The following is a 55,871-nucleotide window of genomic DNA, read 5'->3' on the forward strand; positions in this document are numbered from 1 at the left end:
CCCTACCGTTCCTCCACCCTGCGCCACCCGCAGCAGCCGCCCGTCGCGATCGACGTCGCCAAGGACCCGGAGCTGGTGGAGCTGGCCTCGCCGGCCTTCGGCGAGCGGGACATCACCGAGATCGACAACGATCTGACCCGGCATCACCGCGCCGAGCCGATCGGCGAGCGCATCACCGTCTCCGGCCGGCTCCTCGACCGCTCCGGCCGCCCGGTCCGCGGCCAGCTGGTGGAGATCTGGCAGGCCAACTCGGCGGGCCGGTACGCCCATCAGCGCGAGCAGCACGACGCTCCGCTGGACCCGAACTTCACCGGAGTGGGCCGCACACTCACCGACGACAACGGTTTCTACCGTTTCACCACGGTCCAGCCGGGGCCGTACCCGTGGCGCAACCACGTCAACGCCTGGCGGCCCGCGCACATCCACTTCTCGTTGTTCGGCTCGGCGTTCACCCAGCGGCTGGTGACACAGATGTACTTCCCGAACGACCCGCTGTTCGCCTACGACCCGATCCTCCAGTCGGTGACGGACGACGCCGCGCGGCAGCGGCTGGTCGCCACCTACGACCACAGCCTGTCCGTGCCCGAGTTCTCGCTCGGCTACCACTGGGACATCGTGCTGGACGGCCCGAACGCCACCTGGATCGAAGAAGGACGCTGACCCGCCATGACGAAGATCGACACCAGCAGCCCGGAGAGCGTGCTGCCCACCCCGTCGCACACGGTCGGCCCCTTCTACGGGTACGCGCTGCCCTTCCCGGGCGGCGGTGACATCGCGCCGGTCGGCCACCCGGACACGATCACCGTCCAGGGCTACGTGTACGACGGCGAGGGCAGGCCGCTGCCGGACGCCTTCGTCGAGCTGTGGGGCCCCGACCCGGACGGCCGGGTGCCGGCCGTCGACGGCTCGATCCGGCGCGACCCGTCGACCGGCGGCTATCTCGGGCGCAACGGCGTGGAGTTCACCGGCTGGGGCCGCATCCAGACGGACGCCAACGGCCACTGGTACGCGCGCACCCTGCGGCCCGGCGCGCGCGGCCGCAGCGCTCCCTACCTGAGCGTGTGCGTGTTCGCGCGCGGGCTGCTCGTCCATCTGTTCACCCGGATCTATCTCCCGGAGGACACGGCCGCGCACGCCACGGACCCGCTGCTGGCCGGGCTCGATCCGGCGCGCCGGGGCACGCTGATCGCCGCGGACGACGGAAAGGGCACCTACCGTTTCGACATCCGCCTTCAGGGCGAAGGCGAGACGGTCTTCCTGGAGTTCCAGTGACAGCTGATCAGTCGGACGCCGGTCTGCTCGCCCCCGGGTGGACCGGCTCCCCCGCGGCCGCCGCGACGAGCGACGCCGCCTATCTGCGGGCGCTGCTCGACGCGGAGGCCGCGCTGACCCGTGCGCAGGCCGCGCTGGGCCTCGCCCCGGCGGCGGCCGCGGCGGCCGTGACCCAGGCCGCGGCAAGCGCTTTCGACGTACGGTCCCTCGCCGAGCGCGCGAGGAGCGGCGGGAACCCGGTGATCCCGCTGGTCGCGGACCTCACGAAGGCGGTCGGCGCGGAGTACGGGGCGTACGTCCACCGGGGCGCGACCAGCCAGGACATCATGGACACGGCGACCATGCTGGTCGCGGTGCGGGCGCTGGAGCCGGTCCTCGCCGACCTCGACCGTACGCAGCGGGCGCTGGCGCGACTGGCCGCCGTGCACCGGAACACGCCCATGCCGGGCCGGACGCTCACCCAGCACGCCGTACCGACGACGTTCGGCCTGAAGGCCGCCGGGTGGCGTTCGCTGGTGCTGGACGCGCGGGACCGGGTGTCGGCCGTACGGGACTCCCTGCCCGCCCAACTCGGCGGTGCGGCCGGGACGCTGGCCGCCTTCACGGCGTACGGCGCCGAGGAGGCGACCGCGCTGCCCGCCGCGTACGCGCGTGAACTGGGCCTGAGGGCACCCCTGTTGCCGTGGCACACACTGCGCACACCGGTCGCCGACCTGGCCGGATGCCTGGCCTTCGCGGCGGGCGCGCTGGGGAAGACGGCGGCCGATGTGCTCACCCTCTCCCGCACCGAGATCGGGGAGGTCGCGGAGGCCACCGGTGGCGGTTCCTCGGCCATGCCGCACAAGGCGAACCCGGTGCGGTCCACGCTGATCGCGGCCGCCGCCCGGCGGGCCCCGCAGCTCGCGGCGACGCTGTACGGCGCGCTGGTCGCGCCGGACGAGCGGCCGGCCGGCGCCTGGCACGCCGAGTGGGAGCCGCTGCGGGACCTGCTGCGGCTGGTCGGCGGGGCCGCCCGGGACGCGGCGGAACTGACCGAGGGGCTGCGGGTGCACGCGGACGTCATGCGCGAGCATCTCGGACTCACCCACGGGCTGATCGTCTCCGAGCGGCTCGCCGCCGAGCTGTCGGCGGTGCTCGGCCGGGCCCGCGCCAAGGAGCTGCTGACCCGGCTCGCACCCCGCACCTTCGCCGAAGGCCGCTCGCTGGGCGAACTCCTCGCCGAGGAACCGACGTTGAAGGACGTCGACCTGGACGACCTCACCGACCCCGCCCACTACACCGGCTCCGCCGGAGCCCTCACCGACCGCGCCCTGGAGCGACGTTGACCGAGAAGCTGCTCAACCACCGTGCCGAGGGTCCGACTTCCGCCCCCCCGCTGCTCCTCGGGCCCTCCCTCGGCACCTCGTACGCGCTGTGGGACGAGGTCGCGCCCGAACTGTCCATCACGCATCGGGTGATCCGCTGGGACCTGCCGGGGCACGGCGGCTCGGCGGCCGACCTGATCGGTCCCGGCGCCACCGTCGGCGACCTGGCCGGGCTGGTGCTGGCGCTCGCCGACTCCCTCGGCCTGGAACGGTTCGCCTACGCGGGCGTGTCGCTGGGCGGGGCGGTCGGACTGCATCTGGCGCTGCACCACCCCGAGCGGGTCTCGTCACTTGCGGCGATCTGTTCCTCGGCCCACTTCAACGGCGCGCGGCCGTGGCAGGAACGGGCCGCGCTGGTGCGCCGCGAGGGGCTGGACTCGCTCGCGGACAACGCGAACTCCCGCTGGTTCAGCGGTGAGTTCACGGTGCCGGAACTGGTCGCCGACCACCGCAGCGCCGACCCCGGTGCCTACGCGGCCTGCTGCGACGCGCTGGCCGCGTTCGACCTGCGCGAGCGGCTCGCGGAGATCGCCGTACCCACGCTGCTGGTCGCCGGCCGCGAGGACCCGGCGACACCGCCGGCGCATCTGCGGGAGATCGCGGACGCGGTGCCGGGCGCCACGCTCGTGGAGATCCCGGGCGCCTCGCACCTGGCCCCCGCGCAGTGTCCACGAGCCGTACTGACCGCGCTGCGCGCCCACTTCGGCACCGGCGCCGGGCAGGGCATGCGGGTACGGCGGGAGGTCCTCGGCGACGCGCACGTGGACCGGGCGCAGGCCCGGCAGACGCCGTTCACCGCCCGCTTCCAGGACTTCATCTCCCGCTACGCCTGGGGCGAGATCTGGACCGACCCCACGCTCAGCCGCCGCGAGCGCAGCATGATCACCCTGACCGCGCTGGTCGCCCACGGCCACTACAACGAGCTGGCCATGCACGTCCGGGCGGCCCGGCGCAACGGGCTCACCCCGGAGGAGATCGGCGCGGTCCTCCTCCAGACGGCCGTCTACTGCGGCGTCCCGGCAGCGAACTCTGCCTTCGCGACGGCCCAGCGGGTACTGGCCGAGGAGGAGGGGGAGGAGAGCGGGGACTGACCTCGCGTGATCGCCCCGGGGGTCTGCCGGGCCACCTACCTTCGTTTCTGGCCCGGTACCAGGCCCACCGCCGGTGCGCCCAGGGCGTCGAGGGCTGTCTGGGCCTCGGTGGCCAGGCCGTCCGCGTCGCAGGAGCGGGCCAGGGTGAGGCCGCGGTGGAGTTCGGAGGCCGAGCGGGAGAGGATGCCGTACTCGACGCGGGCGGCGGCGTGTTCGTACTGGCAGGGCGAGGCTTCCAGGTAGGTGACCGCCTGGGCCGCGAGGCGGACCGCGCGCTGGCCGGTCTCCAGGGCGGCGGCGCAGCGCAGGGCCTCGCCGATGGCGGTGTCCGTGCCGAAGCGTTCGGCCTGGCGGCGGGCGTCGGAGGCCAGCCGGGCGGCGCGCGCCGGGTCCTCGGTGGCGAGGGCCCTGGCCAGATCGGCGGCCCAGGGCACCATCACCGGGTTGAGGTGACCTCGGACGGCGGCCGCCTTCTCGGCCTCCGCCAGCTCGTTGATGCCGTCCTGGGTGCGGCCGACGGCCAGCAGCAGCCGGCCGCGCACCGACCGCGGGTCGGGCAGCACGATCGTGGACGGGTAGGGCGGGGCGAAGCCGTACTGCTCGGCGATGTCCCAGGCCTCCTGGGTGTGGCCGCGGGCGAGCAGCGTGTCGACGAGGTTGCAGATGGCCGACCAGTACAGGGGCAGGCCGCGGCCGACGCGTTCGGCGATGCGCAGTGACTCCCGCAGGGTCTCCTCGGCCTCCCGCAGCCGGCCCCGGCGGCGCAGGCCGAGTCCGAGGTAGGCGTGGGCCACGGCGAGGTGTCCGCCGCTCCAGCCGGCGGTGGTGTACGCGCGCAGGGCCTCGTTGAAGAGGGCTTCGGCTCGGTCGAGGCGGTCGGTGTAGGCGTACGAACTGGCCAGCATCATCAGCAGTTCCAGGCCCCACTCGGGGTCGGTCCAGCCGAGGCCGGGTGCCAGGCGGCCGTTGACCAGGGCACGGTCGCAGAGTTCGGCGACGACTTCCGCGTTCTCCCCGTGGGTCATGGCGTCGAAGCCGCGCAGGATGAGCAGGGCCCGCTCGGCGTTGTCCCGGCCGGTGCAGGTGGCGGCGAGCGCTGCGAGCTTCTCGGAGCGGCCGGGCGAGGTGGTCTCCCCCGCGTAGATGCCCTCCCACATGAACTGCACGGCCTGGAGTCGCATCCTGGCCGCTCCGGTGGTCTGCCGGGCGGCCTCCGCCTCGACCGTGCGGACGGCCTCCTCCAGCTGGTCGTTGTGCGTGAGGGCCTGGGAGAGGCGGTAGACGGCGTCGACCCGCTTGGCGTTGTCGAGGCCGGGCATGGCGAGCGCGGTCCGCAGGTGCTCGATGGTCCGGGCGGGCGAGGTGAGGAGGGTGGCGCAGCCGAGTTCGTAGAGCACGTGCGGGTGCACGTCGGGCGCGGGCGGTTCCCTCAGAGCGCGTTCCAGACAGCGGCGGGCCGCGTCCGGGGCGCCGACGGCGAGGTGTTCGCGGGCGGCCTCGCGCAGCTGCTCGACGAGTTCCTCGTCGTCGTCCGCGTGGACCTGGAGCAGATGCCGGGAGGCCGCCGCGAGACCCTTGCCGGCGTCGATGACGACCTGGGCGGCGATGCCGTGCATCGCCCTGCGCAGGCCGTCGGGGATGGAGTCGTAGACGGCGGTGGCGATCAGTGGGTGGACGAACTCCAGGTCGCCGTCGTCGGCGGGGACGGCCATCGCGTCGGGTGCGGTCAGGATGCGGGCGCTGCGGAGCAGTTCGGCGCAGCGCACCGCGACCTCGCGGCGCATGCCGGCGAGCCGGGCCGCCTGGTCGACGGTGATCTCGGCGCCGAGGATGGCGGCCGCCATGGCGAACCGGGTGGCGTCGACGCCCAGTTGTTCCAGGCGGGTGACGAGGCCGCCGCCGCGCGCGGAGCGGTTCAGCGGGCGTAGTTCGGTGGCGGAGGACTCGCCGGGTGCCAGCGCCCGGTCCTGGACCTTGGCGAGGAGTTCGACGGTGTCGTAGGGGTTGCCGCCGGTGACGGCCCAGACCTCGCGGCAGAACGGGTCGTCGGCGTGCTCGCCGAGGGTGGCGCGGGTGAGCCCGGCGACCGCCTCCGGGGTCAGGACGCTGAGGCTGGTGACGGACTGTCCGGCCGCCGCGGCGACCGTGTCGAGGTGCCGGGCGCTGTCGCCCTTGACCTCGGTGGGCCTGCGGGCCACGACGACGAGCACGGACAGCTCGTCGAGGCGTTCCACGAAGGCCGCGAGCCAGCGCAGGGTCTCCTGGTCGGCCCAGTGCGCGTCGTCGACGAGCAGCACGAGCGGCCAGTCACGCCGGGCCAGCCGGGTCACGGCGGCGACGAGGCCGTCGCACACGCCCTGCGGGTCGGCGGGGCTCTCACCGGGGTCCGCGATGCCGAGGGCGGGGCCGGCGATGTCGTACCAGTCACCGAGGTATTCGCGGGCCTCCTCCGGGTGCAGGGACAGCAGCGCGGGCTGGAGAAGCTGCCGTACCACGTTGAAGGGGACCGACCTGAGGGTCTCGCCGCCGCGGGCCGACCACACCGTGCAGCCGCGGGCCTCGGCGATGCGCCGGGTCTCGGCCAGGAGTGCCGTCTTGCCGAGTCCCGCGTCGCCGCGCAGCAGGTGCACCCGGCCCGACGAGGAGCGGTCGGCGCAGAGCGTGTCCACCACCCGCTCGATGGCGGCCACTTCCTTGTCGCGCTCCCACAGGGAAGCGGAGGCGGCCGCCGCCGGCCGTACCTTCGTCATCCCGCTACCTCCCCAAGTCGCCCGAACGACGTACGACCTCGAGCGTAGCCGTCCGGCGGTCCGCGCGGAGGGTGGTCCGCCCAGCTGTTGCCCCGGCGGGTGACGGGCGGTACTCCGCCGGGGCCCCGCGGGCCTGCGACTGAGGCCCCGGAACGTCAACGAGAGGGGACTCACGCCGAATTGACGTCGTCCGATGCCGACCGACGCCGACCGACGCCGACCGACGTCGAATTCAGGCCGACGGGGCACGGGGTGCCGGAACGACACCGCGAACAAGAAGCCATCCCTCTCATACGACTTTCACCGACGCCTCATACGGTGGGGGCATGACGCAGGTGACTCCCCCCGGGTGGTACCCCGATCCCGGGCAGACAAGTGACGCCCCGCCCACCGAGCGCTGGTGGGACGGCAAGGCATGGACGGACCAGACCCGTCCCGCGGGCTCGGCCGCCGCGTGGGGTGCGCCGGCCCAGGCCCCGACGGTCGGCGCCTTTCCCGCATATCCGACCTATCCAGCGGCCCCACCCGGCGGTTCGCGGCGCGGGCTGCGCACCGGGATAGCCGTCGCGGCGGCCGTGGCGGTCCTGGCCAGCATCGGCGTCGGCGTGTACGCGCTGACCAAGGACGACGGCGGCTCCGACGCACCCGGTACGGCGCAGAGGCCGGGCGGTCCGGGCGGCTCCGACGGGCAGGACCCCTTCGGTGACCCGGGCGGCTCCGGCGGCTCGGGGGGTGCCTCGCCGTCCCCGGAGGGGTCGGAGGCGCCGAAGATCGAGAGCGGCGCGGTGACCGACGCGCTCAACGGCATCAGCATCCCCATCCCGGACGGCTGGAGCGGGCAGGAGCTGAGCGTCGGCGCCCAGATCACGTCCGACTCCTCCTACAAGTGCCCCGGCGACACGTCGAAGACCTGCACCAAGGGCGGCGTGTACTCGGCCCCGGCCCAGGTGGCCGGCTCCACCGCGGAGGCGGTCGCCAAGGCGGACATCGAGGCCAACGCCGAGGAGTCCTACGGCGGCACCACCTACGGCGAGATCACCTCGCACCAGGTGCTCGCCTCGCAGGCGGTGACCGTGGCCGGGCAGAAGGGCTACCTGGTCCGCTGGAAGGCGGTCACGAGCAAGGGCGCCGACGGCTACGTCGAGTCCCTGGCGTTCCCGGCGCCCTCGGACCCCAAGCGGATGGTGGTCCTGCGCTTCGGCGTCGACGCCGACCAGAAGGTGTCCGTCATCGACGAGATCACCAAGGGCATCAAGGTGTCGACGGGGGGCGGCAGCGGGCAGGGGGTGTGAGCGGGGCCGGCGCCCACGCCGGCCGACATGGGCCGGCCGGAGTGGGCCACAACCGGCCGACCCGACCCGGTGCCGACCGGCCCGATCCGGTACCGGCCGGTGTGTCGGCGGGCGCCGGCCGGTGTCGGGTGCGTGGGCAGGCCGTGCGGGCCGTGTCGGCCGACCCGAACGGTGATGGCGGGCGCCGCCGGGGAGTCTCAACTGCCGGGCAGACCGGGTGGCCCGGTGACCCGAGCGGCCCGAGCGGTGTCGGCGGGCGCCGGCCGGGCCTCGCGGTCCCGACGGGCCGAGCGATGTCGGCAGGCGCCGACCGGTCCCGGCAGGTCCGGTCAAGTCAGGTCAGGTGGTCAGGTCAGGTCAGGTCAGGTCAGGTCAGGTCAGGTCAGGTCAGCGCGAACGCTCGTCGCTGGGTTCAGTCAGTCGGGTCGGCCCGCCCGTCGCGACCGGACGGGACGGGACGGGACGGGACGGGACGGCAGAGTCTGATCGAGCGGACCGGCCGAACCGGGTCGGACACGGTCGGCCGGAGTCGGTCCACACCGGCCCCGGCGAGCCGGTCGGAGTCGGTCCACTCGCCCTCGCGTCATTGTCACGCACCCGGGAAACCGGTCCCCCGCAGAGACCGACACCCGGCCGACTCGTCGGCTCCGCACAGGCCGGCGTCCACCCGACTCGCCCATTCCGGCCGGACGTCCCGGCCCCCCGCCCCGTCGCCGTACCAGCACCGCCCCGACACACCGACGGCCGGGTGGGGCGCCCCTCCGCTCAAGGGGGCCCCACCCGGCCGGGGGGTGCGCGCCGCCCCCGTCCCCACGGTGCGGCGCGGTCAGGTCACCGTCCGGTCATCCCGCGGACGGCGGCCTGGGTCTTCCCGGGCCGAGGCCCAGTGCCGGCAGTACGGCCGCCTCCACGAAGCGCAGCAGGTACGCCTCGTCGGCGTATTCCCCGTCCACCACAGGACGGGCGCGGACCATGCCGAACATCTGGGCCGGGACGTACTCCAGCGCCGGATGGCCGGCCGCGACCTCGCCGCGCTCGACGCCCCTGCGCAGGATCTCCCGCAGGGCGGTGATCTCCGGTTCGACGATCGCCTCGCGCAGCGCGCCCGCGAGGTCCGCGTCCTGGGTGACGGCGTGCCCCAGCGCCTGGAGCAGCTTGGTGTCGGTCATGGACCAGCGGGCCGCTCCCCGCGCGGCCTCGCGCAGGTCTTCGGCGAGTGATCCGGTGTCGATCCCCGCGAGCCGCGACTGGCGGCGGGAGCGCAGGGCGGCCACCACGAACTGCGGTTTGGTCTTCCACTGCCGGTACAGCGTGGACTTGCTGCACCGGGTGCTGGTGGCGACGCCCTCCATGGTGACGGCCTCGTACCCGCACTCGCGGATCTGTTCCAGGACGGCGTCGAAGAACTCCTGCTCGCGCTCGGGCGTGAGCTTGGAGCGGCGCGAGGCGGCGACCGACTCCGGTCCGTCCGCGGCCTGCGACGTCATCGGCCCTTCTCCTCACTGCTGTCCGGCGGCCCTTCGAGGGACCGCTTCCCAGTGTGTCGTATGTCAATCGATACGCCAGTGTACCGGTACCCATCCGTATCGGTACACTGGCGTATCGGTACGATGTCGTATCGATGGTGCATACATGGGTCAGGGCCACAAGCCCGCACACCAGAGCGGCACCAGAAGCACCGCGCACACCTGCCCAGCACACGCACCACCCACTGCGCCACCCACATGCACCACCCGCACGCACCACGTCAGCGAAGGGGCCGGGGGATGAATGCCCGCACCGAGCCTGAAGAAGCGGAACCGGTCACACCGGTACGGCCGCCGATAGTCCGGGAGCTCCTGCTCGTCGCAGGGCTCTTCCTCGTCTACAAGTTCGGCCGGCAGCTGGCCACGGGTCACACGGCCGAGGCGTTCCGCAACGCGCACCGCGTGTGGGACGCGGAACGATGGCTGCGGCTGCCGGACGAGGACACGGTGCAGTCCCTGCTGCTGCACGGCGACGGCCTGGTCCACGTCGCGAACACCTACTACGCGACCGTGCACTTCCCCGCCACCGCGGCCTTCCTGATCTGGCTCTATCTGCGGCGCCCCGCCCACTACGTCTGGGCCCGCCGGGTGCTGGCCGCCGTCACGGCCGCCGCCCTGGTGGTCCATCTCGCGTTCCCGCTCGCGCCGCCCCGGATGCTCGCGTCGACCGGACTGATCGACACCGCGCGCGTGTACGGGCCTTCGGTGTACGGGCCGCCGCAGACCGACACCCTGTCCAACCAGTTCGCGGCGATGCCCTCGCTGCACTTCGGCTGGGCCGTGATGGTCGCCGTCGGGATGATCGCCGCCACCCGGTCTCGTCGGCGGTGGCTGTGGCTGCTGCACCCGCTGCTCACCCTGCTGGTGATCGTGGGCACCGCGAACCACTACTGGCTCGACGCGCTGATGGCCACCGCGCTCCTCGGCGTCGCCCTCGCGGTGGTCCACGCGCCGCGGCGCACGGTGACGACGGCCGGACGCGGTGCGCCGAACCTCCTACCGGCCGAGGAGAAGGTACTCGTGGGGGCCGGCCGATGAACGCCGCCATGGTCGCCGTCGTCCTGTCGTTGTTCTCCGCTGTCGCCTACGCCGCCGCGGCCGTCGCCCAGGAGCGGCTGGCCGCCCGCTCCCCCGGCGCCGGCCTCGTACGCATGCTGGGCAGCGGCGCCTGGTGGGCCTCGGTGGGACTCAACGGCGGGGCCGCCGTGCTGCACGTCGTGGCCCTCAAGTACGGGCCGCTGACCGTGGTGCAGCCGCTCGGCGCGCTCACCCTGGTCGCGGCGGTGCCGCTGGGCGCGCGTATCGCCGGGCGGCGGGTCGGCGCGGCCGAGTGGCGGGGCACCGCCCTCACCCTGCTCGGGCTGGCGGCGATCCTGGTCACGGCGTCCGGTCCGGCCCCCGACGACGTGCTGAGCGGGTCCGAGGCGGTCGCGGTGGCGGGGGTGACGGCGGCGCTGATCGGGCTGCTGGCCCGGCCCGGCACCCGGCCCGGCCTGCGGCACGCGGGCGCGTCCGGCTTCGCCTCCGGGGTGGCCTCCGCGCTCACCCAGACCGTGACGGTGGCCGCGACCGACCGGACCGGTCCGCTGCCGAGCGTGCAGGTGATCGTGGTGGCGCTGCTGGTGGCCGCCTTCGCCACGGGCGGGCTGCTGCTGTCGCAGACCGCCTACCGGGGCGGACTGGGCGCCCCGCTGGCGGTGGTGACGCTGGCGAACCCGCTGGCCGCCGCGGTGATCGGCCTCACGCTGCTGGGCGAACGGCTCCAGGGTGGGGCGGCGGGCGTGCTCCTCGCGGTCGGCGGGGCGGGCCTGTCCGCATGGGGCGTGGTTCTGCTGTCCCGTGCGACACCGGAACCCGTGGCAGCTGCCTCGGCTCCGACGGCTCCGACGGCTCCGACGGTGGGACCCACCGCGGAACTCGCGGCGCTGTACGCCTCGGGACACACCCCGCGACACGTCGTGCACCACGACGCCGACAAGCGTGCCGCGCGCCACGAGGACGAGCACGACGAACATCCGGTGGCCGCGGTGCTGGCGCTGAAGCCGGGGACGGCGTCCGCCGAGCCCGCGCTGCTGCCCCGGCCGGCCACGGGACCGGGGCAGCTCACGTCACTGTGACCGGCGTCAGCCGAGGCCGCGGGAGTCCTGCTTCAGGGCCGTGTCCACCGTGAGCGCGGTGGCGACGACCAGGCTCAGCAGGGGCTCGGGCAGCTGGTAGTGGATCTGCAGGACGTAGTTGTCCGCGGTGGTGAACAGGGTCTTGGCGAGGCCTTCCCAGGTCTTGGTGATCCGGGCGACCTCGTTGTCGGCGTGGTCGACGATCGCGAAGTTCCAGGCCCGCCAGTTCTCCGCCCTGATCGCGCCGACCTGCCGGCCGTCCGCGTTGATGGCGAAGTTGATCTTCCCGAAGACGTTCTGCTGGGCGATCTCGCCGACCGGCTGTCCGTCCGGACGCGTCACGATCACCCGCGACTTCAGGAACTTGCGCGGGCGGGTCAGCAGCAGCACCGGCCGACCGTGGGCGTCGCGGATCTCCAGCTTGTGCGTCATGAACTGGTCGATGCTGGCGACGAAGCGCAGGACCTTCTTCAGCGCGCTCTGCCCGACCTGCACGACCGAGCCGAGCTGGTTGCCCTGCTGGTCCATGACCTTGTACTCGTTGGTCAGCTCGATCAGCTTGGCCTTCTGGTTGACCACCAGCACCGGCTCGCTGAACAGCGTGCCGCCGCCGGGGCCGCCCGCCGCGACGCCCGCCTGCTGCTGCACCTGCTGCTGCACACGGGGGTCGGGTCCGGCGGCCGGCTGGGCCGGCACCTGCGGCTGGAAGGGCTGCGCCGCTGCGGGCTGCTGAGCCGGTACGGGCTGCTGCGCCTGCGGCCGGCCCTGCGCCTGCTGCTCGGCGTGGGTGTGCTCGGTCCACTGGGATCCGTCCCAGTAGCGCAGGGTCCGGTCGGCCCCGTGCGGGTCCGGGTACCAACCTGCAGGCGTGTTCGAATGCGTGGTCACCGGGGCACACTACCCCGAGCCCACCCGGACCTGACCAGCCCCCACGATGCGGTGTTCACCGTGCTTTTACCCACGCGGCCCACTCATTCCGTGACGATGGCCGGGTCGCTCACCCCGGGGCGCCCGTTCTCGACGTGTCCGGCGAACCGCCGCTGGAACGACGGGTCGGCGACCGAGGTGACGGTGAGGTCGTACCAGCGCCGGCTGGCGCTCAGGTCGACGGTGCGCTTGAGGACGGCGCCCACCTTGACCCGTACGGTCGTGGTACGGCCGCGGTAACCGTCGGCCACCTTCAACTCCACCGTCGCGGAACCGCGGTTGGTGAAGGTCAGCTCCACGTCGTCGCCCACGTGCCGTGCCACGACCTCGGGTCCCGCGGTCTCCCCCGGCCCCTTGAAGACGCGCAGGAAGCCGTTCGGTCCGTGCACGGTGAGGTCGTGGGAGCCGCCCGAGCAGGCCGAGTTCCAGGTGTCGGAGATCTTCTTGCCGGCCTCGGTGGTGTAGGTCCACGGCCCGTCGGCGCGGTTGCCGGAGGTGACCAGGAAGGCGGCGCCCGCCTTGGCACCGGAGGCGAAGGTGAGCGTGAACGTCCCGGCCGCCGGATCGGCCGTACCGTCGACGGACGGCGCGTACTTGAGGGGGCGGGCGGGCCGCAGACCGCGCTCCTGCCTGGGCAGGGTGCCCTCGGCGGGCGGGGTGGGCCGGTAGTCGGGGTGTCGCTCGCGGTCCTGCGGCTCGTACCCGTCGGTGTCGGGCAGCGCGACCGGACCGGTGTCCCTGCGGGAGAAGTCGAAGGCCCCGGTCAGGTCACCGCAGACGGCCCGCCGCCAGGGCGAGATGTTCGGCTCGCGCACCCCGAAGCGGCGCTCCATGAAGCGGATGACGGAGGTGTGGTCGAGCGTCTCGGAGCAGACGTAACCGCCCTTGCTCCAGGGCGAGACGACGAGCATCGGCACGCGCGGGCCGAGGCCGTACGGACCGGCGACGCGGTCGCCGGCGCCCGGGTACAGGTCCAGGGTGACGTCGACGGTGGACCTGCCCTGCGCGTCGGACGTCGGCGGGAGCGGCGGCACCAGGTGGTCGAAGAAGCCGTCGTTCTCGTCGTAGGTGACGAACAGGGCCGTCCTCGCCCACACCGCCGGGTTGGAGGTGAGCGCGTCCAGGACCTGGGCGATGTACCAGGCACCGTAGTTCGAGGGCCAGTTGGAGTGCTCGGAGAAGGCCTCGGGGGCGGCGATCCAGGAGATCTTCGGCAGTGTGCCGGCCTTGACGTCGGCCCGGAGCCGGTCGAAGTAGCCGTCGCCGTTCTTCACGTCGGTGCCGGTGCGGGCCTTGTCGTACAGCGGGTCGCCGGGGGCGGCGTCGCGGTACTTGTTGAAGTAGAGCAGCGAGTTGTCGCCGTAGTTGCCGCGGTAGGCGTCCTGGATCCAGCCCCAGGAGCCCTGCGCGTCGAGGCCGTCGCCGATGTCCTGGTAGATCTTCCAGGAGATGCCGGCCTGCTCCAGCCGCTCGGGGTACGTCGTCCAGTCGTAGCCCACCTCGTCGTTGCCCATGACGGGGCCGCCGCCCCGGCCGTCGTTGCCCGTGTGACCCGTCCACATGTAGTAGCGGTTCGGGTCGGTCGAGCCGATGAACGAGCAGTGGTAGGCGTCGCAGACGGTGAACCTGTCGGCGAGCGCGTAGTGGAAGGGGATGTCCTCGCGGGTGAGGTACGCCATCGTGGTCGTGCCCTTCGCGGGCACCCACTTGTCGTACCTGCCGCCGTTGTAGGCCGCCTGGCCGTCGGGCCAGCTGTGCGGGAGGCCTTCGAGGAACTGCATGCCGAGGTCGTCGGCGGTCGGGTGGAAGGGCAGCAGGTCCTTGGTGCCGTCCGACTGGTGCCACACCGACCTGCCGTTCGGGAGCGTCACCGGATGCGGGTCGCCGAAGCCTCGCACGCCCCTCAGCTTGCCGAAGTAGTGGTCGAACGAACGGTTCTCCTGCATGAGGACGACGATGTGCTCGACGTCCTCGATCGTCCCGGTGCGGTGGTTGGCGGGCAGGGCCGCGGCACGCTCGATGCTGCTCGACAGCGCGCTGAACGCCGTGGTGGCACCCGCGATCTGGAGGAATCTGCGCCGGTTGACTTCGGACATGGGTGAAGGACCTCTCGTGCGGGGCGTGTTCGGCGGCCGGTGGTTCGCTGAGGAATGCGCGCGCAAGGAGTGTTCCAAGAGGACACAACGGGAGGGAAGGCACGGATGGCCCCCATGTGAAGGTCGACGGTACGGGGGGTGCGGCGGGTCCCCCACGAGGTGGTGACCGGGGTGCGGCCGCCCGTCCACCCGCACCCGACGACGCACCCGGGGCCCCGCCCGCACCGCGGGCCGGAAATCGGCGGACGGCCGAGAAGCCACCGCCGGCCCGCGCGTCGGGCAGCCCTCCCGCGCACCGGTACGCGCCAAATCGTCCGGACGGACCCACGAGGCCGACCGATACCACCCGCCCACCGATCTGCGGCGTCACCACCCCGCCACGGTGCGCCTTCACCGACCCCCAGGACCGACACGGCTTCGCCACACGGCCTTCACGCGGGACACACTTCCGGCCGACCGGGGCCCGCGGCCGACCCGCGGGGCAGACGGTACCCGTGGTGCCTGCCTAGCGTCCCGGTCCATGCGATCACCACTGATGAGACGCCTCGGACTCAGCACCGTCCTCGCCGTGGCCCTGGCCGTGTTCGGCCTGGCGCCCGCCGCGAGCGCGGACCCGGCTGCCGCCGAGCTGACGTTCGCCACCGACGGCGCGACCACCACGCCGGGCGGCACGGTGAACCTGTCGATGACGATCACCAACAACAAGACCTACGACATCTGGTTCATGTACCAGACGATCGACCCCACCTGGCTGACCACCCAGCGCCCCGACCTGAAGTACGGCTTCACCGGCTGCGCCCTGGCCACGGCCGCCGGCTCCGTACCCTGCGCCGGGACCGGTCCGGCGGACCTCGGCGCCAACTACGGCACCACCGTCCCGCCCGGCCAGAGCCGTACCGTCACCCTGACGCTCCAGGTCGCCGCCGACTCCGGCTGCAACGGCAACATCGGTTTCTACTCGTATTTCTACGCCGAGTTCAGCGACAGCACGAGCATCAGCGGCGGGCCGGTGTACACCCCCGAAACCCGTGTCCTGTGCGCCTGACAGACCATCACAACGGGCAGCGAGCTGTCGCGTCGACCTGAAATCGGCCCATGACCCGAACAGGGACCCGTGAGCGGGCGCACAGCACCGCCTCCGGGCACGGGCATCTGCCCGGCGGGCCGGACCGGCCCGCCGGTACACCCTCCGGCCCCCGGACCAGCAGGCGTGTCCCTCACGCCGCCCGGATCCACGGCGTACCGGCGGACGGCCCACGCCCCGGTCGGTGCCACAGGTACCTCATTGGTCACCTGCACTTTTCCGTCATGTTTCGCAACACGGCCACGAAAGCTACACAGGGACATCACGATGTGACGCGACGGATGCGTGGACGACCGGCTTCTGAGGGGGACGCCGGCGTCGCGCCAGGGGGTGCGTCCGCTCCATGGGAGCCGTGCTCACCCCTGCCCGGGGAGGGGACTTCACCGCATGAAGCGGACCATACGCACCACCGTGCTCACGGTGGGCGCGCTCATCGCCTCGCTCGGCCTGCCGGCCGGTGCGGCACAGGCCGACACCACCACGCCCCGCGTCGACCTGCGGGTGCTGGTGGTGAGCGACGGCGGCCCGTCCACCGACGCCATCGCGGCCGAACTCGCCGCGGCCGGCACGCCGTACACCGAGATCGACCTGACGCAGCCGGAACGGCCCGTGATCGACGCCGGTTTCCTGGCCGACACCGTGGACGGCCGGCCGCGCGCCAAGTACCAGGCGGTGGTGCTGCCCGACGACAACCCGTTCCCGGCCGCTTCCACCGAGATGGCGGCGCTCGCGGCCTACGAGCAGACGTACGCGGTGCCCCAGGTCGACGCCTACACCTACGCGCGTCCGGAGGCCGGTCTGCAGTATCCGGTGTACGGCGGCTACTCCGGCAGCCTCGACGGCGTGCAGGCGTCGGTGACCACCGCCGGCCGGGCCGGACCCTTCGGCTACCTCGACGGCGCCGTACCGTTCGAGGACAACGACTCGGCCGTCGGGGAGAGTTACGCCTACCTGTCGAACCCGGTCGCGGGCGCCGACTTCACCTCCTACGTCGACGCGCCGATCCCGGGCCGGGCGACGCGTGGCTCCCTGGTGGGCGAGTACCGGCACGACGGGCGGCGCGAGCTGGTCGTCACGTTCGTCTACAACCAGTACCAGCAGCAGTTCCGGCTGCTGGCCCGCGGCATCGTGGAGTGGATGACCGGCGGTGTGCGTCTGGGCGCCTCCCGGAACTACTTCGCGGTGCACGTGGACGACGTGTTCGCCGCCGACGACCGCTGGAACACCGCCCTCAACTGCACTCCGGGCGACGTCGACTGCACCGACCCGAACGCCACACCGGACCCGATCCGGATGACGCCGGCCGATGTCGACCACGCCGTCACCTGGCAGCAGCAGCACGGCTTCACCCTCGACTTCGCCTACAACGGCGCGGGCAGCGTCGACCACCGCGAGGACAACGACGGCGCCGATCCGCTCGCCGACGAACTCATCGCCGACCGCAACGCGTTCCGCTGGATCAACCACACGTACACGCACGCCTTCCTCGGCTGTGCGCAGGACACCTCGGTGGTGCCGTGGAAATGCGCCACGAACGCCGACGGCTCCACGCGGTGGGTGAGCCGCTACGAGATCGCGGACGAGATCGCCGCGAACCGGGCGTGGGGGCAGAGCGCCGGACTCCCCCTGCACAACGACGAGTTGGTCACCGGCGAGCACTCGGGCATGAAGGTCCTGCCACAGCAGCCCGAGGACAACCCTAACCTGGCCCTCGCCCTCGACGACAACGACATCGCCTGGCTCGGCTCGGACAACTCCCGTGAGCCCGCCCAGCGTTCGGTCGGACCGGCGACCACCGTCCCCCGCCACCCGATGAACGTCTTCTACAACGCGGGCCGCGCCGCCGAGCAGATCGACGAGTACAACTGGATCTACACGAGCCGCGCCCAGGGCGGCAGCGGCATCTGCGAGGACAACCCGGCCACCACCACCTGCCTCGCCGCCCCGCTGGACCCCGTCACCGGCTACACCGGGCACATCGTGCCGCTGGAGACGCGGATCGCCCTCGGACACGTGCTGTCCAACGACCCGAAGCCGCACTTCATCCACCAGTCGAACCTGGCCGAGGACCGCATCGCCTACCCGGTGCTGAGCGGCGTCCTCGACGGCTACACGGCACTGTTCGCCGACGACACCCCCGTGGTGAACCCGCGGACCAGCGAGATCGGCACCGAGCTGGGGCGCCGGGCCGCCTGGGGGAACGCCCTGCGGTCCGGCCAGGTCACCGCCTACCGCATCGGCGGCACCGTCACCGTCGAGGCACCGGCCGGACTGGCGGTCACCGCCACCCTGCCCACCGGCTCCACGCTGGACGGCACCGCGTTCGGCGCGCCCTACGCGGGCAGGGTCTCCGGCTGGACGCCCTCCGCCGGCACCCCGCTCACCCTCACCCTGCCGTCGGCTCCGGCCGCCCCCGCACCGACCGCCGACGCCCCCGCCCCTCCGGTCACGGGGCCGGCCCCGGACACCCGGGTCCCGGCCGGCGTCACCGAACCGGTCGCGTCCTCCGCACGGGGCTGAACGGCGCACCCACCCGGTCCCACCGATGGTCCCGGCCGCCCACCCGCGGCCGGGACCGCCACCGGCGAAACGGTTCCCCCGAGGAGCCCGCCGCCGCGCACGAACCACCCCACACCTCGGCCGTGGAGCACCTCGATGCACGTTCCCCACGGCGCGCGACGCCCCGGCGCGACGCGCGTCACCCTGCTCACCGAAGGCACCTACCCGCACAGCCATGGCGGCGTGAGCGTCTGGTGCGACCAACTCGTCCAGGGCATGCCCGACATGGACTTCGACGTCCTCGCCGTCACCGGCACGGGGCGCGAACCCCTGGTGTGGGACCTGCCCGCTCACGTCACGCGGGTGCGGTCCGTCCCCCTGTGGGGCGCCCCGCCCGAGGGACGCGCGCCCCGCGGCCGGTCCCGCGGCCGGCTCGCCGCCGCCTACGAGCGGTTCCTGACCGCACTCCTCGATCCGTGCGCGGAGGACGGGTTCGCACCCGCGCTGTACGACCTGGCGCGAGCGGCGGCCGACGGCGGACTGAGCGCGTTCCTGCGGGGCGACCGGGCGATCGCCCTGCTCGCCTCCGTGTGGACCCGCCCCGGTCTGGCCGTGCGCGAGGCCCGGCCGACCGTGCACGACGCGCTGACCGCGACGGCCCTGCTGGAACACGCCCTGCGCCCGCTGGCCGTACCGCCGCCGGAGAGCGGGGTCGCCCACGCGGTCAGCGGAGGCGTCGCCGCCCTGCCCGGTCTGGCCGCGCTCGAACGGCACGGTGTGCCGCTGCTGCTGACCGAGCACGGCGTCTACCTCCGCGAGCGTTACCTCGGTTACCGGACCGCCCCCTACCGCTGGCCGGTGAAAGCGGTTGTCCTCGGTTTCTTCCGGTTGCTGGCCGAGGAGACGTACCGCCGGGCCGCGCTGATCACCCCCGGAAACCGTTACAACCGGTTGTGGGAGGAGCAGGGCGGCGCCGATCCGAAGTCGATCCGCACCGTCTACAACGGTGTGGACCCCGCCGCGTTCCCGCCCGCCGGGCCCGAGCCGGAGGTGCTCACCCTCAGCTGGGCGGGCCGGGTCGACCCGATCAAGGACCTGGAGACCCTGATCCGCGCCTTCTCCCTGGTGCGGGCCGAACTCCCCGCCGTGCGGCTGCGGTTGTTCGGCGGGACACCGCGGGGCGGAGAGGCCTACCGGGGGCGGTGCGAGGAGTTGGCCGCCGGGCTGGGGCATGCGGACGCCGTCACCTTCGAGGGCCGCGTCGACGACATCAAGGACGCCTACGCGGCCGGCAACGTGGTGATGCTGTCCAGCATCAGCGAGGGCTTCCCGTTCACGCTGATCGAGGCCATGTCGTGCGGGCGGGCCACCGTCTCCACCGATGTGGGCGGGGTCCGCGAGGCCGTCGGCGACACCGGTCTGGTGGTGCCGCCGCGCGATCCGGCCGCGATGGCCGCCGCCGCGCTGGAACTGCTGGGCGACGCGACGCGGCGCAGGGCGATGGGCGAGGCGGCGCGGCTGCGGGTGATCGAGCGGTTCACCCTGCGGCAGACCATCGACACGTTCCGCTCCATCTACCAGGAACTACCCTCGCTGAGGCCGGAGTTGCCCGCCCGGATGCTCCTGCCCGCCCCGGCGGTCACCGGCACGGGGAGCCTCGCCGGATGAGCGGGCCGATGTCCCTCGAACCCGGCGGCGCCGAACAGGACTCCCTGGCGCTGCGGCTGGCGGCACCCGGCCCGCCGCGCCGCCGCCCGCGCTGGGCCCTGGACGACACCACCCTCGCCGTCCGGCTGCCCCGGCAGGGCCCCGACGAGGAGGCGGTCAGTGCCCTCGCCGCCGAACTCGCCGACCGGGTCGGCCCCGCCGTCCACCCCTACGAAGTGGCCGCGCTGCTGGAGGCGGAGGGCCTGTCCGCCTCCGTGATCAAGGAGCGGTACGGCCACCCGAACCTGTTCTCGCTCGCCTCCGCGCTCTACGACAGGGTGCCGCGCACCTTCCCCGAGCCCGCGCCCGCGGCCGACCCCTGGCGCCCGGACACCGTGCGCTGTCTGCTGCGGGGCGCCCTGTTCGCGCTGCCGGGCCTGGCCTATCCGCTCACCGCGCCCCTGTGGGACGCGGGCCGCCACACCGCCGTACTGGTCGTGGCGGGACTGATCTCCTGGGCCTGGGGGCAGGCGCTGGGGCACCGGGCCCACCTGCGGATGACGGCCGGGCGGCGGGAAGCCGGGCGTACGCTCCTGGTCGGCGCGCCCCTCGGGGCGGTGGTCGCCACGGCGGCCGCCGCGCTGTCCGCCGGCGGCGGCCCGGTGACGCTGGTGGCGGCCGGGCAGTCGGTGTATCTGGCGGCGGCCGGTGTGCTGCTGGTGCTGGGCCGGGAGCGGCTGCTGCTGGCGGCGCTCACGCCGCTGATCGCCGGTGCCGCCGTGCTGCTCCGGTGGGATCTCGACCCGTCGTCGCGGGCCGCGCTGCCCCTGCTGGCGCTGCTCGCCACGCTCGCCGTCACCGGCCACGCACTGCACACCGCCCTCGCCGTCCCGCCCGCGCCGGCCGCGGTCCGGCCGCGCCTGCTGCGGTCGCTGCCGTACGGGCTGTTCGGACTGGCCGCGGGCGTGCTGGTGCTGCTGGAGGGCCATGAGGAGCCGTACGCCGTGATCGTGCTGACCGTGAGCATGGGGCCGGCGGAATGGTTGCTGTACCGCTTCCGGGGGCTGTCCGTCGCCGCGCTGCGCGCCACCGCGACGCCCGCCGCCTTCCTGCTGCGCTCGGCCGGCGTCCTCGCCCTCTGTCTGTTCGCCCATGTCCTGCCGCTGCTGCCCGCGGCCCTGCTCACCGGCGCCGATCCGGCCGTCCTGCTGCCGCTCGCCGCCGCCCTGTGGACCGCGCTGCTGCTGCAGGCCTTCGGGGCGGCCTGGCCGTCCGCCGCGATCTGCCTCGCGGCCGCGGCCTACGCCTCGGCGGCCACCCTGTCCGGCCTGCCACCCGGCCCGGCCGCCCTGCCCCTGTGCTGCGGCGCCGCCGCGCTCTGCCTCGCGGTGTGCGCGCTGTGGACGCTCGGCCGGCCCGCCCCGCACGCCTGACCGCACACCGGCTCCACACTCCCCGTCACCCGACGACCAGGAGTCGACCGACAACCGGAAGGACCAACCGAGTTGACCTCCGCACCGCTCGCCGCCGTCACCGGAGCCGAGGGCTTCATCGGCTCGCACCTCACCGAGGCGCTGGTCGCCTCCGGCCACCGGGTGCGAGCCATGGCCCAGTACAACTCCTTCTCCTCCTACGGCTGGCTGGAGACACTGCGCCCCGATGTCCTGGACCGGGTGGAGATCGTCCTCGGCGACGTCCGCGACCCCGGCTCGGTCCGCGCGCTCCTCGAAGGCGCCGACGTCGCCTACCACCTGGCCGCCCTGATCGCGATCCCCTACTCCTACCAGGCGCCGCACAGCTACGTGGACACCAACGTCACCGGCACCCTCAACGTGCTGGAGGCGGTCCGCGCGCTCGGCACCCCCCGGCTGGTGCACACCTCCACCAGCGAGACGTACGGCACCGCCCGAACCGTACCGATCACCGAGGACCACCCCATCAACACCCAGTCGCCGTACGCCGCTTCGAAGGCGGGCGGGGACCGGCTGGCCGACAGTTACCACGCGAGCTTCGACACCCCCGTCGTGACGCTGCGCCCGTTCAACACCTTCGGGCCGCGCCAGTCGATGCGCGCGGTCATCCCCACCGTGATCGGGCAGGTGGCCGCCGGCGAGCGCACGCTCACCCTCGGCGACCTGCGCCCCACGCGGGACTTCACCTTCGTCAAGGACACCGCGCAGGCGTTCCTGGCCGTCGGCACCGCGCCCGCCGAGCGGGTCGTCGGCCGCACCTTCAACGCCGGTACCGGCGGGGACATCTCGGTCGGGGACCTGGTGGCGCTGATCGGGAAGGTGATGGACACCGCGCTCGACGTGCGCGAGGACCCCGCCCGCATCCGGCCGGCCAACTCCGAGGTGCTGCGGCTGGTCGCCGACGCGAGCCGGCTCGCCGACGCCACCGGCTGGCAGCCCGCGCACACCCTGGAGGAAGGCCTCGCCCGCACCGTGGAGTTCTTCCGCGACCCCGGCAACCTGTCGCGTTACAAGACCGGTATCTACAACATCTGACCCGTCCGGCACGTCCCGAGCACACGTATGAAGGAGGAGCCCCATGATGCACGCAGTGATCCTGGCGGGAGGCAAGGGCGTCCGGCTGCGGCCGTACACCACCGCGCTGCCCAAGCCGCTCGTCCCCATCGGTGACCAGCACGCCATCCTGGAGATCGTGCTGCGCCAGCTCGCCACGGCCGGCTTCACCAGCTGCACCATCGCCATAGGACACCTCGGCGAGATCATCCGCGCCTACGTCGGCGACGGCACCCAATGGGGCCTGGCCGTCGACTACGCCACCGAGGAGAGCCCGCTGGGCACCATGGGACCGTTGCTGACACTGCGGGAACGGCTTCCGGAAACGTTTCTGGTGATGAACGGCGACGTGCTGACCGACCTCGACTACGCCGACGTCCTGCTCCGGCACCGCGAGTCGGGAGCGCCGCTGACGATAGCGACGTACGCCCGCAAGGTGCAGATCGACTTCGGAGTGCTGACCACCGCCGACAGCAGGGTGGTCGCGTTCACCGAGAAGCCGAGCATGGACTACCGCGTGTCGATGGGCGTGTACGGCCTGACGCGCTCGACGCTGGACGGCTACACGGCCGGACTGCCGCTGGGCTTCGACGAGTTGGTCCTCGACCTGCTGAAGTCCGAGAACCCGCCGCACGCCTACGACTTCGACGGGTACTGGCTGGACATCGGCCGCCCGGACGACTACGACCGGGCCAACGCCGAATTCACCAGCCGCAGGTCACTGCTGCTCAAGGGAGCCTGAGCACCACATGCGCATTCTCGTCCTCGGCCACACCGGCTACCTGGGCGCCCACGTCGCCGAGCGGCTGCGGGCCCTGCCGGGCACGCAGGTCCTCGGCGGCGGACGCTCGCCCGCCGCCGGGTTCCCCGTCGACCTCGCCGCCGTCCGCCCCGAGCAGTTGGCGAAGACGCTTGCCTCGGCCGCGCCCGACACCGTGGTCAACTGCGCCGGCGCGACCGGCGGCGACGCCGTGACCCTCGCGGAGGTCAACGCCCGCGGCCCCGCCGTCCTGTGCGCGGCGCTGCGGTCCGCGGCCCCGGCGGCGCGGCTGGTCCATCTCGGCTCGGCCGCCGAGTACGGCCCCGGCCGCGTGGACTCCCGGGTGGCGGAGTCTGCGGCCACCAGCCCGGCCGGCCCGTACGGCGCCACCAAGCTCGCGGGGACGGTCGCGGTGACGGCGTCGGGGCTGGACGCGGTGGTGCTGCGGGTGGGCAATCCGGTGGGGCCGAGGGCGCCCGCCTCGGGCCTGCCCGGCCGGATCGCCGGGCTGCTGCGGGCGGCGGGCACCGACCCGGAGGCGGTGCTGCGGCTGGGCGACCTGTCGGCGTTCCGCGACTTCGTGGACGTACGCGACGTGGCGCGGGCCGTGGCGCTGGCGGTCACGGCGCCCGGTCCGCTGCCGCCGGTCCTCAACATCGGCGGCGGCCGGGCGGTCCCGGTGCGCGAGCTGGTGCGGCGGCTGGTGCGGCTCGCGGGCTTCGCGGGGCGGGTCGAGGAGAACGCGGCGGGCTCGGCCCGTTCCGCGGAGGTCTCGTGGCAGTGCTCGGACATCGGCGCCGCCGCGCGGGCCCTCGGCTGGCGCCCGGTCCACTCCCTCGACGACGCCCTCGCCGCGCTGTGGGGAGGCGACGGTACGCCGTGAGCCTGCTGATCCCGCTGTACGTCCATCCGGCCGAGGACCCGGGGGCCTGGCACCGCCTGATCACCTCGGCCGCCGGCACCTACGGGGTGGTCCTCAACCCGGCGAACGGGCCGGGCGAGGGCCCCGATCCGGCGTTCGCCGCGGCGGCCGGCGCGCTGCGGGCGGCGGGGGCGCGGCTGCTGGGGTACGTAGACACCGATTACGGAACAAGGGACGGCGCGGAGATCGCCGACGAGGTGCGCCGGCACCAGGAGTGGTACGCGGCCGACGGCTGTTTCCTGGACCGGGTGACCGCGACCCCGGACGCCCTGTCCGCCTGCCGCCGGCTGGTCCGGGCGGTGCGACGGCTGGGCGTGGGGACGGTCGTGCTCAACCCCGGGGTCCATCCGGCGGCCGGGTACACGCGGCTGGCCGACCTGACCGTGACCTTCGAGGGCCACTGGTCGACGTACGTCTCGGCGTTCAGCAGACCGGCGTGGACCGCCCGGCAGGCGCCCGAGCGGCTGTGCCACCTGGTCTACGGGGTGCCGGAGGCGCTGGTGCCGCTCGCCGTGCGCACCGCCCACGAACGCGGCGCGGCGGTCTGCGGCCCCGTCACCGGTGAACTGCCCAACCCGTGGGCCGGGTTGAGTCCGGCGCTGACCGGAGTCCGGCCGTGAGGCGGGCCGTAGCGGGCTCGGTGGCACTGGCTGTCCTGCTGGTCGCGGCGTCGAGCGGCTACTCCGGGGACGGCCGGACCGCCGACCCGGCACCGACGGCCCAGCCGCGGTGGCAGCCGGGCCCCGGCCTGGCCTGGCAGTGGCAGCTCGACGGGAAGGTCGACCCGTCGGCCGACGTGCCCGTCTACGACATCGACGGCTTCGAGAACTCGGCGGCCGACGTGGCCCGGCTGCACCGGGACGGCCGCAAGGTCATCTGCTACGTCAACGTCGGTGCCTGGGAGAACTTCCGGCCCGACAAGGACGCCTTCCCGCGCTCGGTGCTCGGCGAGCCCAACGGCTGGGCGGGCGAACGGTGGCTGGACATCCGGCGGCTCTCCGTCCTGCGGCCGCTGATGGAAAGGCGTTTCGACATGTGCCGCGACAAGGGCTTCGACGCGGTGGAACCCGACCTGATGGAGGGATACGGCAACGAAACCGGTTTCCCGCTCACCGCCCGCGACCAGCTCCGCTACAACCGCATGATCGCCGAACTCGCCCATGAGCGCGGCCTGTCGGTGGGACTGAAGAACGACCTTCCCCAGATCCCCGAGCTGGTCGGCGACTTCGACTTCGCGGTCAACGAGGAGTGCGCCCAGTACGACGAGTGCGGTCTCCTCACCCCGTTCGTCGCGGCGGGCAAGGCGGTCTTCCATGTGGAGTACACGGAACCCGCCGGGGAGTTCTGCCCCCAGTCCCGCAGGCTGCGCCTGTCCTCGATGCTGAAGAAGCCGGAACTGGGGGTGTGGCGCAGGCCCTGCTGAGACCTCGGGCGGCATGCGGACGCCGGGCGGGAGCAGCAGGGCGGTCACCGGGTCGGGGACGGACTCAGCTCAGCAGGGCCGGCACCTCCTGGTGGCCGTTGGATATGAAGGACTCCAGGGGGCGCAGCTCCGCCGCCGGGACGGCGGGCCGCAGGCCGGGGAAGCGGGCGAAGAGCGCTGACAGGGCGATGGACGCCTCCATCCGCGCCAGCTGGGCCCCCAGGCAGTGGTGCACGCCGTGCCCGAAGGAGAGGTGCTCACCCCGTGTGGCGCGGGTGACGTCGAAACGGTCGGCGTCCTCACCGTGCAGGGCGGGGTCCCGGCCCGCCCCGGCGTACGAGATCGTGATCGCCTCGCCGCGCGCGATCGTCACCCCGCCGATCTCCAGGTCCTCCACCGCGTAGCGCAGCACGGAGTGGGCGCCGGGTGCGTCCAGGCGCAACGACTCGTCGATGACGTCCTCCCAGGACGCCTGCCCGGAACGGACGAGTTCGAGCTGCTCGGGGTGGGCGAGGAGCCGGGTGATCGCGTTGTCGAGGAGGTTCACCGTCGTCTCGTAACCGGCGGTGAGCAGCAGGATGAGGTTGTCCGCCAGCTCCTTGTCGCTCATCACGGCATCCTCGTCGTCGCGGGCGCCGATCAGGTCCGTGGTCAGGTCGTCGCCGGGCTCGCGCTTCTTCAGGACGACGAGGTCGTTCATGGTGGCGTACAGGCGGACGACATTGCTCTGCGCCTCCTGGGTGGAGGACGTCGTCGCAAAGAAGCCCTTTATGACGCGGAGCAGCTCACCGCGTGCCGACTCGGGCACTCCGAACAGTTCGGAGACGACGCTGCTGGGCAGCGGGTGCGCGTAGTGCTCTCGGAGGTCCACGACCGAGTCGGGCGCGGCCGCCGCCAACTGCCCCAGCCTGTCCAGCAGTTCATCGACGATCTTCTCGATGCCGGGGCGCATCGCGTTGACGCGCCGGACGCCGAACGCGCCCGCGACCGGGCGGCGCAGTCGGGTGTGCTCGGTGCCGTACGCGGTGACCATGTTCTGTACCGAGACCCAGATGGACAGGGGCCAGTCGGCGGTGACCTCGCCGTCGATCCAGGCCGGCCAGTGCCGGTAGGCGTCCTTCGATACGCGCGGATCCAGCAGGAGCCGCTTGATCAGTTCCGCGCTGGTGACCGACCAGGCCGGTACGCCGCCCGGGAGTTCGACCCGCGTCACGGGGCCGCGTGCACGGATACGGCCGATCTCGCCCTGGATGTCACGGCCGCCGGGGTCGATGGCGAAGGGACATGTCGCGGGCTGCGGCGTGGCGTCCGTGGGCTGGGAGGGCTGGGTGGGCTGGGTGGGCTGCATCGTCGATTCCGCTTTCGGGTGCGTTGAGGTGGAGTGATGTGGAGTGACAGGGAAGGCCGGTTCAGCCGGCCGGAGGCGTGGGGGCGGGCAGCAGGTCCCTCAGGTGCTCGCGGTACCAGGGGGCGCAGGCGGCGAAGTGCTCCGCGAACCCGGGGCCGGGTTCCAGTCCGGTCAGGGACCACAGCTCAGAGCTGTCGAACCAGTGGTCGGTTCCGAACTGGGCGAGCCTTTGCACCAGGGCCGCGTCGGCCGGACCACCGAGGCGTTCTTCCAGGTCGGCACGTGACACGTCCCCGTGCGGCAGGGGAAGACCCAGGTGCCGGCAGATCGCCGTGACGAGGTCGCGCACGACGACCGGACGGGGATGGGCCGCGTGCAGGACGGCGGACGCGGGAAGCGGAGCCGGCCGGGTCACCAGGGCCGCGGTCACCCGGGCCAGGTCGTCGACGGAGATCAGCGACAGCCTGGCCCGTCCGCCCTCGATCCACTGCGGCAGCCGTGTGATCATCCTGACGAGCGCGGGAACGAGCCACACGTCCCCCGCGCCGTAGACCAGGTAGGGGCGCAGGACGACGCCGCCGGCGGCGAGGACGCTCCTGTCGCCCGCGAGCCGCGAGGCGCTGGTCACCGACAGCGGGCGGCCGGACGGCGCGGGCTCGCCCCGATGGGGGCCGGGCCCGTACACCGCGGCGGTGCCGAGCCGCACGAAGCGCCGGACACCGGTCCGGCCCGCCTCGGCCAACAGGGCTCGGGTTCCCCCGGTGTTGACCGCGTGGGCGGTCGCCGGATCGTGCGTGATCACCGAGGCGAGGTGCAGGACCGTGTCGGCGCCGCGGCACACGCCGCGCAGGGACGCGGGGTCGGTGAGGCTTCCCCGGACGACGGCGGCCGTTGCGGCGCAGCAGTCCGGTACGTCCCTCTCGTGGACGAGCAACCGCAGTCGCGGCCGGCTCTCGTGGGCGAGCAGCCGGTGGACGGCCTGATGGCCGATGAACCCGGTCGCGCCGGTGACGAGGACGGTCGACGCGCCGCCGTCCACCCGGAGCTCACCACTGCGCACGTTTACGCCTCTTTGCGAAAGAGACAAGCCAGCCGTGTGCGCGGGCGGGGATGCCTGCCGTGGTGCGAGTTACGATGAAAGCGCTGTCAACGGTGGAACTCTGCCGGTGCGGAAGGGAATTGCGGGTGCGCGGAGATGACCGGCCGGACTTCCCGGCCGTGAGGTGGTGCGTCACAGGAGTCGGTTCCTTTCCTGGAGCGGAGTCGTCGACGCGGGTGGCCGCACGGCGGCGCCGCGACGCCCGTGGCCCGGCGGTCGTCCGGGCGGACCTCCGCGTGAGCCGCCCGGTGGCACCCGGTGCCTATGCCCTGTGCACCGGGCATACGGATGGGCGCCACCAGGCGTCGATGACGGTGAAGAGGACCGGGCGGTGCAGGTCAGCGGCGTACCGGACACCGCGGACGGCGACGGGGAACGCCGGTCACCGGCGGCGGTGGGGAATCGCGGGACGATCGGGCCGGTCGGCGATGCCCCTGAGCCCGCTCGACGGAGGGCGGGTGGACGAAGGGACTGTCAGCCTTGCGCCGAGGTGCCTTCGAGCAGCGCCGAGAACACCAGGCGGCCGTTCTGGTGACCTGTGACCTCGAGCGCCGTCAGCTGGGGCGTGCCGGTCGGCCTGAGACGGGTCTCGATCCAGCAGGGCTGGTCGTACTCGACGTAGCCGAGGAAGGCCACCTTGGCCGAGGTGTGGTGGTGCAGGGCCGGTGCCACGGTCGCGTTTGCGGCCTGGAACGCCGCTTCGACGAGGAGCATCCCCGGGAAGTGGTCGTTGCGGTGGTCGAACAGCGTCGGGTGGCCGAAGTCCGCGCGCAGTTGCCAGCGCCCGAACGGGGCGTCGGCCGACGCCGCCGGCTCGGGAGCCGGGGCGAGCAGGACGTCCATCACGCGCGTCCGGCCGACAGCGGCCGGCGGCACGGGGTCGGGTTGGACCGGCTGCGTGGCGGCCTCGATCTGGGCCCCGCGCAGCCTGCGGTAGACGGCGGAACTGACGATGTCGAAGCGGCCGCCCCCCTGCGCCACCGTCCTGCCGTCCGCGCGCAGCGTCATGTCGCAGGTCATGGACCCCAGCCGGCGACCACGCAGACGCAGGCCAGAACAGACGACCTCGACCTCGATGCGGTGGGTCCCGAGGGCTGTGGCCGGACGGGCCGGCTCCCGGGTGTACGCCATGTCCCACATGACGAAGTGGTGCCCCAGCGGAACGTCGTGGGCCACGTGCGCCAGCAGCAGACCGCACTGCCGGATGGTCTCGCCGATCAGGTTCGCCGCGTGGTTACCGTTCACCCGTGTGTAGAACGGGTGGTCTTGGGGCCATGCGACACTGATCAGATAGCGGTCCTTGGCCAGAGGCCGCCAGCCGACCGGCAGCACATCCGACGGGTTCGAGCGGTGCACCCACTCCTTGGCGACCGGATAGAACGACACATCACGCGATATGTCCGTTTCTTCCGGTCTGGAATTCTGCGCACCGATCTCACTTACAGCTATGGCTTGCATTGCCTTCCCCCCAGGAATGCGACGCTGAGCTCGAGATGAGCCCGAGCGGGACGTAACATACGTGTGAGTCGGTATGTAGCTCAATGGGTTGTCTCATATTGTGAGATTAATGACTGGTTACGTCGGCTCCACCAGCACAGACGCGCGCAGCCCCCGGAGGTAGAACCCATGGCGACGCAGGAACGAGGTCTCGCGACCCGCCGGATGATCCTGGAGGCCGCAGGGGCCGTCTTCTCGGAACGCGGCTACAGCGCCGCGACGGTCTCCGACGTACTGAAGAGGCTGGGGCTCACCCGGGGGGCCGTGTACTTCCACTTCGCCTCCAAGGAGGAGCTGGCGCGGACGGTGCTGGCCAGCCAGGCGGACATCCCCACCGTCGTCCGGGACATCAAGCTCCAGGAACTGATCGACCTCGGGCTCGTGTTCGCGTGCCAGCTGACCCGGGACCCCGTCCTCCAGGGCAGCGTCCGGCTGTCACTGGAGCTGGACTCGGTCGGGCTCGACCGGAAGCTCCCCTTCAGGAGCTGGGTCGACCGCAACCAGGAGATCCTCGAACAGGCGCGTGCGCAGGGCGAGCTGCGCCCGCACGTGGATCTGACGGAGACGGCCGAGCTGCTGTGCTCCTGCTTCACCGGAGTTCAGCTGTTCTCGCAGGTCATGACCGGCTGGGCGGATCTGGAGTCGCGGATCCGGGCGCTACTGAGGCATGTGCTCCCCAACATCGCGGAACCCTCCGTCCTCGTGCAGCTCGACCTGAGCGCGGACCGGGGACTCAAGGTCGGGGCGGAGCTGAGCGCCCTGGCGGAGGCACAGGAGGCCCAGGAGCCGCAGGAGAACGACTTCTGACATTCCGGCATGTTCGATTTATCGAACAGGCTTCGACGGGCTGGGGCCGCCCGGTGCGGGCCGCCCCAGCCGCGGCGACCTCAGCCCATGCGGCCGACCAGTGGCGGCAGCAGATTCCATACCCCTGTGACGGTTGACTCGGCGAGCCACTGCTCGTTCTCGTGCCACAGGAACGCCAGCCCCACGGTCATGGCGACGATCGCGCTGGAGGCGTGGCCCGCCGCACCGGAGCGGACGAACGGATAGCCCCGCTCCGCGGCGGCGACGGCGGTAGTGACGTACTCCTCCCACTGCTGAATCAGGTTCACCGTGGACTTTCGGTCCTTCTCGCAGCTCAGGAGCACGCCGGCGCGGAAGACGACATCCCGCCGGTACAGGTCCGCGAACGCCCGCACCGCGCGCGACAGGTCCCGTGCACCGTTGTCGTCGTCGTGACCGGTCACCCCCGCGAACCTCTGGGCCGCCGCCGCTTCCACGGCGTCCGCCAGGGCCTCCTTGCTGGGGAAGTGGAAATAGAGGGCGCCTCTGCTCACTCCCGCGTCCGCGGAGATGGAGGACAACTTCGCTCTCGAGTAGCCGTGTTCGGCGAAGACCGTCGCGGCCGAACGTATCAATTGGGAGCGGGTCCGGGCCGCCTTGTCTCTCATGCCGACTCCTCACATCCGTGCAGGTGGCTCGCGGTGACGCCGGGTCCGGAACCCGGGCCGCAAGGTACGTGAATATAACATTCACGCTTGTATCTTTACCCCGTTCGCAAGGGGACTTTATCGGCCGCCGAGCCGGTTGCTGACGGACAGTCTCAGTCCACTATGAGGCGAAATACCCAATCTCACGACGTCAATTGAGACGCGGGGCGTGTGATCCAAGCCACCTGACGCGCGTTGACATGCATGCGTGTCGGTTTGTATTCTCCGAGTGCTCGATCGGTTTTCGGCGTGGGTGTCCACGCAGGAACGGGGGACATCGGATGAGCCAGCCGGGCATGGTTCGGCACAGAACGGACAGCACACATCACCGTCACCGCACTCCCGGCACGCAGCGTCGCGTGTCGCGGGACGTGCCGGGTTTCAGGTCGGGGGCAGAGGTGGCTGGCGAGGCGTGGCGTGTACTCGTCGTCGAGAGCGACGTGGACGCCCAACGGGGGATCACTCACAGTCTCAAGCGGCAGGGCTGCGACGTCGTCGGTGTCGACAGCGGCAGCAAGGCCCTGGACATGTACGAACACGCGGATCTGGTCCTGCTGGACCTGGAGTTGTCGGACCTGCACGGCCTCGACGTCTGCGCCGCGATCCGGGCGGCCGGGGACACGCCCATCATCGCGTTCACGTGCCGGCGCAGCGAGTGGGACCAGGTGCTCGTCCTCGAGGCGGGGGCGGACGACTGCCTGATGAAGCCTTACGACCTGCGGGAGTTGACAGCCCGGATCGGAGCGGTGATGCGCCGCAGCCTGCGCCCGGCCCGCGCCCCGGACGTCATGGAGTGGGGACCGCTGCGCATCGACATGAAACTGCGCGAGGTCACGCTGCGCGGCGCGCGCGTCGATTGCACCCGCAAGGAATTCGATTTGCTGTGCCTGCTGGCCTCACAGCCGGGGGAGGTCGTGTCGCGGCGCCAGCTCATGAGCCAGGTCTGGGGGGAGCACTGGTCGCCGCCCAGCCGCACGATCGACACCCATGTGGCCAGTCTGCGCAGAAAGCTCGGACCGGACGAGTGGATAACGACGATCCGCGGTGTCGGGCTGTGCTTCGAACCCGCCGACTTCCACTGATCCGGCTTCGCACACCGGCCGGTTCGCCATTCCGGCCCGCGCTCAGCGGTCGGCGGAGCGGTCGTGACCAGATGCTCCGCCGACGCCACGGGTGGCCCGACCGCCGCCCGCACACATCCTTCGAAGGGAACCACGACCCATGTCTGATCTCACTCCCGAGCGCGTCGGCGCCGCCTGGGCCTCCCTCGGCACCGGAGACCGCGAGAAGATAACGGAGTTCTGGGACGAGAACGTGCGCTTCGAGGTGCCCGGACTGCACGCCTACTCGGGCTGGTACGAGGGTCTCGACGCGTTCCTGGAGTTCTTCGGGAACATGTTCCGGCTCTCCGGCGGCACGATGCACGGCGAGAGCGTGACGGTCCTGGTCAACCCCGAGGCCGGCTACTCGGTCGACGTCAACCGCATCTCAGCGGTACGCGCCGGGGCCCCGGAGGACAGCACCTCCCCCTACGACACCTTCGCGGTCGAGGCCCTGCACCTGCTGCGCTGGAGCAACGGCCGCATCGTCGAGGGGCGTTGGGTCGTCATGGGGGCCGGAGCAGAGACCACCGCGCTGTGGTGGTCGCCGCGTGACGCCAGCGGCGCCCGCCGCCAGGTCGCCTGACCCCCGGCCGGCCCACCGACCCCGGTACGACTGTGGCACTGGCGAAGGCCACAGTCGTACCGGCAGCGGGTGCCGGCGCGGTGCGGCGGTGACGTGGGGACGGCCCCGCCGCACCGCACCGCACTCCACAGCCCGGCCACGGGAGCGTGCCGCTCCGCCACTCCCGGGTGACTCCCCCACCACACCGCACACCTTCGACCGTGAGGATCCCCATGTCCGAGGAACGTCTTCGAGTAGCCCTGGTGATCGGGAGCACCCGCGCCACCCGGTTCGGCCCCACCATCGCGAAGTGGTTCGCCCAAGAGGCCCTGCAGAACGACGCCATCGAGCTGGACGTCGTCGACCTGGCCGACTACCCCCTGCCGGTGGCAGTGACGGATGCCCCCGAGCCCGCTGACGCGGCGACGGCCGCGGCCCTCAGCGACCGGCTGGAGCAGGCCGAGGCGTTCGTCGTCCTGACGCCCGAGTACAACCACAGCTTCCCCGCACCCCTCAAGGTCGCGATCGACTGGAACTACACCCAGTGGCAGGCCAAGCCGGTCGGCTTCGTCTCCTACGGCGGCCTCTCCGGCGGTCTGCGCGCCGTCGAGCAACTTCGCCAGGTCTACGCCGAGATGCACGCCGTCACCCTGCGCGACACCGTGAGCTTCCACGGCGCCGCGGCCACCTTCGGCGCGGACGGCAACCCCAAGGAGCCGGCGGGCTGCTCCGCCGCGGCCAAGACCATGCTCGACCAGCTGGTGTGGTGGGGCACCGCACTCCGTGAGGCGCGGGCCAGGCGGCCGTACCGCGCCTGAGCCGGCCCACCGCCGCGCCTGAACCCGCGTCATCTCCGCCGAGAAGCCGATGAAATGAGACAGCCATGACCGGGATGCTCCTCGCTCCCCGTACCACTTCGGACACCTTCGTGTCCGCCGCCCGGACCGCGGGTGTGCCGGCGGGCCGCCACGCGGACCGGGCCGACCGCGAACGGCGGCTCTCCGCCGACGTGGTGGCGGCACTGGTCGAGGCCGGCTTCAGCAGGGCGCTGGTTCCGGCCCGGCACGGCGGCGAACCGACGGACTTCGTCACCCTGACCGAGGCGGTCGCCGCGGTCGGCGAGGGCTGCGCCTCCGCCGCCTGGATCGGCTCGCTGCTCGCCTACACCGGACGTTTCGCCGCCTATCTGCCCGCCGAGGGACAGGCGGAGATCTGGGCGGACGGGCCGGACAGCCGGCTCGTCAGCTCCCTGGTCTCCACCACCGCGACCGCCCTGGCGGCCGACGACGGCTGGCGGCTCTCCGGTACCTGGGCGTACGCCAGCGGTGTCGAGTTCTCCGACTGGGCCCTGGTGATGGCCATGGCGGCGGGGACCGACGAGCAGCAGCAGGCACGCTTCTTCGCGGTACCCCGCGACGCCTACCGGATCGAGGAGACCTGGGACACGGTGGGGATGCGGGCGACGGGCAGTCACACGCTCGTCGTGGAGGAGGTGTTCGTCCCCCGCCACCGCTCCTTCCTCATGGACGACATGTTCGCCGGCCGGGGCGCCGTCTCGGACGAACCGCGCCACTCCCAGCCGCTGTTCGCCGTCAACGGCCTGACCTTCGCCGCGCCGGTCCTCGGCGCGGCCCGGGGCGCGCTGGAGTTGTCGGCACGCGCACTCGCCGACAGGGCGGCACGCGGCACGGAACCGGGCGAGTCGCTGCGGATCGCCCACGCGCGGGCGGCCGGCGAGATCGACGCGGCCGGACTGCTGCTGACCCGGGCCGCCCTGAGTGTCGACCGGGCCACGGCCACCGACGAGGTCCTGGTCCGCAACCGACGGGACTGCGCGCTGGCGACCCAGCTGCTCGTCGGGGCGGTGGACACCCTCTTCCGCGGCGGTGGCACACGCAGCCAGTCCGCGTCCGACCCGCTCCAGCGCATCTGGCGGGACGCGCACTCCGCCGCCAGCCACATGGTGCTCCAGTTCGAACCCGCCGCGCTGGCCTTCACCCGCGGCCCGCTCGACGCCGCCCGAGCCGAGAAGAGATCCGGATCATGAGCACCGCACCCGCCGCCGAGAGCGGCCGGCTCTTCCACGACGACTTCCGCGACGGCTTCTCCACCACCGGCCCGAACGCCGCATGGCACACCCAGGACGTCGCGGGGGTCGCGGGCGGCGACGGGGTCGCCCGCACCTCCGCGCTCGGCCTCGCCGTGGTGCCCACCGGCGTCAACCCGCACACCGGCGCCCCCGCCTTCGTCTCGACGACGGGCCAGCAGGCGGACGGGGGCGAGGGGACCCGGGACCACGTCAAGTGGACGGCCATGCCGACCCGTACGGCGCGGAGCGGGCTGCCCGGCTTCGACATACCCGCGACCGGCGCGCTCGTGTGCACCACCACCCTCGCGGTGACCACCCACGGCACCGAGGACCACCCGTTCGGCGACGCGGTCACCGACCCGCAGGCCGACCCCCGGCCGGCCTGCGGCTCGATGATCACGGCGGACGTGGAAACGGCGTCGATCTTCGGATTCTTCGTCACCAACACGCGGGTGTACGCCAACTACGAGCGCCTGCGCATGCCCGGAACCACCTACGCGGCCTTCACCTACGCCGTCCCCGTCGCCGTACGCGCACCGGGAGACGTCGACACCCTGCGGATCACCCTCGACCGCGCACGCTCCACGGTCACCTGGGAGGTCAACGGCCGGGAGGCGCTCTCGGTGGACCGGATCGGACACCCCGTGCTGGACCGCGCGCACCTGCTGCTCGACCACGCGGGCGAGCCCGAGGACGTCTCACCGCGCCAACTGATCACCGGCATCGGCATGTTCACCCTGCTCGACGGAGCCATGGACGCCGACGGCACCGGCCTGGTGCGGCTCGACTCGGCGCCCTCCCACTACGTCAACCCCCGGGCCGGGGCGCCCTTCCCGCAGAAGTTCCTCGACGAACAGAGCCTCCGCGCCCACCGAGTCTGGGGACAGGGCGTCGCGCTGAACGTGCGCGACGTCTCGGTCACCACCTCCTGACCGGGGCATCCCCGCCCCGGCGGTCCGAAGGTCCTCCACCATCCCCCCATTTCAGTTGCAAAGGAAAACGTTGTGAACGCAGTGACGCCCGCCAAGGCGGGCCGCCGTGAGTGGATCGGTCTGGTAGTGCTCTGCCTGCCGGCGCTGCTCACGACCATGGACCTGACCCTCCTGTTCATGGCCGTCCCCAAGCTGACCGCCGATCTGAACCCCTCCAGCAGCCAGCTGCTGTGGGCCAGCGACATCTACGGCTTCCTGATCGCCGGTTTCCTGATCACCATGGGCACCGTCGGCGAGCGCATCGGGCGCCGTCGGCTGCTCATGATCGGAGCGGTCTTCTTCGGAGTCGCCTCGGTGCTCACGGCGTACGCCGACAGCCCCGAGATGCTCATCGCCGCCCGAGCCCTGCTCGGCGTCGCGGCCGCCACGCTCGCCCCGTCGACACTGTCGCTGCTGCGCACGATGTTCCAGGACGAGAAGGAGGGCACGACCGCGGTCACCATCTGGACGACGTCCTTCATGGTCGGCGGTGTCGTCGGCCCCATCGCCGGCGGTCTGCTGCTGGACCACTTCTGGTGGGGCGCGCCCTTCCTGCTGGCCGTACCGGTCATGATCCTGCTGCTGGTCGCCGGACCGATGCTGCTGCCCGAGTACAAGGACCCGGCCGGTGGCCGTCTGGACCTGGTGAGCGTGGGGATGTCGCTGGCCGCGATCCTGCCGGCGGTCTACGGCATCAAGGAACTGGCCCGCGAGGGATTCGAGACCCTGCCCGCGGTGAGCCTCGTGATCGGCCTGGCCTTCGGTGTGGCCTTCGTACTGCGCCAGCGCGGTCTGTCCGTACCCCTCCTGGACATCTCCCTGTTCGCCCGCGCGGCCTTCTCCGTCTCCGTCGGCACCCTGCTGCTGACCACCGGCCTGATGATGGGCATCCAGTACCTGCTGGCCACCTACCTGCAGGTCGTCCTGGGCATGTCGCCGGCCGAGGCGGGTCTGTGGCAGCTCCCGGTCATCATCCCCGGCATGGTCGCCGCCGTCGTCGGTACGGGCATCTCCCAGAAGATCGGCACGCCGCCCGTGCTCATCGCGGGTCTGCTGGTCGGCTCCGTCGGCTTCGGCGTACTGACGCAGGTCGACGGGAACTCCGGCACGGCGCTGGTGATCGTCTCGTCCGCGATCATGTTCATCGGTCTCGCCCCGGTGATGGCGCTCGGGATCGGCACGATCGTCCAGGCCGCTCCCGTCGAGCGGGCCGGCGCCGCGTCCGCCCTGGCCTCCACCACCAACGAGATGGGCGGCGCCGTCGGCATCGCCCTCGTCGGCAGCCTCGCGACCGCGGTGTACGGCTCCACCCTCGACGACAACCTGCCCGACGGCGTCACCGGCCAGGCCCAGGAGGCGGCACGCAACAGCGTCTCCGAGGCGGCCGCCGTGGCGGGTGAACTGCCCGGCCGGGTCGGCGGTGAGCTGAGCACGGCCGCCCACGACGCCTTCGCCCACGGTATGGAGGTCGCCTCCTTCGTCTCCATCGGCGTACTCCTCGCGATGGCCGCACTGGTCGCCGTACTGCTGCGCAAGGCGCTGCCCGCACCGGCGGCCCCTGCGGAGCCGCAGGTGGCCGGCGCCGCCGGCGAGAGCGTGCCCACCCCCGCACAGAGCGCCTGAGGCCCTGACCGGCGGATGCAGCCGGAGACAAGGAGGTACCTCGTATGACGAGGGTCAGTGTCAAGGACCAGTACTACACACTGGTCAACATCTTCGAGACGTCACCGGAGCACCAGCACCGGCTGATCGACATCTGGCAGAGCCTGGGCGCCGCGGACGAGCGGACGGGCCTGGTGTCGGTCAACGCGCACCTGAGCCATGACGGCAACTCCGTCATCAGCTACATACAGTGGCGTGACAAGGCCGCCTGGGAGGGCATCCTCGTCGACCCGGGGCGCCAGGAGCGCTTCAAGGAGGTCCTGACCTTCGCGACGTTCGACAGCATCCACTGCGAGGTGGTGTACACCCAGCGCAACCCGAAGCTGGGCGAGCCGACCGTCGAGATCACGGAGCGGCAGGACGTCTTCACGGTCGTCGAGGTGGCCCGTACGCGGTCGAAGTCGCAGCAGGACGCGCTGCTGACGGCGGTCACGCGGCCGAACCCCGTGCTCGACGCGACGCCGGGCTACGTGTCCCACAGCGTGCACCGGGACTTCGAGGGTGAGGCCGTCGTCAGCTACTCCCAGTGGGAGAGCGAGGACGCCTACAAGGCGTTCCGCGCGTCCGGCGACGCACGCGATGCCGGGCCCGCCGCGCTGGACGACGTCGACGTGCGCGAGTACGCGCTGAAGATCGCCTACATCACCGAGGCGACGACGATCTGACCGCCGGCGGCCCGGCACTCGCCGGCCGCAGGCCACAGACCTCCCGCACTCGCCCCGCGCACCGCCCGCCCCGAGCGAGCGTGCGCAGGGTGGGGCCGGGAGCCACCTGCCGGACACGACCCGAAGGGAGGAGGTGACATCCATGACCGACGCCGCTCTGAGCGCCGCACTGGACGAGGTCCTGGCCACGTTCTCGGCCGAGAACGAGCTGACCGAGAGCGAGTTCGAACTCGCCCTGGGCAACGAGACCTGGTAACCCACGTCTCCACATCGCCGGCCCTCGCTGTCCTGCAGCGGGGGCCGGCGTCTTCCCACCCCCGACTCAGAGACCGGGAGCGCACCGTGACCGCTGATTCCTTGACCGCCGATGCCGTGGCATCCCGTCCTGCCTGGCTTCAGGACCCGACCCTCGCCTGGCGTCCCGCCGCGCGCGGCGTGGTGCTCTGCGCCCGACACCACGGCCTCGCCGAGTGCCTGGGCCCGCAGACCGTCGACGCGGCCGTGGACATAGGCCCGCCCGGGATCGGCTACGACCATCTGTGCGGACTGCAGGAGCTGTTGGCGGTCCTGCTGCCTGCCGTGCGCGCCACCCGGCCCGAAGTGCTGGAGCAGCACGCCGACGTCGTGGGCCTGCTCACGCGACAGGAGGCTCCGGACCCTGGAGGGACCGGGCACAGGGGCCGTTTCGTGCCCGTGTCCGAGACCGCGTCGCTCGGCACCACCCGGCGTATCAGTCGCGAGTCCCACACCACCGCCGGCTGGATCGACCGTGCGGCCCGGTTCCTCGTCGACGCGCTGCCCTCGCTGGGCGACCGGCTCGTCCTCGTGCTGAACGGCTTCGACCACTGGGACCGCATCTCGGTGCGCATCCTGTACCGGACCGTCCTGATCGCCGACCAGCAGGGACGGAGCATCACCGTCCGCGGGCTGCTGCGGGACGCCGGCACCCTGTTCCTGGAACGGCTTTCCCGGCTCCGGGCCGTCCGGGTGTGCGCCTCGGGACTGCCGCCGGCAGCGGAGGCCTCCGGCGGCGCGTCTCCCGGCCTCGTGGTCGAGGCATGGCGGACCGGCGGGCACGCCGGTCCGCTGCGCGCCATCGGCGACGCGATCGCCCTCCAGAACTTCGAGCGGGCCGATCTGCTGATCGCCGCCCATCTGGAAGCCGTCGCCGCCGAGGGCGGCCGGGCCGACGACCTGGCCGACCTGATCAGGCTCCAGGCCATCTCCGAGGCGCAGACCGGCCGGGTCGACTCTGCCGTGGCGAAGCTGGAGCGGTCACTGGAGCTGGCCGAGAAGCCGGAGCTGAGGGCCCATCTGAACTACCTCACCGCGCTTCTCGTCACCAAGCGCAAGGACGACACGGAAACCGCGCGCACCTACTACCTGCGGGGCCTCGCCTGCCTCGACGCGCTCGGCACGCCGGGCGTGGACGCGCAGGTGGAGAAGGCGTGGATCCTCAACGGCCTCGCGCTCGGCGCGGCCATCGACGCCCGGAGGACCGACGACGCCGAGAAGCGTGACCTGCTGTTCCAGGAAGCCTTCGAACTCGAGTTCAAGGCCTTTCGGATGGTCCGCGAGATGCCCGGGGACAGCGCCTTCTACCTGCGCTACAACCTCAGCCACAACCTGGCCTTCCTGCTCCAGATCACCGGCCGGCACCAGCAGGCGGAGAACTTCCTGCGCTCCGTGTCGGCGACGATGCTCGGCACCGGCAGGCCCGAGTTCTTCGTGCCGCACCACTACGCGATCGCCGTGCTCCAACTGCGCAGGGGCAGCCACGAGCAGGCCGCAGCCTCCTTCGGGGCGGCCATCCGCGTCGCCGGAGCGCTGCGCGACCCCTTCCATCTGGAGAAACTGCTCGCCGCCGCGGGGTACACGGACCTGCGGCGGGGCGATCACGCGGGTGCCGCGCGGCATTACCGTGACGCGGCCAGGACCGCCCGCCGGCTCTGCGACGAGTCGGCGTTCGCCCAGGACCTGGCGGGGCTGCTGTGGGCGCTGACCCTGGGGGGATCCCGCTGGGACCGGCACACCCTGACGGCAGCCCGGGTCTGGTACCCCGAGGTGGCCGGCGCGTACGACCGGGGCCTCGGCCGTGCGGAACTGGCCGAGGCGCTGACCCGCGCGGGCGCGGAGATCGCACCGCCCTCCTCCAAGCTGCCCTCCTACCTGGCCGCGGTCGACCTCGAGGGTGTGCCCGACCGGGACCTCAACCGCTTCCTGGCCGGCATCAGGTCCCAGGAGAACCCGAGCCGGCCAGTGACGGAGGAGAGGGGCGGCACGGGCGCCTCCGGCGGGGCGAACACCGCGGCGGCGAAGGGGACTTCGGAGGCGGGGAGGACGCAAGAGCCGCCAGAACCCCGCGCCGTACTGGGGTCGGCCCCGCAGGCCACACCCAGCCCGGCCGCCGCCGGAGGTGGTCCGCGGTGAGCGCGCTTCCCCGGCTGACAGCGCCGCAGGCGGACGCGCTGGCTGAGCGCTTCCTGGAGCACTGCCGTACCGCCGGGGTCCTGGATGCGGACGCGCCCGCCGTGCCCTGGACGGACTACCACGCGTTCCGGGCGCGGCTGATCTCCTCCTTCCAAGTGCCCACCACCACGCTCACCCCGCTCGCGGCACGCGTGCTGTACGGCCTGGCGGCGGCCCGACGGCCCGCCGCGGTGGCCACGTTGGGCTGCTTCGCGGGCAACCTCATGGCCTGGGCCTCCGGACCGGGCTTCGGCCCTCGGCCCCTGTATCCCGGCCGGCGGTCGCTGGGCCTGGACCTCGACGCCGAGCCGGTGGCGCTCGCCGCGGACAACCTGCGGCGAGCGGGGTTCGCGCCGGGCGCCGAGGCCGTCGTAGGGGATGCCTTCGACGCGGCCGAACACCGTGCGGGAGGCCCGTGGGACCTGCTGCTCATCGACATCGACGTGCCGGGCTCGCGCAAGTCCGGCTACGCCCGGCTGCTCGAGCGCTGGCTCCCCCATCTGGCGCCGGGCGCGCTGGTGATCGCCCACGACGTCTGCCACCCGGTGTTCGCCTGGGACCTGCGCGACTACGCCGCGTTCGCCACGGAGCACGGGGCGGTGGCCACCACCACCCTGCCGGTGGACGCCTGCGGTCTGGAGGTCAGCCGCTGGCCGGGCTGACCCGGCCGCGCGCCCCACCCCGATCACCCCCCGCACCAACCCGCCCCTCCCCCGGCGCCGGAGCGATCCGGCGCCGTCGGTGTGCCCGGAATCAATTCGGCGGAAACGGTTCCGCAATCTCCGCGGCGTCACCTGACAAGAACCTGACGAAACTTCGCAGAGTCATGACGAGGTCGGGCCTGAATCTCCTTGAACCGGTCGGTCGGTTTGAAGGACTATTCAGTTGGCTTCCGAAGGCAGTCCCAGGGACGCCTTACCCGACGGCCATCGATTCCCGCGGGAGCGGTCGCACCGTCGGCCCATGGATGCAGCACACGGAATTTTGTGGAATTTCCCGAGGATGACCGAGGAGAGTGGCATGGACGCCGAAGTCATAGTCGTGGGAGCCGGCCCGGCAGGGCTGATGCTCGCCGGCGAATTGCGGCTCGCCGGAGTCGACGTCGTCCTTCTGGAGCGACTGGCCGAACGAACGGGTGAGTCGCGCGGACTGGGCTTCACGGCGCGCACGATGGAGGTGTTCGCCCAGCGCGGTCTGCTCTCCCGTTTCGGGGACATCGAGGTCAGCAATTTCGGGCACTTCGGTGGCCTGCCCGTCGACTTCAGCATCCTCGACGGTGCCCACCAGGCGGCGAAGACCGTGCCGCAGTCCCACACCGAGACCGTCCTGGAGCAGTGGGTCACCGACCTCGGCACGGACATCCGCCGCAGCCACGAGGTGCTCTCCGTCAAGGACGACGGCGACAGCACGCTCGTGGAGGTCCACGGCCCCGACGGCGTGCACGAGCTGCGCGCGCAGTACCTGGTCGGCTGCGACGGCGGCCGCAGCAAGGTCCGCAAGGCCGTCGGCTTCGACTTCCCCGGCACGGCCGCCACGCTGGAGATGTACCTCGCCGACGTACGGGGCCTCGAGCTGGAGCCGCGCATGATCGGCGAGACCCTGCCGGGCGGCATGGTCATGGTCGGTCATCTTCCGGGCGGCATCACCCGCCTGATCGTCTGTGAGCGGGGCACACCCCCGCAGCGACGCACCGAGGCCCCGGCGTACGAGGAGGTCGCGGCGGCCTGGAAGCGGCTGACCGGCGTCGACATCTCGCACGGCGAGCCGGTCTGGGTCAGCGCGTTCGGCGACGCCACGCGCCAGGTGACCCGGTACCGCGACGGACGGGTGCTGCTGGCCGGGGACTCGGCGCACATCCACCTGCCCGCCGGCGGCCAGGGCATGAACACCAGCATCCAGGACGCCGTGAACCTCGGCTGGAAGCTCGCCGCGGTGGTCCAGGGCCGGGCGCCCGAGGCCCTGCTGGACACGTACCACGACGAGCGCCATCCGGTCGGCCGGCGCCTGCTGATGAACACCAGGGCGCAGGGCCTGCTCTTCCTCAGCGGTGGTGAGGTCCAGCCGGTCCGCGACGTGCTCGCCGAGCTGATCGCCTACCCGGAGGTGGCCCGTCACCTGGCCGGCATGGTGAGCGGCCTGGAGATCCAGTACGACGTCGGTTCCGGCGCGCATCCCCTGCTCGGCCGGCGCATGCCGCGGCTGGAGCTGACGACCGCCTCGACCTCGCAGCACACCACCAGCTTCGACCTGCTCACCCCGGGCCGCGGCGTGCTGCTCGACCTGGAGGACACCGCCGCCCTGCGCGAGCGGGCGCTGCCGTGGGCGGACCGCGTGGACATCGTGACGGCGACACCGGTCGGCCTGTCCGCGCGGAGCCCGCTGGCGGGCACGGCCGCCGTCCTGGTCCGCCCGGACGGATACGTCGCCTGGGCCGCCCCCGGCAGCCACCACGACCTTCCCATGGCGCTGGAGCGCTGGTTCGGCCCCTCCCGGGCGAACCGGCTGCGCTGACCGCCTCCCGACCCGCACTCCGGGGCCGTTCCGGGTCCCCGGAACCTGCTCGCCGAGAAGGAGAAGAAAAAGAGCATGCATAGCACACTTATCGTCGCCAGGATGGAACCCGGTGCGCGTTACGACGTCGCCCGGCTCTTCCAGGAGTTCGACGGGACGGAAATGCCGCACATCATGGGAACCCGGCGGCGTCAGCTGTTCCTCTACAAGGGCCTCTATTTTCATCTCCAGGAATTCGAGACCGACAACGGTGGAGAAATCATCGAGGAAGCGAAAACGGATCCCCGCTTCGTGAAGATAAGCGAGGACCTCAAGCCGTACATTCAGGCCTACGACCCCGCCACCTGGCGGTCACCCGCCGATGCCATAGCAAAGCCGTTCTACCACTGGGAAGCTTCCTCGTGACCGGCCGTCGTGTCGCCATCACCGGAATCGGAGTCCTCGCTCCGGGCGGTATCGGCGCCAAGAACTTCTGGAATCTGCTGAGCGAGGGTCGCACGTCGACCAGGGGGATCACGTTCTTCGACCCTTCCCCCTTCCGGTCGCGGGTCGCCGCGGAGATCGACTTCGACCCCGAGGAACACGGGCTGGGCCCGCAGGAGATCCGCCGTATGGACCGGGCCGCGCAGCTCGCCGTCGTGGCGACCCGTGAGGCCGTCGCCGACAGCGGCATCGCCCTGGCCGAACTCGACCCCTACCGCACCGGGGTGACGATCGGCAGCGCGGTCGGCGCCACCACGGGCCTGGACCAGGAGTACCGGGTCGTCAGCGACGGCGGGCGGCTCGACCTGGTCGACCACCGCTACGCGGTGCCACACCTCTACAACCACTTCGTGCCCAGCTCCTTCGCGGCCGAGGTGGCCTGGGCGGTGGGTGCCGAGGGCCCTTCGACGGTCGTCTCCACCGGCTGCACCTCCGGCCTCGACTCGGTGGGCCACGCCGTGGACATCATCCGGGAGGGCACCGCGGACGTCATGATCGCGGGCAGTTCGGACGCCCCGATCTCGCCGATCACCGTCGCCTGCTTCGACGCCATCAAGGCGACGACCTCACGGAACGACGACCCCGAGCACGCCTCGCGCCCCTTCGACGGGACCCGCAACGGCTTCGTCCTGGGCGAGGGTGCGGCGGTGTTCGTCCTGGAGGAGCTGGAGAGCGCCAAGCGCCGCGGTGCGCACATCTACGCGGAGATCGCCGGCTACGCCTCCCGCTGCAACGCCTTCCACATGACGGGGCTCCGCCCCGACGGCGCCGAGATGGCCGAGGCCATCGGGGTCGCCCTCGACGAGGCGCGGGTGAACCCGGAATCGATCGACTACATCAACGCGCACGGCTCCGGCACCAAGCAGAACGACCGCCACGAGACCGCCGCGTTCAAGCGGAGCCTCGGCGACCACGCCTACCGGACGCCGGTCAGCTCGATCAAGTCGATGGTGGGCCACTCGCTCGGTGCGATCGGCTCCATCGAGATCGCGGCCTCCGCGCTGGCCATGGAGAACCACGTCGTGCCGCCTACCGCGAATCTGCACACCCCCGACCCCGAGTGCGACCTCGACTACGTGCCGATCACGGCACGGGAGTGGCACACGGACACGGTCCTGACCGTCGGCAGCGGCTTCGGCGGCTTCCAGAGCGCCATGGTGCTGGCACGACCCGACAGGAGCATCGCATGACGACCCCGGTTGTTGTCACGGGCCTGGGCGTCGCCGCTCCCAACGGCCTCGGCACCAAGGACTTCTGGGCGGCCACGCTCCGCGGCGAGAGCGGCATCGGGCCCGTCACGCGCTTCGTCCCGGACCAGTACCCGGCCCGGCTGGCCGGTGAGGTGCCCGGCTTCCTCGCCGAGGACCATCTGCCCGGCCGGCTCCTGCCGCAGACGGACCGGATGACCCGGCTGGCGCTGGTCGCCACCGACTGGGCGCTGGAGGACGCGGAGGTCACACCGCAGGAGCTGAACGCCTACGACATGGGCGTGGTCACGGCCAGTTCCTCCGGCGGCTTCGAGTTCGGGCAGAACGAACTCCGGAAGCTCTGGAGCAAGGGCGGCCAGTACGTCAGCGCCTACCAATCGTTCGCCTGGTTCTACGCCGTCAACACCGGCCAGATCTCCATCCGCAACGGCATGAAGGGCCCCAGCGGGGTCGTGGTCAGCGACCAGGCGGGCGGCCTCGACGCCCTCGCCCAGGCGCGGCGGCAGATCCGCAAGGGCACCCGTCTCATCGTCTCGGGCGCGATCGACGCCTCGATCTGCCCCTGGGGCTGGGTCGCCCAGCTCGCCGGCGAACGGCTGAGCCGGGAGGACGACCCGGAGCGGGCGTACCTGCCCTTCGACCCGCGTGCCGCCGGGCACGTCCCGGGCGAGGGCGGCGCGATCCTCATCATGGAGGACCTCGCGACGGCCCGCGCCCGCGGCGCCCGGATCTACGGCGAGATCGCCGGCTACGGCGCGACCTTCGACCCGAAGCCCGGCAGCGGCCGGGAGCCCGGCCTGCGCCAGGCGGTCCGCACCGCCCTCGACGACGCCGGTCTGGCCCCCGGTGACATCGACGTGGTCTTCGCCGACGCGGCGGCCGTGCCCGGCCTCGACCGCGTCGAGGCCGACGCCGTCAAGGAGGTCTTCGGTGCGCGCGCCGTGCCCGTGACGGCGCCCAAGACGATGACCGGACGGCTCTACTCGGGCGCCGCGCCCCTCGACGTGGCGGCCGCTCTGCTGGCGATCCAGGACGGTGTCATCCCGCCCACCACGCACGTGGAACTCGCCCCGCAGTACGACCTCGACCTGGTCACCGGAGCGCCGCGTACGGCCTCCGTGCGGGCCGCGCTGGTGATCGCGCGCGGCTACGGCGGCTTCAACTCCGCGGTCGTCGTGCGCGCCGCGGGCTGACTCCTCGCCCCGGCCGGCATCCGAGCCACGGAACAGCACACACCACCCTCAGCACTGTCAGCACTGGAGGAAGTCGACATGTCCGACCGGACGTTCACCCTGGACGACCTGCGCCGCATTCTGCTGGAGAGCGCGGGCGCGGAAGAAGGCGTCGACCTGTACGCCGACATCGCCGACACCGGGTTCGAGGAGCTGGGCTACGAGTCCCTCGCGCTCCTGGAGACCGGCGGCCGTATCGAGCGCGAGTTCGGCGTCAGCCTCGACGACGTCAACCTCTCCGACATCATCACGCCGCGGGCCCTCGTCGCAGCCGTCAACGAGCTGCTCTCGGTGGACACCGCCGCGGCCTGACCCCCGACTCGGTCTGGTCCCCCGACCAGGCCGACCAGCGGGCCGGGACGGAATCCCCCTCCGGCCCGGCCCGCTCACCCGGCCCTACCGTCCACGGGCCCGCCCCTTCCTCCTCGCCCCTCCCCGCAACAAGGAGACGTACATGACAGAGCAGAACGGCCGGGTCGCCCTGATCACCGGCGCCACGAGCGGGATCGGCCTCGCCGTCGCCCGCGTCCTGGGCGGCGCGCGGCACAAGGTGTTCATCGGCGCACGCAACGCCGAGAACGTGGCGGAGACGGTGAAGCAGCTCCAGAGCGAGGGCATCGAAGCCGACGGCACCACCCTCGACGTGCGCTCCACCGACTCGGCGCGCGCCTTCGTCCAGGCCGCCGTCGACCGCTTCGGCACCGTCGACATCCTGGTGAACAACGCCGGCCGCAGCGGTGGCGGTGTCACGGCCGACATAGCCGAGGAGCTGTGGGACGACGTCGTCGACACCAACCTCAACAGCGTCTTCCGCCTCACCAGCGCGGTCCTCAACACGGGCGGCCTGCGCCACAGGGACTGGGGACGCATCATCAACATCGCCTCCACGGCGGGCAAGCAGGGTGTCGTCCTGGGCGCCCCCTACTCCGCGTCGAAGCACGGCGTGGTCGGCTTCACCAAGGCGCTCGGCAACGAGCTGGCCCCCACCGGGATCACCGTCAACGCGGTCTGCCCCGGATACGTCGAGACGCCGATGGCGCAGCGGGTGCGGGCGGGTTACGCCGCCGCGTACGACGCCACGGAGGAGGCGATCCTCGAGAAGTTCCAGGCCAAGATCCCGCTGGGCCGCTACTCCACGCCGGAGGAGGTCGCCGGCCTGGTCGGCTACCTGGCCTCCGACCCGGCCGCCTCGATCACTTCCCAGGCACTCAACGTCTGTGGCGGCCTGGGCAACTTCTGAGCCCCTCCGCCCTGTTCGCCGACCACGCACTCATTCCAAGGAGCCTGAGCATGTCGCAGCCCGGCCTGCGCGAGGTGGAGCACGAGATCACGGTCTCGGCTCCGGCCGCTGCCGTCTACCGTCTGATCGCCGAGGTCGAGAACTGGCCCCGCGTCTTCCCGCCGACCATCTACGTGGACCACCTGGAGCGCGAGGGCGACACCGAGCGCATCCGCATCTGGGCCACGGCCAACGGCGAGGCGAAGAACTGGACCTCCCGCCGTGTCCTGGACCCGGCCGGCCTGCGGATCGAGTTCCGCCAGGAGGTCTCCACACCCCCGGTGGCCGCCATGGGCGGCACCTGGATCATCGAACCGCAGGACGCCGGCACGTCCCGGATCCGCCTGCTGCACGACTACCGTGCCGTCGACGACGACCCGGACGGCCTGAGGTGGATCGACGAGGCGGTCGACCGCAACTCGCGGTCCGAACTGTCGGCGCTGAAGACCAACGTCGAACTCGCCCACGCCGCCGAGGAGGTGACGTTCTCCTTCGAGGACAGCGTCCGTATCGACGGCTCGGCCAAGGACGCGTACGACTTCATCAACGAGGCGCACCTGTGGCAGGAGCGCCTGCCCCACGTCGCCTCGGTCCGTCTCGACGAGGAGGTGCCGGGTCTGCAGACGCTGGAGATGGAGACCCGCGCCAAGGACGGGTCCACGCACCTGACCAAGTCCTACCGGGTGTGCTTCGAGGGCCGGAAGATCGCCTACAAGCAGGTGACCCTGCCGGCGCTGATGACCCTGCACACCGGCTACTGGACCTTCACGCAGGACGCGGACGGCACGACGGCCTCCTCCCAGCACACCGTGGTCCTCAACACCGGGAACATCGCCAGGATCCTCGGCCCGCGGGCCGGGGTCGCCGAGGCCCGGGAGTACGTCCGCACCGCGCTGAGCACCAACAGCCGGGCCACCCTGGGCCACGCCAAGGCCCACGCCGAGGCGCGCTGAGCATGTCCGCCACCCTGCGCACCCAGGTCCTGGTGGTCGGAGCGGGCCCGGCGGGGCTCATGCTCGCCGGGGAACTGCGGCTGGGCGGCGCCGAGGTGCTCGTGGTGGAGCGGCTGGAGACGCCGACCACCGAGTCACGGGCCTCGACCCTGCACGCCAGGACCATGGAGACGTTCGACGCCCGCGGCCTGCTGGAGCAGTTCGGCACCCCGCCGAACGAGCCGATGGGCCACTTCGGCGGCATCCCGCTCGACCTGACGCTGCCCGGCACCCACCCGGGGCAGTGGAAGATCCTCCAGGCGGAGGTCGAACGGGTCCTGCGGGAGTGGGGCACCGGCCTGGGCGCGAGAGTGCTGCGCGGCCACGAGCTGCGCGGGCTGACGACCGCCGCCGACCGGGTCGTGGCCGAGGTGCTCGGCCCCGACGGGCCGCTGCGCGTCCGCGCCGAGTACGTCGTGGGGTGCGACGGGGAGCAGAGTGCCGTACGGCGGCTGGCGGGGTTCGACTTCGCCGGCGCGGACGCCGAACGGGAGCTGCTGCGGGCCGACGTGGCGGGCATCGACATCCCGGGCCGGCGTTTCCAGCGGCTGCCGCGGGGGCTGGCGATCGCGGCCCGCCGGCCCGACGGCGTCACCCGGGTCATGGTGCACGAGTTCGGCAGCCCGGCCCGGCCCCGCACCGCGGAACCGGACTTCGGCGAGATCGCCGCCGTCTGGCGCCGGGTCACCGGCGAGGACATCGGCCACGGCACCCCGCTGTGGGTCAACTCCTTCGGCGACGCCTCCCGTCAGGTGACCGAGTACCGCAGGGAACGCGTCCTGCTGGCCGGGGACGCCGCCCACCGGCAGATGCCGATCGGCGGGCAGGCCCTCAACCTGGCCCTCCAGGACGCGGTCAACCTCGGCTGGAAGCTGGCCGCGCGGGTGACCGGACGGGCCGGCGAGGACCTGCTGGACTCATACCACGGCGAACGCCACCCGGTCGGCCGCCGCGTCCTGAGCAACATCAAGGCCCAGGCGCGGCTGCTGTTGGGCGGCGCGGAGGTGGAGGCCGTCCGCGAGGTGTTCGGGGAGCTGGTCTCCCTGCCGCCCGCCCGGTCCCACCTCGCCTCGATGATCGCGGGCCTGGACATCGCCTACGACAGCGCGACCGGCGGCGGGGACGGCGGCCATCGGCTGCTCGGCCGGCGCTTCCCCCCGCTGTCCCTGACCACGCCGGAGGGCGGCGGCACGGTGGCCGCGTTGCTGCGGACGGGTCGTGGCGTCCTGCTCGACCTCTCCGGCGACGCCGGTCGCCGGGCCGAGTGGTCCGCCGCACTGCGGCCCTGGGCCGGGCGGGTGTCCCTCGCCCCGGCCCGGCCGCGGGGCGGCGAGGACCTCGCCGGTATCACGGACACCGCCGCGTTCCTGCTGCGGCCGGACGGCTACGTCGCCTGGGCGGCGACGTCCGGCACCGCGGAACTCACCGCGGCGCTGCACCGCTGGTTCGGCACACCGCCCGGCGCCCCGGCCGCCACCCCCGCCACCTCGCCCGGCCGGCCCACCACCGCGACCGGCACACCGACCAAGGCACCCGCCACAACAGCCGACGACGGCAACCACAGGAGGACCACGATGGGAACGCTGACCGGGAAGACCGCACTGGTCACGGGATCGAGCCGAGGAATCGGCCGGGCGACGGCCCTGCGCCTCGCCGGCGAAGGAGCACTCGTCGCCGTCCACTACACCAGCAACCAGGAGGCGGCCGACGACGTCGTCCGCACGATCGAGAAGGAGGGCGGCCGGGCCTTCGCCGTCCAGGCCGAACTCGGCGTCCCGGGAGACGTCCACGAGCTGTTCCTCGGCGTCGAGCAGGGGCTCAAGGAGCGCACCGGCGCCACCGACCTGAACATCCTGGTCAACAACGCCGGTGTGATGGGGGGCGTGTCCCCGGAGGACACCACCCCCGAGCTGTTCGACCGGGTCGTCGCGGTCAACGCCAAGGCGCCGTTCTTCATCATCCAGCGCGCGCTGGCGATCATGCCCGACGGCGGTCGCATCATCAACATCTCCACGGGCCTCACCAAGGTCGCCAACCCCCAGGAGATCGCCTACGCCATGAGCAAGGGCGCGGTCGAGATGCTCGCGCTGCACTTCGCCAAGCACCTCGGACCGCGCGGCATCACGGTCAACAGCGTCGCGCCGGGCATCACCCGCAACAGCAACCCGGTCTTCGACATCCCCGAGGCCGTCGAGCAGATGGCCCAGTTGTCGGTCTTCAACCGGGTGGGCGAGCCCCGCGACGTCGGCGACATCGTCGCGCTGCTCGCGTCCGACGACGCCCGCTGGATCACCGGTGCCTTCGTCGACGCCAGCGGCGGCACTCTCGTCGGCTGAGCGGCGGACGGGCGGGCGAGACCGAACGAGCGGGCGGACAGGCGGACAGGAACGTGACGAGACGAGACGGGGGCCGGACCATGAGACCGACGACAGCGACACCGGTCGCCGGACAGCCCGGCGCGGGCGGCGGGGCCGGACGATGGACCCCGCGCCAGTGGGGCCTGCTGCTCGTGCTGGCCGGCAACATGCTCATCGACGCCCTGGAGGTGTCGGTGGCCGTGGTCGCCCTCCCGTCGATCGGCGAGGACCTGGGGGCCGACCCGGCCTCACTCCACTGGGTCATGAGCGGTTTCGCCGTGGGCTTCGGGGCCGTCATCCTGTTCGGCACCCGGCTCGTGGAACGGCTGGGACGGCGTCGGGTGTACCTGGCGGCCGTCACGGTCTTCGCCGTCGCCTCGCTGGCCGGGGCGCTGGCCGGCGCCGCGTGGTTCCTGATCGCCACGCGTGTGGTCAAGGGGGTGTGCGCGGCGCTCACGGCGCCCACCGGACTGGCGATCATCACCAGTACGTTTCCAAAGGGCCCCGCCCGCGACCGCGCCGTCTCGGTGTACAGCCTCTTCGGAGCGAGCGGCTTCTCCCTGGGACTGGTGCTCTCGGGGCTGCTGACCGAGGTCAGCTGGCGCTGGACCTTCGCCTTCCCCGCGCCCGTCGCCGCCGTACTGCTCCTGGTCGGGCTGCGTCTCGTACCGGAGCAGCGCGGCAAGGGCCGGGCGGACGGCGGCCGTCCGTACGAGCTGCCGACCGCGCTGGGCCTGCCCGCCGCCCTGCTGGCGCTGGTGTACGGGATCGGGAACGTACCCGGACACGGCTGGGGCGCGCCCGGGACGCTGATCGGGTTCGCCCTCGCCGTCGCGCTGGGTGCCCTGGTCGTGGTCAGGGAGCGGCGGGCCGCGCATCCGCTGCTGCCCCTGCGGGTGCTCACCCAACCCGCCCTGAGACGTTCCGCGTTCGGTGCCGCGGCGCTGAACGGGTCGTATCTGGGGCTGCTGTTCGTCGTCACCTTCCATCTCCAGACGCTGCTGGGGTGGTCACCGGCCATGACGGGACTGGCACTGCTCCCGGCCGCTCTCCCGTTGACGATCTCCGCCGCGTACTCCGGGCGGCTGGTGCAGCGGTTCGGGGCGAACCGGCTGATCGCCATGGGCTGTCTGGCCCCACCGCTCGGCTATGCCCTGTACCTGCGCACGTCGGTGCCGACGCGGTACGCCACCGACGTACTGCCCACGCTGCTGCTCCTGGGCCTGGCCTTCGTCCTGTGCTTCGCCGCGCTGCACATGCAGGCCCTGAGCGCGGCTCCGAAGGGGGAACCCGGCCTCACGAGCGGCGTGTACCAGACTGCCGTCCAGTTCGGCGCCGCGCTGACGCTGGCCCTGGTGGCCGCCCTGATGTCGGCTCACCGGCCGGGCCGGGGCGCGTCCTCCGCGGCCGTTCTCGCCGGCTACCACCCGGCGCTCCTGCTCATCACCGCCGTCGGCGTGGCGGGCCTGGCCGTCTCGGTCACCGGCGTCCTGCCGCGGCGTGCCTCCGGACCGGGCGCGTCATGACGGACCGAGGGGAGGACCCGCCGATGTCACCACGTTCCGCGTCGTACGGCGCCCGGTCCCCCCGGCGGCCCGCGCAGGCCGGCCCGGACGGCCGTGTCGCCGTCGGCCTCTGGCTGGTGCGGCTGCCGACGCCGCACGCCACGGGACTCCGGCTCGCCGTGGACGAACTCGACGCCGGGGAGCGCGCCCGTGCCGCGTCGTTCCTGCGGCCCCGGGACGCCCTGCTCTGGATCGCCGCCCACATCGCCCTTCGCCGACTGCTCGCGGCCACCCTCGGGCTGACGCCGCAGGAGGTGGCGTACGACCGTGAGCCCTGCCGGGGATGCGGCGGACCGCACGGCAGGCCCGTGCTGCGGCCCGGCCCCGGGGCCCGCGGCGGCGAACCCGCCGTGCACTTCTCGCTGTCCCACAGCGGCGGAAGGGCCCTGGTGGCGGTGGCCGCGGCGCCGGTCGGCGTGGACATCCAGCGGACACCCCCGGCGCGGACCGCGCAGGTCTGCGTGCACCGGCTCCACCCGGGCGAGCGCGCCGAACTGGAGGACCTGCCGCCCGACCGGCTCGGCGCCGCCTTCGGGCAGTTGTGGGCCCGCAAGGAGGCCTACCTCAAGGGCATCGGAACGGGCCTCGAACGCCCCCCGCGCGCCGACTACCTGGGCACGCCGGGCCAGGGCCGCAGGCTCCGGCCGCCGGGCTGGACGGTCCTCGACCTGCGCTGCGGTCCGGCGCACTCGGCCGCCGTCGCCGTCCGGGGCACACCCGCCGACCGGTGCCCGGTCCACCCGCTGCCGGCCCGGTGGCTGTACGAGGCCGACGCCGCCCCCGTCCTGGCGGAGATGGCGGAGATGGCGGAGAAGACGTTGCGGACGACGGAGACGGCCGCGACGGCGCACCTGACGACGGCCACTCGCGTGAAGGAGACACACACATGACCACCACCGCCTTCGTCTTCCCGGGGCAGGGTTCGCAGCGCGTCGGCATGGGCCGGGAACTCGTCACCCGATGGCCCCATCTGCTCGACGCCTACTACCGGCCCGCCGACGAGCTGCTCGGTCTCCCGCTCACCGAGCTGTCCTGGGAGGGCCCGGCCGACACGCTCGCCGACACGGCCGTCACCCAGCCCGCCATTCTCCTGACCAGCGTCGCCACCCTCGACGTACTGCTGCGCAACGGGATCCGCCCGGCCCTGGTCGCGGGCCACAGCCTGGGCGAGTACGCGGCGCTGGTCGCCGCCGACGTCCTGGACTGGCGCGACGCCCTGCGGCTGGTCCGGCTGCGCGGCCGGCTGATGGCCGCCGTCAACGAGCGGGTGCCCGGCCGGATGGCCGCGGTCATGGGGCTGGACCTGCGGACCGTGGAGGGCCTGTGCGCCGCCGTCCGGGAGCTGAGCGGCCAGATCGTCGAGGTCGCCAACGACAACGAGTTCGCCCAGACGGTCGTGTCGGGACAGGCCGAGGCGGTGGACGAGCTGATCACCGCGGCACGCGCGGCGGGCGCCACCCGCGCCCTCGCGCTGAAGGTCGGCGCGCCCTTCCACAGCAGCCTGATGGTCCCGGTGGAGGAGGAGTTCACCGAGGCCCTGCTGCGCACGGAGTTCCGTGACCCGTCGGTCCCGGTGATCTCCGCGGTGACGGCCGCACCGGTGACCAGCGCGGCGGAGGTCGTCGACACCCTGCGGCGCCAGCTGACGGGACGGGTGCGGTGGACCGAGTCGGTGACGCGGCTGGCCGGCGAAGGGACGGACCGCATTGTCGAAGTCGGCCCCGGCAAGGTCCTGTCCGGTCTGTGCCGCCGGATCGCGCCGGACGTGCCCGCCCACACCACGCACGACGGGGACCACGTCGCGCTGGCCCTGGAACTCCTCGCCGAGGCCGAAGGACCCGTCGGTTCCGTCACCACGGTCTGACCGCCACGCCCACGCCGGCCGACCTGCAGCACGCAACTCCACACCTCGTCACGTCACGTCACGTCACACCTCGTCAAGGAGGGGAAAACCATGCCCGCCACCGGGAACGCGATCCAGGAACGCCTGGACGAACTGGAAGCCGTCAAGGAGTCGGTCCTGGCGGGACCGGACCCCGCGGCCACCGAACGGCAGCACGCCAAGGGCAAGCTGACCGCTCGGGAACGTGTCGAACTGCTGCTGGACAAGGGCTCGTTCAACGAGGTCGAGCCGCTGCGCCGGCATCGCGCGACCAGCTTCGGCCTTGAGGCGAGGAAGCCCTACACGGACGGTGTGGTCACCGGCTGGGGAACCGTCGACGGCCGGACCGTGTTCGTCTACGCGCACGACTTCAGGATCTTCGGCGGCGCGCTCGGCGAGGCGCACGCCCAGAAGATCCACAAGATCCTGGACATGGCGGAGGCCGCCGGCGCACCCGTCGTGAGCCTCAACGACGGCGCCGGTGCCCGCATCCAGGAGGGCGTCACCGCGCTGGCCGGCTACGGCGGCATCTTCCAGCGCAACACCCGCGCCTCCGGCGTCATCCCGCAGATCAGCGTGATGCTCGGCCCGTGCGCGGGCGGCGCGGCCTACTCCCCTGCACTCACCGACTTCGTGTTCATGGTCCGCGAGACCTCGCAGATGTTCATCACCGGACCGGACGTGGTCAAGGCCGTCACCGGTGAGGAGATCACCCAGAACGGCCTCGGCGGCGCCGACGTGCACGCCGGCACGAGCGGCGTCGCGCACTTCGCCTACGACGACGAGGAGGGCTGTCTGGAGGACGTGCGGTTCCTGCTCGGGCTGCTGCCCTCCAACAACCGCGAGACCTCTCCCGTCGTCGCGACCGACGACCCGGCGGACCGGACCACGGACGCCTTGCTGGACCTGGTGCCGGCCGACGCCAGCCGTTCGTACGACGTCCGGGCCGTCATCGAGGAGATCGTCGACGACGGCGAGTCCTTCGAGGTGCACGCCGGCTGGGCGCCCAACATCGTCGTGGCGTTCGCCCGGCTGGACGGGCACGTCGTGGGCATCGTGGCCAACCAGCCCGCCGCCATGGCCGGCGTGCTCGACATCGAGTCGTCGGAGAAGGCCGCCAGGTTCGTCCAGTTGTGCGACGCCTTCAACATTCCTCTGGTCACCCTGGTCGACGTCCCCGGCTTCCTGCCCGGCGTCGACCAGGAGCACAACGGCATCATCCGGCGCGGCGCCAAACTGCTCTACGCCTACTGCAACGCCACGGTGCCCCGCATCTCCCTGATCATGCGCAAGGCGTACGGCGGCGCCTACATCGTCATGGACTCGCGTTCCATCGGCGCGGATCTGGCGTTCGCCTGGCCCACCAACGAGATCGCGGTCATGGGCGCGGAGGGTGCCGCCAACGTCATCTTCCGCCGGGAGATCAACGCCTCCGACGACCCGGACCTGGTCCGCCGGCAGAAGATCGACGAGTACCAGTCGGAGCTGATGCACCCCTACTACGCCGCCGAACGCGGTCTGGTCGACGACGTCATCGACCCGCGCCAGACGCGTGCGGTGCTGATCAGCTCGTTGGCGATGCTCCGGGCCAAGCACGCCGAACTGCCCTCCCGCAAGCACGGAAACCCGCCGCAGTGAGGAGTCTTCCCATGACCACCGCCCCCTTCTCCCCCTTCTCCCCCTCCACGTCCTCCGAACCGCTGATCCGCGTGGAGAAGGGCTCCGCCGGCCCCGCCGAACTGGCGGCTCTCACCGCGGTACTGCTCCACCGCGTCGCGTACGGCGCCGACGCCGGCGCCGAGGAGAGCCGGGCGCCGGCTCCGCGCTGGCGCAGGGCGGGCACCCGCCACGCGGCGGGCACCCCGCTGAGCTGGCGGTCGGCTCCCGTACAGGACGCCGCCCGCCGGCCCTGGCAGGGCTGACCGCCCTGCTGCACGGGGGTTCGGGCCGCGCCCGCCCTGCCCTCGACCTGTCTTCCTTCGACCGACCTGCAAGCCAGCAAAGGGGATGGACCATCGTGCGCAAGGTGCTCATCGCCAACCGTGGCGAAATCGCAGTCCGCGTGGCCCGTGCCTGCCGGGATGCCGGTATCGCAAGCGTCGCCGTGTA

At 72.3% G+C, this 55,871-nt stretch carries 48 protein-coding genes (1 of these 48 only partly in view); 40 read left to right on the forward strand and 8 right to left on the reverse strand.

What is annotated here, in order from left to right; genetic code table 11:
* The 4 genes in view from pcaH to pcaD are tightly spaced (at most 6 nt apart) and all read left to right on the forward strand, a layout consistent with a single transcriptional unit that may run on beyond the window.
* A protein-coding gene (gene pcaH / locus ACFWJX_RS20460) for a protocatechuate 3,4-dioxygenase subunit beta (RefSeq protein ID WP_383244887.1) crosses the window boundary here: on the forward strand, positions 1-660 show its 3' portion. It extends 114 nt beyond the left edge of the window; the window shows 660 of its 774 coding nt (coding positions 115-774); the start codon falls outside the window, past its left edge; the stop codon is at positions 658-660.
* A gap of 6 nt (positions 661-666) precedes the next feature.
* The gene (gene pcaG / locus ACFWJX_RS20465; protein ID WP_383244890.1) at positions 667-1,272 is read left to right on the forward strand and encodes a protocatechuate 3,4-dioxygenase subunit alpha; all 606 of its coding nucleotides are present in this window, start codon (positions 667-669) and stop codon (positions 1,270-1,272) included.
* Positions 1,269-2,597 (forward strand): 3-carboxy-cis,cis-muconate cycloisomerase, encoded by a 1,329-nt coding sequence (gene pcaB, locus ACFWJX_RS20470; protein ID WP_383244893.1) that lies wholly within the window; start codon positions 1,269-1,271, stop codon positions 2,595-2,597. The genes pcaG and pcaB overlap by 4 nt, the downstream gene beginning before the upstream one ends.
* Entirely contained in the window at positions 2,594-3,727 is a 1,134-nt protein-coding gene (gene pcaD, locus ACFWJX_RS20475) for a 3-oxoadipate enol-lactonase (RefSeq protein ID WP_383244896.1), read from the forward strand. The genes pcaB and pcaD overlap by 4 nt, the downstream gene beginning before the upstream one ends.
* Positions 3,728-3,762: 35 nt before the next feature.
* Here pcaD and ACFWJX_RS20480 read toward each other — a convergent pair whose 3' ends face one another.
* A complete protein-coding gene (locus ACFWJX_RS20480; protein ID WP_383244898.1) occupies positions 3,763-6,477 on the reverse strand; it encodes an ATP-binding protein in 2,715 nt (904 codons plus the stop codon).
* 326 nt (positions 6,478-6,803) lie between these two features.
* On the opposite strand from ACFWJX_RS20480, the gene ACFWJX_RS20485 reads away from it, so the two are divergent.
* Positions 6,804-7,769 carry a DUF2510 domain-containing protein gene (locus ACFWJX_RS20485; RefSeq protein ID WP_383244901.1) on the forward strand — a complete coding sequence of 322 codons (966 nt, stop codon included), beginning with the start codon at positions 6,804-6,806 and terminating at the stop codon, positions 7,767-7,769.
* 842 nt (positions 7,770-8,611) lie between these two features.
* Here ACFWJX_RS20485 and ACFWJX_RS20490 read toward each other — a convergent pair.
* A complete protein-coding gene (locus ACFWJX_RS20490) occupies positions 8,612-9,256 on the reverse strand; it encodes a TetR/AcrR family transcriptional regulator C-terminal ligand-binding domain-containing protein (protein ID WP_383244904.1) in 645 nt (214 codons plus the stop codon).
* A 279-nt stretch (positions 9,257-9,535) separates the two neighbouring features.
* On the opposite strand from ACFWJX_RS20490, the gene ACFWJX_RS20495 reads away from it, so the two are divergent.
* Both ACFWJX_RS20495 and ACFWJX_RS20500 read left to right on the forward strand, forming a co-directional pair.
* Positions 9,536-10,333, forward strand: a complete 798-nt coding sequence (locus ACFWJX_RS20495) for a phosphatase PAP2 family protein (RefSeq protein ID WP_383244907.1) — start codon at positions 9,536-9,538, stop codon at positions 10,331-10,333.
* On the forward strand, positions 10,330-11,412 hold the full coding sequence (locus tag ACFWJX_RS20500; RefSeq protein ID WP_383244910.1) for a hypothetical protein: 1,083 nt from the start codon (positions 10,330-10,332) through the stop codon (positions 11,410-11,412). Before ACFWJX_RS20495 ends, ACFWJX_RS20500 begins: the two co-directional genes overlap by 4 nt.
* 6 nt (positions 11,413-11,418) lie before the next feature.
* Here the strand turns inward: ACFWJX_RS20500 and ACFWJX_RS20505 are convergent, their stop codons facing one another.
* Both ACFWJX_RS20505 and ACFWJX_RS20510 read right to left on the reverse strand, forming a co-directional pair.
* Positions 11,419-12,300, reverse strand: coding sequence for a phospholipid scramblase-related protein (locus ACFWJX_RS20505; protein WP_383244913.1), 882 nt, complete (start codon positions 12,298-12,300; stop codon positions 11,419-11,421).
* Positions 12,301-12,383: 83 nt separating this feature from the next.
* On the reverse strand, positions 12,384-14,435 hold the full coding sequence (locus ACFWJX_RS20510; RefSeq protein ID WP_383244916.1) for a phosphocholine-specific phospholipase C: 2,052 nt from the start codon (positions 14,433-14,435) through the stop codon (positions 12,384-12,386).
* 520 nt (positions 14,436-14,955) lie between these two features.
* On the opposite strand from ACFWJX_RS20510, the gene ACFWJX_RS20515 reads away from it, so the two are divergent.
* The 9 genes from ACFWJX_RS20515 to ACFWJX_RS20555 all read left to right on the forward strand — a co-directional run bounded on the left by ACFWJX_RS20515 (position 14,956) and on the right by ACFWJX_RS20555 (position 25,295).
* On the forward strand, positions 14,956-15,480 hold the full coding sequence (locus ACFWJX_RS20515; RefSeq protein ID WP_383244918.1) for a hypothetical protein: 525 nt from the start codon (positions 14,956-14,958) through the stop codon (positions 15,478-15,480).
* Between the two features lie 426 nt (positions 15,481-15,906).
* On the forward strand, positions 15,907-18,039 hold the full coding sequence (locus ACFWJX_RS20520) for a hypothetical protein (RefSeq protein WP_383244920.1): 2,133 nt from the start codon (positions 15,907-15,909) through the stop codon (positions 18,037-18,039).
* Between the two features lie 135 nt (positions 18,040-18,174).
* Positions 18,175-19,686, forward strand: a complete 1,512-nt coding sequence (gene pelF, locus ACFWJX_RS20525; RefSeq protein ID WP_383244923.1) for a GT4 family glycosyltransferase PelF — start codon at positions 18,175-18,177, stop codon at positions 19,684-19,686.
* Entirely contained in the window at positions 19,683-21,098 is a 1,416-nt protein-coding gene (locus ACFWJX_RS20530) for a hypothetical protein (RefSeq protein ID WP_383244926.1), read from the forward strand. Before pelF ends, ACFWJX_RS20530 begins: the two co-directional genes overlap by 4 nt.
* 72 nt (positions 21,099-21,170) lie before the next feature.
* Positions 21,171-22,172: a GDP-mannose 4,6-dehydratase gene (locus ACFWJX_RS20535; RefSeq protein ID WP_383244928.1), complete on the forward strand. Its 1,002-nt coding sequence runs from the start codon at positions 21,171-21,173 to the stop codon at positions 22,170-22,172.
* A 46-nt stretch (positions 22,173-22,218) separates the two neighbouring features.
* On the forward strand, positions 22,219-22,932 hold the full coding sequence (locus ACFWJX_RS20540; RefSeq protein ID WP_383245054.1) for an NDP-sugar synthase: 714 nt from the start codon (positions 22,219-22,221) through the stop codon (positions 22,930-22,932).
* 7 nt (positions 22,933-22,939) lie between these two features.
* Positions 22,940-23,833, forward strand: a complete 894-nt coding sequence (locus ACFWJX_RS20545) for an NAD-dependent epimerase/dehydratase family protein (protein ID WP_383244931.1) — start codon at positions 22,940-22,942, stop codon at positions 23,831-23,833.
* Positions 23,830-24,492: a spherulation-specific family 4 protein gene (locus tag ACFWJX_RS20550; RefSeq protein WP_383244934.1), complete on the forward strand. Its 663-nt coding sequence runs from the start codon at positions 23,830-23,832 to the stop codon at positions 24,490-24,492. Before ACFWJX_RS20545 ends, ACFWJX_RS20550 begins: the two co-directional genes overlap by 4 nt.
* Positions 24,489-25,295 (forward strand): endo alpha-1,4 polygalactosaminidase, encoded by an 807-nt coding sequence (locus ACFWJX_RS20555; RefSeq protein WP_383244937.1) that lies wholly within the window; start codon positions 24,489-24,491, stop codon positions 25,293-25,295. The genes ACFWJX_RS20550 and ACFWJX_RS20555 overlap by 4 nt, the downstream gene beginning before the upstream one ends.
* A gap of 64 nt (positions 25,296-25,359) precedes the next feature.
* On the opposite strand, the gene ACFWJX_RS20560 is transcribed toward ACFWJX_RS20555, so the two are convergent.
* The 3 genes from ACFWJX_RS20560 to ACFWJX_RS20570 all read right to left on the reverse strand — a co-directional run bounded on the left by ACFWJX_RS20560 (position 25,360) and on the right by ACFWJX_RS20570 (position 29,128).
* Complete coding sequence (locus tag ACFWJX_RS20560) at positions 25,360-26,643, reverse strand: cytochrome P450 (RefSeq protein ID WP_383244940.1); 1,284 nt, start codon at positions 26,641-26,643, stop codon at positions 25,360-25,362.
* A gap of 61 nt (positions 26,644-26,704) precedes the next feature.
* The gene (locus tag ACFWJX_RS20565) at positions 26,705-27,703 is read right to left on the reverse strand and encodes an NAD-dependent epimerase/dehydratase family protein (RefSeq protein ID WP_383244942.1); all 999 of its coding nucleotides are present in this window, start codon (positions 27,701-27,703) and stop codon (positions 26,705-26,707) included.
* Positions 27,704-28,216: 513 nt separating this feature from the next.
* Positions 28,217-29,128: a ScbA/BarX family gamma-butyrolactone biosynthesis protein gene (locus tag ACFWJX_RS20570; RefSeq protein WP_383244944.1), complete on the reverse strand. Its 912-nt coding sequence runs from the start codon at positions 29,126-29,128 to the stop codon at positions 28,217-28,219.
* 240 nt (positions 29,129-29,368) lie between these two features.
* Between ACFWJX_RS20570 and ACFWJX_RS20575 the strand changes: the two genes are divergently transcribed.
* Positions 29,369-30,046 (forward strand): ScbR family autoregulator-binding transcription factor, encoded by a 678-nt coding sequence (locus ACFWJX_RS20575; protein WP_383244947.1) that lies wholly within the window; start codon positions 29,369-29,371, stop codon positions 30,044-30,046.
* 80 nt (positions 30,047-30,126) lie between these two features.
* Here ACFWJX_RS20575 and ACFWJX_RS20580 read toward each other — a convergent pair whose 3' ends face one another.
* Positions 30,127-30,693, reverse strand: a complete 567-nt coding sequence (locus ACFWJX_RS20580) for a TetR family transcriptional regulator (RefSeq protein ID WP_383244949.1) — start codon at positions 30,691-30,693, stop codon at positions 30,127-30,129.
* A gap of 437 nt (positions 30,694-31,130) precedes the next feature.
* Between ACFWJX_RS20580 and ACFWJX_RS20585 the strand changes: the two genes are divergently transcribed.
* The 23 genes from ACFWJX_RS20585 to ACFWJX_RS20695 all read left to right on the forward strand — a co-directional run.
* The gene (locus tag ACFWJX_RS20585; protein WP_383244952.1) at positions 31,131-31,814 is read left to right on the forward strand and encodes a response regulator transcription factor; all 684 of its coding nucleotides are present in this window, start codon (positions 31,131-31,133) and stop codon (positions 31,812-31,814) included.
* 139 nt (positions 31,815-31,953) lie between these two features.
* On the forward strand, positions 31,954-32,418 hold the full coding sequence (locus ACFWJX_RS20590; protein ID WP_383244955.1) for a nuclear transport factor 2 family protein: 465 nt from the start codon (positions 31,954-31,956) through the stop codon (positions 32,416-32,418).
* A 212-nt stretch (positions 32,419-32,630) separates the two neighbouring features.
* Positions 32,631-33,215, forward strand: coding sequence for an NADPH-dependent FMN reductase (locus ACFWJX_RS20595; protein ID WP_383244958.1), 585 nt, complete (start codon positions 32,631-32,633; stop codon positions 33,213-33,215).
* A 65-nt stretch (positions 33,216-33,280) separates the two neighbouring features.
* The gene (locus ACFWJX_RS20600; protein ID WP_383244961.1) at positions 33,281-34,444 is read left to right on the forward strand and encodes an acyl-CoA dehydrogenase family protein; all 1,164 of its coding nucleotides are present in this window, start codon (positions 33,281-33,283) and stop codon (positions 34,442-34,444) included.
* A complete protein-coding gene (locus ACFWJX_RS20605) occupies positions 34,441-35,418 on the forward strand; it encodes a DUF6081 family protein (protein WP_383244963.1) in 978 nt (325 codons plus the stop codon). The genes ACFWJX_RS20600 and ACFWJX_RS20605 overlap by 4 nt, the downstream gene beginning before the upstream one ends.
* Positions 35,419-35,490: 72 nt before the next feature.
* The gene (locus ACFWJX_RS20610) at positions 35,491-37,080 is read left to right on the forward strand and encodes an MFS transporter (protein ID WP_383244966.1); all 1,590 of its coding nucleotides are present in this window, start codon (positions 35,491-35,493) and stop codon (positions 37,078-37,080) included.
* 44 nt (positions 37,081-37,124) lie between these two features.
* Positions 37,125-37,784: an antibiotic biosynthesis monooxygenase family protein gene (locus ACFWJX_RS20615; protein WP_383244969.1), complete on the forward strand. Its 660-nt coding sequence runs from the start codon at positions 37,125-37,127 to the stop codon at positions 37,782-37,784.
* 342 nt (positions 37,785-38,126) lie between these two features.
* A complete protein-coding gene (locus ACFWJX_RS20620; protein WP_383244972.1) occupies positions 38,127-40,214 on the forward strand; it encodes a hypothetical protein in 2,088 nt (695 codons plus the stop codon).
* Positions 40,211-40,915: an O-methyltransferase gene (locus ACFWJX_RS20625; RefSeq protein WP_383244975.1), complete on the forward strand. Its 705-nt coding sequence runs from the start codon at positions 40,211-40,213 to the stop codon at positions 40,913-40,915. Before ACFWJX_RS20620 ends, ACFWJX_RS20625 begins: the two co-directional genes overlap by 4 nt.
* Positions 40,916-41,273: 358 nt before the next feature.
* On the forward strand, positions 41,274-42,764 hold the full coding sequence (locus tag ACFWJX_RS20630) for an FAD-dependent monooxygenase (protein ID WP_383244977.1): 1,491 nt from the start codon (positions 41,274-41,276) through the stop codon (positions 42,762-42,764).
* Positions 42,765-42,839: 75 nt separating this feature from the next.
* Positions 42,840-43,169, forward strand: a complete 330-nt coding sequence (locus ACFWJX_RS20635; RefSeq protein WP_383244980.1) for a TcmI family type II polyketide cyclase — start codon at positions 42,840-42,842, stop codon at positions 43,167-43,169.
* Complete coding sequence (locus ACFWJX_RS20640) at positions 43,166-44,437, forward strand: beta-ketoacyl-[acyl-carrier-protein] synthase family protein (RefSeq protein ID WP_383244982.1); 1,272 nt, start codon at positions 43,166-43,168, stop codon at positions 44,435-44,437. Before ACFWJX_RS20635 ends, ACFWJX_RS20640 begins: the two co-directional genes overlap by 4 nt.
* On the forward strand, positions 44,434-45,648 hold the full coding sequence (locus ACFWJX_RS20645) for a ketosynthase chain-length factor (protein ID WP_383244985.1): 1,215 nt from the start codon (positions 44,434-44,436) through the stop codon (positions 45,646-45,648). The genes ACFWJX_RS20640 and ACFWJX_RS20645 overlap by 4 nt, the downstream gene beginning before the upstream one ends.
* 78 nt (positions 45,649-45,726) lie before the next feature.
* Positions 45,727-45,999, forward strand: a complete 273-nt coding sequence (locus tag ACFWJX_RS20650; protein WP_383244988.1) for an acyl carrier protein — start codon at positions 45,727-45,729, stop codon at positions 45,997-45,999.
* A gap of 142 nt (positions 46,000-46,141) precedes the next feature.
* Entirely contained in the window at positions 46,142-46,927 is a 786-nt protein-coding gene (fabG, locus tag ACFWJX_RS20655; RefSeq protein ID WP_383244991.1) for a 3-oxoacyl-ACP reductase FabG, read from the forward strand.
* Positions 46,928-46,977: 50 nt separating this feature from the next.
* A complete protein-coding gene (locus ACFWJX_RS20660) occupies positions 46,978-47,919 on the forward strand; it encodes an aromatase/cyclase (RefSeq protein WP_383244994.1) in 942 nt (313 codons plus the stop codon).
* A 2-nt stretch (positions 47,920-47,921) separates the two neighbouring features.
* Positions 47,922-50,294 (forward strand): SDR family oxidoreductase, encoded by a 2,373-nt coding sequence (locus tag ACFWJX_RS20665; protein ID WP_383244995.1) that lies wholly within the window; start codon positions 47,922-47,924, stop codon positions 50,292-50,294.
* Positions 50,295-50,374: 80 nt separating this feature from the next.
* Positions 50,375-51,841 carry an MFS transporter gene (locus ACFWJX_RS20670; protein WP_383244998.1) on the forward strand — a complete coding sequence of 489 codons (1,467 nt, stop codon included), beginning with the start codon at positions 50,375-50,377 and terminating at the stop codon, positions 51,839-51,841.
* Positions 51,842-51,864: 23 nt separating this feature from the next.
* Positions 51,865-52,770, forward strand: a complete 906-nt coding sequence (locus tag ACFWJX_RS20675; RefSeq protein ID WP_383245000.1) for a 4'-phosphopantetheinyl transferase family protein — start codon at positions 51,865-51,867, stop codon at positions 52,768-52,770.
* Positions 52,767-53,744 (forward strand): ACP S-malonyltransferase, encoded by a 978-nt coding sequence (gene fabD, locus ACFWJX_RS20680; RefSeq protein WP_383245003.1) that lies wholly within the window; start codon positions 52,767-52,769, stop codon positions 53,742-53,744. Before ACFWJX_RS20675 ends, fabD begins: the two co-directional genes overlap by 4 nt.
* 90 nt (positions 53,745-53,834) lie before the next feature.
* Positions 53,835-55,400, forward strand: a complete 1,566-nt coding sequence (locus ACFWJX_RS20685) for an acyl-CoA carboxylase subunit beta (RefSeq protein WP_383245005.1) — start codon at positions 53,835-53,837, stop codon at positions 55,398-55,400.
* An 11-nt stretch (positions 55,401-55,411) separates the two neighbouring features.
* Positions 55,412-55,684, forward strand: coding sequence for an acyl-CoA carboxylase epsilon subunit (locus tag ACFWJX_RS20690; RefSeq protein ID WP_383245008.1), 273 nt, complete (start codon positions 55,412-55,414; stop codon positions 55,682-55,684).
* A 95-nt stretch (positions 55,685-55,779) separates the two neighbouring features.
* On the forward strand, positions 55,780-55,871 hold a 92-nt coding region (locus tag ACFWJX_RS20695; protein WP_308427085.1), incomplete at its 3' end, for a biotin carboxylase N-terminal domain-containing protein.

This window comes from Streptomyces sp. NPDC058335 (assembly GCF_042723915.1).
In the GTDB taxonomy this organism is placed as follows: Bacteria; Actinomycetota; Actinomycetes; order Streptomycetales; family Streptomycetaceae; genus Streptomyces.

Bases quoted from the DNA above. Each gene is read 5' to 3' on its own strand.
- pcaG (WP_383244890.1), top strand. From the start codon at position 667: ATGACGAAGATCGACACCAGCAGCCCGGAGAGCGTGCTGCCCACCCCG.
- ACFWJX_RS20480 (WP_383244898.1), bottom strand. From the start codon at position 6,477: ATGACGAAGGTACGGCCGGCGGCGGCCGCCTCCGCTTCCCTGTGGGAG.
- ACFWJX_RS20485 (WP_383244901.1), top strand. From the start codon at position 6,804: ATGACGCAGGTGACTCCCCCCGGGTGGTACCCCGATCCCGGGCAGACA.
- ACFWJX_RS20490 (WP_383244904.1), bottom strand. From the start codon at position 9,256: ATGACGTCGCAGGCCGCGGACGGACCGGAGTCGGTCGCCGCCTCGCGC.
- ACFWJX_RS20495 (WP_383244907.1), top strand. From the start codon at position 9,536: ATGAATGCCCGCACCGAGCCTGAAGAAGCGGAACCGGTCACACCGGTA.
- ACFWJX_RS20500 (WP_383244910.1), top strand. From the start codon at position 10,330: ATGAACGCCGCCATGGTCGCCGTCGTCCTGTCGTTGTTCTCCGCTGTC.
- ACFWJX_RS20510 (WP_383244916.1), bottom strand. From the start codon at position 14,435: ATGTCCGAAGTCAACCGGCGCAGATTCCTCCAGATCGCGGGTGCCACC.
- ACFWJX_RS20515 (WP_383244918.1), top strand. From the start codon at position 14,956: ATGCGATCACCACTGATGAGACGCCTCGGACTCAGCACCGTCCTCGCC.
- ACFWJX_RS20520 (WP_383244920.1), top strand. From the start codon at position 15,907: ATGAAGCGGACCATACGCACCACCGTGCTCACGGTGGGCGCGCTCATC.
- pelF (WP_383244923.1), top strand. From the start codon at position 18,175: ATGCACGTTCCCCACGGCGCGCGACGCCCCGGCGCGACGCGCGTCACC.
- ACFWJX_RS20530 (WP_383244926.1), top strand. From the start codon at position 19,683: ATGAGCGGGCCGATGTCCCTCGAACCCGGCGGCGCCGAACAGGACTCC.
- ACFWJX_RS20540 (WP_383245054.1), top strand. From the start codon at position 22,219: ATGCACGCAGTGATCCTGGCGGGAGGCAAGGGCGTCCGGCTGCGGCCG.
- ACFWJX_RS20545 (WP_383244931.1), top strand. From the start codon at position 22,940: ATGCGCATTCTCGTCCTCGGCCACACCGGCTACCTGGGCGCCCACGTC.
- ACFWJX_RS20560 (WP_383244940.1), bottom strand. From the start codon at position 26,643: ATGCAGCCCACCCAGCCCACCCAGCCCTCCCAGCCCACGGACGCCACG.
- ACFWJX_RS20575 (WP_383244947.1), top strand. From the start codon at position 29,369: ATGGCGACGCAGGAACGAGGTCTCGCGACCCGCCGGATGATCCTGGAG.
- ACFWJX_RS20580 (WP_383244949.1), bottom strand. From the start codon at position 30,693: ATGAGAGACAAGGCGGCCCGGACCCGCTCCCAATTGATACGTTCGGCC.
- ACFWJX_RS20590 (WP_383244955.1), top strand. From the start codon at position 31,954: ATGTCTGATCTCACTCCCGAGCGCGTCGGCGCCGCCTGGGCCTCCCTC.
- ACFWJX_RS20595 (WP_383244958.1), top strand. From the start codon at position 32,631: ATGTCCGAGGAACGTCTTCGAGTAGCCCTGGTGATCGGGAGCACCCGC.
- ACFWJX_RS20600 (WP_383244961.1), top strand. From the start codon at position 33,281: ATGACCGGGATGCTCCTCGCTCCCCGTACCACTTCGGACACCTTCGTG.
- ACFWJX_RS20605 (WP_383244963.1), top strand. From the start codon at position 34,441: ATGAGCACCGCACCCGCCGCCGAGAGCGGCCGGCTCTTCCACGACGAC.
- ACFWJX_RS20615 (WP_383244969.1), top strand. From the start codon at position 37,125: ATGACGAGGGTCAGTGTCAAGGACCAGTACTACACACTGGTCAACATC.
- ACFWJX_RS20630 (WP_383244977.1), top strand. From the start codon at position 41,274: ATGGACGCCGAAGTCATAGTCGTGGGAGCCGGCCCGGCAGGGCTGATG.
- ACFWJX_RS20635 (WP_383244980.1), top strand. From the start codon at position 42,840: ATGCATAGCACACTTATCGTCGCCAGGATGGAACCCGGTGCGCGTTAC.
- ACFWJX_RS20645 (WP_383244985.1), top strand. From the start codon at position 44,434: ATGACGACCCCGGTTGTTGTCACGGGCCTGGGCGTCGCCGCTCCCAAC.
- ACFWJX_RS20650 (WP_383244988.1), top strand. From the start codon at position 45,727: ATGTCCGACCGGACGTTCACCCTGGACGACCTGCGCCGCATTCTGCTG.
- fabG (WP_383244991.1), top strand. From the start codon at position 46,142: ATGACAGAGCAGAACGGCCGGGTCGCCCTGATCACCGGCGCCACGAGC.
- ACFWJX_RS20660 (WP_383244994.1), top strand. From the start codon at position 46,978: ATGTCGCAGCCCGGCCTGCGCGAGGTGGAGCACGAGATCACGGTCTCG.
- ACFWJX_RS20665 (WP_383244995.1), top strand. From the start codon at position 47,922: ATGTCCGCCACCCTGCGCACCCAGGTCCTGGTGGTCGGAGCGGGCCCG.
- ACFWJX_RS20670 (WP_383244998.1), top strand. From the start codon at position 50,375: ATGAGACCGACGACAGCGACACCGGTCGCCGGACAGCCCGGCGCGGGC.
- ACFWJX_RS20675 (WP_383245000.1), top strand. From the start codon at position 51,865: ATGTCACCACGTTCCGCGTCGTACGGCGCCCGGTCCCCCCGGCGGCCC.
- fabD (WP_383245003.1), top strand. From the start codon at position 52,767: ATGACCACCACCGCCTTCGTCTTCCCGGGGCAGGGTTCGCAGCGCGTC.
- ACFWJX_RS20685 (WP_383245005.1), top strand. From the start codon at position 53,835: ATGCCCGCCACCGGGAACGCGATCCAGGAACGCCTGGACGAACTGGAA.
- ACFWJX_RS20690 (WP_383245008.1), top strand. From the start codon at position 55,412: ATGACCACCGCCCCCTTCTCCCCCTTCTCCCCCTCCACGTCCTCCGAA.